Source organism: Pseudocolwellia agarivorans (genome assembly GCF_002000085.1).
GTDB classification, from domain to species: domain Bacteria; phylum Pseudomonadota; class Gammaproteobacteria; order Enterobacterales; family Alteromonadaceae; genus Pseudocolwellia; species Pseudocolwellia agarivorans.
Map to the genome: position 1 here is coordinate 57672 of NZ_MUZU01000007.1, position 57671 is coordinate 115342.

A 57671-nucleotide genomic window follows, 5' to 3' on the forward strand; every position below is an offset into this window, starting at 1 on the left:
TGGCATATGTTGAAATTCAACCATAATATTTTGAGCAGATAAAGCCTCCCTTATAATATCAATTTGTAAGCCTTCACCTTTATCATTAATAATAAATGGCGGTTTTGGTAACCCTGCTAAAAATAAAACTTGCTCATTGAGGTTTAATTTTGCAGCGCTGCACTTTGCAGCAAAAAAAATAAAAATACTTGCTGCTATTTTATAAATAGCACCCTGAAAAAGACTAATGACGTATCCTCTTTATAAATATAACTTTAAGCAGCTAAAAACATCGTATAAAGTTAGGGGGAATAATTATGGTTATGAATATAATTACAGACTGGACAAACACTTAGTTAATGCTAACACATCGATTATGAGATTTTAATTACAGTAACAGTTTTTTACAATAAAGGAATAATATGGAAAAGCCTTGGTTAGAAAGACGACAGTTAAGTATGACAAAACGTCAAAATGATCATAGAACCCCTTTTCAAAGAGACAGAGCAAGGATATTACATTCTGCTGCATTTCGACGTTTACAATCTAAAACACAAGTTATGGGGAGCGGACAAAGTGACTTTTACAGAACACGCCTTACTCATTCTTTAGAAGCAGCTCAAATAGGTTCAGGGATCACTTCACAGCTACGTTGTAAATTTCCAGAGGTTTGTCGTAACATACTTCCTGAGGACGATACCTTAATTGAATCTATTTGTTTAGCGCATGACATTGGTCACCCTCCTTTCGGTCATGGAGGTGAAGTAGCTTTGCATTACATGATGCGAAATCATGGTGGATTTGAAGGTAACGGGCAAACCTTGAGAATAGTTGCTCGGTTAGAACCCTTTAGTAAAGACTGCGGTATGAATTTAACGCGCAGATCACTACTGGGTTTATTAAAATACCCGCAAACTATTGACGTGTTAAATACCCAGAAAAAACAAGAAGAACCTAAATCATTTAGGCAATTAAAAGCTTGCCAGTGGCACCCTCCCAAAGGGATATATTCTGATGATTTAGACATACTATCGTGGGTTTTACAGCCATTATCAGAATTAGACCGACAACATTTTCAACAAATAACCAGTCATCCCAACAGACACCATAAAACACAATTCAAATCATTCGATTGTTCAATTATGGAATTAGCTGATGATATTGCTTACGGAATACATGACTTAGAAGATGCAATAGTCACTGGTGTTGTAAATAAAACTGATTTTGATACACACGTTATTGATAAATTAAAGGCCATAGATGATGAATGGCTATCAATTTATAGCGATGACTTGTCCAGTAAACTTTTTAGCGATATGTTCTACTTACAAAAAGAAGCAATTGGAGGGCTAGTTAATTACCTTATTACTGAAATTATATTAGTTGATTTAAATGCATCTGAATCATTAAGTTTTGCCGAACCTTTATTACAATATAACGCCAAGCTACCCAGCGTGGCCGCAAAAGTATTACAAATATTTAAAGACTTTGTTTTTGAGTTTGTGATCAAGCAAACAGATATTCAACGACTAGAATATAAAGGACAACAAATTGTTATGGAGTTATTTGAAGCATTTGAATCAGATCCTTTACGATTATTACCTAAGTCTACAGCTAAACGTTGGCAGCACGCCAAAGATAACAACTTAAATCATCATAGAGTGATCGCCGATTACGTTGCAGGAATGACAGACGATTACGCAACAAAACTCTATAAAACCTTATTCATACCTATGGCGCAAAACAGTATTAAAGAAAACAATTATTAATAAAATTATACCCATTAATAAAAATGCCAATCAGTACAACTGATTGGCATTTTCTTTTCAATAAACAATTATTAACAACAGCATTAAAACATTTGTTTAACGTCTGCTACCGTCGATAAAAATTCATCGCTTTGCATAAATTCAATATCAGGTATAAGACCTTTATCGACATAGCTTTTTATCAATACCTTACATGTTGATTCATTTTTAAAAATATCATTAGCAATAGCCCCCGCTCTGATAAAATCGATATAATGAACTTCTTCAGGGAGCATGGTTAAGTCACTCCAACTTTTTACTAATTCAATAAATTGATCTGAAAACCCCCAAGCTTTTGTTACTTCAGCACCAATATTACTTGATAGCTTAACAATAGCTTGCTGTAAGAAAGTAGGATTAGCAAAAACGTCTGGATGATTTTCAGCTTCCGTTAATATAGGTAAAACGCCAATAGAATGCACTAACGCAGCGAGAGTAAGTTCATCTAAAGACAAAGAACTATGTTTATTTTTTTGTTTATAAAAGGTCATCAAAGCAATAGCAACAGAAGCAACATCAATCGTTTTTTCCCACGACTTTTTCAAATACATTGCCACAATTTTGTTTTTAGAAACAAATACCTGCTCTATAGCCATTGCCGTTGCAATGCTTTTAATTTGTCTTAAACCGATACGAGTAACAGCTTGGTTTACGGTTTCAACTTTTACAGCGCGCCCAAGTAAAGGACTATTAGCCACTTTTATCATGCCTAATGAAAGCGCAGGGTCATGCGAAATAATCTCGCTCATTTGAGCTAAGTTAACATCTGGATCATCTGCTGACTCACGCACTTTTAGTGCTATTTTTGGCAGCGTGGGTAATACCAATGCATCTTGTTTAATTTTTTCAACTAAAATGGTATATAGTGCGTTTTCAGTTCCCATAGAATGACCTCTAGTTTTTATTAAGTACAACTTTAACATAGCACATTATTATTAAATCGATAGTTAATTTCTAAAAAATATATAAATTTTTCAACTAAATATACTACCTATTAAACGTCTACCTAACTTTCAATATTCTGTTACTAAAGCTTACTTTATTGTGTAATAACTTTTCGAACAATACGTTATAATAAGCCGTTATTTTTAGTCTATTTACTCATAAAGGAATTTTATGCTGAAGTTATACGTTTGCTTTTTTACTCTACTCTTTGTAGGTAAGATTTTTGCGAGCAATATAGCCTTATCACTACCTGAAAACTTGCCCGATGAAGTTAAAAACAATATAAAAGCTTATTTAGGTGAACTTCCTGATAATCCTCAATCTAGAGTATCTTTTATTTATTCAGCAAAAAATAACACAATAAAAGCATTACAAGCTTTAGGTTACTACCGAGCAGTGGTTAATACTAACCTAACGAAAAGTGAAGATGACACCCCCTGGAAGCTTGCTTTTGCCATACAATTAAAAGAAGTCACTTTAGTTAACTCTATCCAGGTAAATATAATGGGTGAAGCGCAAAACGATAAAATGTTCAATTCGCTCACATCAAACTTAGCCATTAAACCGCAAGATCGTTTACACCATGGAAACTACCAAAAAATAAAATCAGAAATTATTGCGTTAGCGCTACAACGAGGTTACTTCGATGGCTTTTTCGAAACCGCTCAAATTGCTATAACACCAGAAAACACAGCAGACATTTCTCTTACCTATAAAAGTGGTAAGCGATATAAATTTGGTAAAATTGAATTTATAAACAACACCGTAGACCAAAACTTTATTAATAAGTTAGTCCCTTTTACGTACGGAGACGATTATCAAGTATCCATACTTCAACAGTTTCAAAATAACTTAGAAAAAACTCAATATTTTAGCAATATTGTTATTGTTCCTAATCAGGATGATCCATCTGCAGCAAAAGATAAATTAGTTCCTATTCAAGTCACATTAAAAGAAGCTAAAAAACATTATTTTGATATAGGTTTAGGCTACGCTACTGATACCGAATTCAGGATTTCTGGCGGCTGGAGAACACCTTTAGTAAACAAATATGGCCATAGACAAGAAACACAGATTAAATATTCAAAAATAAACCCAACAGGTCGTTTTATTTATTCAATTCCAATTGATGGTTCACTTAATAATACAATTCAATTAAAACTGCTGTTAGAGAACAACGAGTATGGTGATATTGATAGTAATTATTGGTCATCTAGAATAAGTAAAATAAAAGTAAGCGATACTGTAAATTCTGAATACTATATTCGTTTTCTTCATGAAGAGTGGGATATAGACACTATAGACGACATGGCCGACTATTTTTTACTAGGTTACAGCTGGTCTAACACACGTAGAGATGGCAGTTTGATCGATCCCAGTGATGGCTTTAGCCAATATTATAATATTGAAGCTACCCATACCGACATATCTTCTGAAACGAGCTTTTTAAAATTTTATGCCCATTGGCGATATATAAAAACCATCAAACCCAAACACCGTATCGTTACACGAGCGGAAATAGGCTATACCTTATTAGACAGTTCAAATGCTGAAGAATTATCACCTTCTTTACGTTTTTTTGCAGGCGGAGATCAAAGTATTAGAGGCTTTGCCTACCAATCTATTGGACCTACACGCCAACAAATCAATTCAAAACCCGGTGAAGATCTTGTGGTGGGGGGAAATCGTTTAGCCGTGGCAAGTATTGAATATCAATACTATTTTACACCAACGATTAGAGGTGCAATATTTGCTGATGTGGGAAGTTCATTTGATACGGGTTTTCAAAAAAAATACTCGGTAGGGCCAGGCATTCATTATATATCGCCAATTGGTGCGATAAAACTCGATGTAGGATACAGCTTAAGTGAAGAAAATCCTTCGTGGCGCTTACATTTGAACTTAGGTGCCGAACTCTAATGACAACACCTAAAAAATCCCAAGAAGAAGTTACTCCAGCCAAAATAAAAAGCAAGAGCTTACGCCGTAAAGTAACCTCTTATACGGCTATTTTTATCACTAGCTTACTCTGCTTATTAGCCATACTTTACAGTAGCCCATGGGGGACTCAGGCGAGTATTTCATTCATCAATAAATTTTCTGATGTCACATTAATTTATAAAAGTGGCATGTTTTCAGAAAAAATAGAATTTTCAGATGTGCTTTATCAAAACGATGATGTAAAAATACACGCTAAAAATGCAATATTAAAATTTCATTTACGCTGTTTTTGGCAAAAAAAACTGTGTATTGATAGCTTAAATATAGGCGATTTATCATTAAAAATTAAATCATCAAATGCGCCAAAGCCAGAATTTACTCTGCTTGAAATGCCTATTTCGATAAAAATCAAAAAACTGTTAGTTGCAAAAACGGCGATAAACTTAACTGATCAAGTAATTAATATCAACGGCTTTACTTCGCCTATTAATATTAAAAAAAGTACGTTTACCTTTAATAGTCCAAGCATTAAAGAAATTACTGTAGCTGATATTGTACTTAACAAAGTTGCAGGTAAAACAGCAGTAACTAAAGCAGCTATAATCAATCAACAAAAAAATGATATTTCTACGTTAGCTTTACCTGAAATACAACTTCCATTTGAGTTAAAAGTTGTTAATTTCAAAATAGATAGGTTATCAAATAACCTATCTATATTAGATAACCTACCTAAAAAAATCACGGATATAAATATTGGTTTAACATGGTTTAAAAGTGATCTTTTTATTACGCTATTCAAAATAAATTATGGATCAGGATTAACCGATATTAATGGTAAATTATCATTAATCAAAAACTATCCGCTAGACATTCAACTTAAACATCAGCTAAACAATAATACTTACTGGCCTGAAGTTAACGACTCGGCACAAATAATTAATATTAAAGGAGATTTATCTCAACTTGATTTACAGTTTAAAAGTGAAGGCAGCTTAGCACTTACAGGTAATGCTAACATTAATATTATCGACAATAATTTTCCTTATAATCTTAATTTAGAAGCAACTAAACTTCCTGTATACAATCAAGTAAGCCAGCACCTTCATCCTTCTGTTTTGTCTTTAGCATCACAAGGCGATATTAATAAACAAACTTTATCATTAAATAGTGTACTTAATGGTTTAGGTTATAAAAATGCAAAAACATCATTAAAGCTTACACATAACAAGCTCATAGCAGATAAAGTCACAATTGAAGAATTTGCCCTAAATGATGCTAAAAACAATCTGAGCATCAAAGGTCATTTTGCTTTTAGTGATAAACCATCGTGGAATTTAAAAATTAAATCTACGGGCTTTAGCTTTCCTCAATTTAAACATTTAGATGATGAATACGACAACATTAAAGAATGGATGTCAGGACGGATCAAAGGTAATTTAGATACCACTGGCATATATAATAAAGAAAATTCGTCCATCACATTAACGAACACCCATCTAACAGGTGAAGTTAATAAAATGCCTTTTGAGTTATCAGGCGAAATTAATTTAAGTGAAAACTTACAACTTAAACCGAGCCACTTAAGTTTGTCGCTTTTCGATTCTCACATCAATTTTTCTGGCTATAGCGATAAGGAATGGCATGTAAAAGGAAATATAGACGTTCCAAATACGAATAAATTTTATTCTGAAATAAATGGCAATGTTTCTACTCGTTTTGATGTGACAGGTCCACTCGATAAACCCAAGGTTTTATTTAAACATGATATTACTGACTTTGCTTTCAAGAAATCAACCTCTCCTTTTATTACAGTTCAAGGCAGTTATTCTCCTTTTGAAGAGCACCTAATCAATGCACAAATAAAAAGCAAAAGTATAAATTGGTTAAGTACTGAGTTAACACAAGTTGTAGCAAAAATTAACGCAGATATAAATCAGCAAAGATTCGACGTAAAATGGGAAGGCGATTTTAAAAGTAAGTTTTTACTGAACGGTTTACGAAATGAAGACACTAAAAACTGGGTAGGAATTATTGCAGGTGCCGAATTTAATTACTTAAGCCAACATTGGCAACCTGATACTGACGTTATTATTGACTACAATAATCAAACACAAAAACTGTCATTAAATAAACACTGTTGGAATAACCAAGGACTTAATATTTGCTTACCCAAAGAAGTCTCATTTTCTGACTCTGGAAGTATTCCGCTTTCTTTATACTTTAATAGCTCATACTTTAACGAAACTTTCGCCCCAAATGACATACTTGTTAATACCATAATTGAGGGAGATGCAACGATCAATTGGACTCCTAATAAACATTATGTTGTTGAAGGAGACTTATCTGTTTTAGCAGGAAATATTTTACTTGATGAAAAAGAAATAGGTTTACCCGTAAAAGTATTAAGTGCTTGGGATGAAGGCCGATTAACCTTCAAACTTAACGATGACTTTGTACAAACACAACTAACATTAAGCCCAGATAATCAAACGAACGCCAATAATAATTACGACTTTTATTCCAATATAAATTTAGCAGGTAAAGTCACATTTAAAGGTAATTTTCCTATATCGGCAAATATCGATATAGATAATTTTAATTTACGACCGTTTCAATCAATCAGTCACGAAATCACCTTACTTGAAGGGGTATTACATACACAAGTTAATGTAACGGGTGATCTTAAAAACCCTAAAGTTAATGGTGAAATTAATTTAGACAAAGGCAGCGTAAAGTTATTAAAAAGTCCTAATGTGATTAACGACGTAAAAATTAATTTAGCGCTTTTAAATACCAACGCCACACTCAAGGGCACCTTTAATATTGATAAAGACACAGGTTTTATTAATGGTGACGCTGACTGGAAAAAAGAAAAACGATTAAACCTAAGCGTAAATGCAGAACACTTATCTATCCTTGTTCCCCCACATATAGAGGCGACTATCGCTCCGCAGATTAATGCAGTATTAACGCCTGATAACCTGAAAATATCAGGTAAAGTGAATGTGCTTAGCGGAATACTACGTGTCATTAACTTACCTGAGGGAAGTGTAGAACTAACCAATGATGTTATTTTTGTTGATACTAAAGGTAACGAAATAATTAAAGAGAAACGCTTTAATATAGAGTCTGATATTAGAGTATTTATTGATGAAGCTTTTCAACTCACAGGTCAAGGATTTAACGGTAATTTGGCGGGTGATATACGAGTACAACACAGTAATCAACAACCCATACAAATATTTGGTAATTTAAATATCCCTGATGGTCGCTACCATGCTTACGGACAACGCCTACAAATAGAGCGAGGTAAAGTCGCGTTTAATGGCCCTATGGAAAACCCCCATATAGATATTAAAGCCACACGAACTATTCCTAAAGAAAACATAAAAGTGGGTGTTGAAATTAAAGGATTAGCAAACGCCCTTACACTTAAGCTCATTTCTACGCCAGCACTGTCGCGTGCACAAACTTTGTCTTATTTATTAAGAGGTCAAGGACTCAAAAATGATGCACCAGACGATTCAGGTATAGGTGTAGCTTTAGGTGCAGCTTTAGCAAACTATTCTGGCATTTTAAAACAAATAGATAAACTACCGCTTATTAACAATGTTGAAATAGAAGGTGATAGCAGCCAAGTATCTATAGCCGGATATTTAGGTAAACGCATTTATGTAAAATATGGTGTTGGCGTAAACGAACCGGTTAATGAGTTAACCGTTAGATTATTTTTAATGAGTCGATTATGGGTAGAAACGATTTCAGGCTTAGAGAACTCGGCAGATATTTATTATTCTTTTGATTCAGATTTATAATAGGTTAATTTAAATAATGCAGTCTTTACGCTATAAAATAATCGAACTTTTTATCTTATTCATAATATTACCGAGTAGTTTTACTCTACATTATCCAACTTGGTTCAAAATAACTCTTGGTATTGTAGGGTTGTTATATATACTTTTTGTCCTTGTAAAAGTAGAAAAATATACATTCAGAAAACCGTCGCATCTAAATTGGAATGCTTTTTTAAAACGTACACTCTTGTTTTTTTTCGTTATCACAACTGTAACTATTTTTTATGTTTGGTCTACTGATAAATCACAACTTTTTTACGTGATGTTAAATAATCCTAAACTCTGGTTATTTATCTTATTTTTTTACAGCCTATTTTCAGTATACCCACAGGAATTACTCTACAGAACATTCTTTTTTAAACGATACCAAGCTTTGTTTAAGAGCGAATGGCTATTCATTATTGTTAACGCTGCCCTATTTTCTTTAGCGCATATTTTCTTTAAAAACGTATTAGTTATATTACTCACATTTATTGGTGGGATCTTATTCGCTTTAACCTTCAAAAAAACAAAGTCAACATTACTCGTTTCTATTGAACATTCAATTTATGGTTGTTGGTTATTTACGGTAGGCATGGGGAATATGCTTGGCTTTCCTTCTTAAAGTTAACACCAAAATAATAAAAGTAACTCGAGATAACCTGAGTTCGGTTTAAGATATTGTTAACTCCTTGAAAAGTAATCACTAAAAGCTCGGTTCGCTTCTAGCTTGATAGTTTTACTTAATTCAAGGCAAATTTACGCGTCAATAGCTGGCCTATTGCAAGTGAATTTAACGCAGAAGTTAGTAAAAGTAGCCGCTAGAAGAACATTTATTAAGCCGAACTCAGGTTAGATAGTTACACTGGTTATCTACTTTATCTTATCTAAAACAATTAATTCCAAGTTTTTTCCGACACTAAATGCCAATCATATTGCCATGCTGGTGGAATACTTTTTTCATCAAGTAAGCTATCAGGCGCAATATAGTTATAACGTTGCCCTAAATGCTCAATAATATTTTCTGAAACACGTGTCTGAATATGGTGTGGCTTAATATCACTTACATTTTCTAAACCGGCTGCCCCTACTAGCTCAACTAAGTTTTTGATCATAGCCGCATGAAACTTATAAACTCTCTCGCCCTTCTCTTCATAATCTAAGGCGTTATAACGTGCTGCATCTTGTGTCGCTATACCTGTTGGGCATTTATCGTTATTACAATGACGAGACTGAATACAACCTAAGGATAACATCATAGCTCTAGCACTATTAACTGTGTCTGCGCCTAACGCTAATAAACGTAACACATGAAAAGCTGATAATGCTTTACCTGAAGCGATTAATCGTAATTTGTCTCTAACACCACAACCAACTAATGCATTTTGCACAAATACTAAAGCATCTCTTAATGGCATACCCACCGAATTGGTAAACTCTATAGGTGAAGCTCCTGTGCCACCCTCACTTCCATCAATGGTGATAAAGTCAGGAGTAGATCCTGTAACAACCATAGCTTTACATAAAGCCAAAAACTCACGTTTATTACCTATACATAATTTAATACCAACAGGTTTCCCCCCTGATAACTCTTTTAAACGATCAATAAAAGCTAAAAGCTCTATTGGCGTATTAAAGCTACTGTGTGCAGGAGGAGAAATAACGTCTTGACCTAAAGGTACTTTACGAATAGCTGCAATTTCGGGGGTTAGTTTTACTGCAGGTAAAATGCCACCATGTCCTGGTTTAGCGCCTTGCGAAAGTTTAATTTCGATCATTTTCACATAATCTTGGTGAGCCGTTTCTGTGAATAAAGACTCACAAAAATTACCTTTGCTGTCTCTACAACCAAAGTATCCGGTACCTATTTGCCATACTAAATCAGCGCCATACTGAAGATGATAAGCACTTATCCCTCCTTCACCTGAGTTATGATAAAAACCACCTTTTTTAGCACCTTTATTTAACGCCAAAATGGCATTTTTGCTCAATGCGCCAAAGCTCATAGCTGAAATATTTAATAGCGAAGCTCTGTAGGCTTTTTCTCCATGCCCAAAGGTGACTCTAGGATCTTGATCTTTAATATGTATTGGCTGTATCGAATGGCTCATCCACTGATACCCTACTTTATAAACATCGAACTGAGTACCAAAAGGACGCGTGTCGTTTACTCCCTTTGAACGTTGATAAACAAGATCTCTGAACTCTCGATTGATAGGTCTGCCACTTAGATTAGTTTCAATAAAGTACTGTTGAATTTCAGGCCGAAAAGATTCTAATAAATAACGAATATGCCCAACAACAGGATAAATACGTAAAATAGTATGTTTGCTAAAAAACACATCATACAAACCAAGTACAATTAGCGGTATAGCAACCACCAATAGCCAAATAACATTAGGCCAATAAAGTTGACCAAAAAATATAACAGCAAGAGAAGCAACTGAAATAATATAAAACCACTGACGAGCAAGCATAACTACGATCCTAAATACCTAAGTAGAATAATCCTATATGGAGTTTTTTATTAAATAAAGAAATTAAGCCATTGTTTTATAGCAATGGCTTAATTTTAAAGAAATGATACTAAATATTTAAACTGAAATAGGCGCTTTAATATGTGGGTGAGCTTCGTAACCAACTAGTTCAAAATCATCAAAAGTAAAATCAAAAATACTCGTTACATTTGGATTGATTTTCATTGTAGGCAATGGCAAGGGCTTTCTTGAAAGCTGCTCTCGTACCTGCTCCATATGGTTTGAATATAAATGAGCATCACCAAAAGTATGAACAAAGTCGCCTAATTCTAAATCACACACTTGTGCAATCATCATAGTGAATAACGCGTAGCTCGCAATGTTAAATGGCACACCTAAGAAAATATCAGCACTGCGTTGGTATAACTGGCACGACAGCTTTCCATTTAATACATAAAATTGAAACAATGTATGACACGGCGGCAAAGCTTGCTTACCAATAGCTGCATTTTCTGATGGTGATATTGAAGTATCAGGTAATAACGCAGGATTCCACGCTGTAATAATGTGTCGGCGTGAATCAGGATTCGTTTTGAGATCATGGATAAGTTGCGCGAGTTGATCAATAGTTTCGCCATTTGATGCAGGCCAGTTACGCCATTGCACACCATATACAGGGCCTAACTCACCATCTTCTGTTGCCCAAGCATCCCAAATTTTTACGCCATTTTCTTTAAGATAAGCAATATTAGACTCACCTTTTATAAACCAAAGGAGTTCATGAATAATTGATTTTAAATGACATTTTTTTGTCGTAACTAAAGGAAAACCTTTAGATAAATCAAAACGCATTTGATATCCAAAAACACTACGTGTTCCTGTGCCTGTTCTATCTGACTTATCTACACCGTTATCGTGTACATGTTTCATTAAATCTAAGTACGCTTGCATGAAAATATCCTATGAAATAGCGTTTAAGGCAAAGCTTATTACCTAAAAATTAGTGGCGTTATGATAATAGATTAGTTAATTATTGGCTAACTAAAGATCATTTTCAGCGCGACAATTAACAAGAAAAAAGAAAATAAACGCTTCAATGTTTTTACTGGCAACTTATTCGCATACTGCACACCAAAAGGAGCAAAAAGAGTAGAGGTGATCACTATAGCGATTAATGCAGGTAAATAAACATAGCCCATACTCCATGGCGGAAGTTCACTAACGCCAATGCCAGATATAATGTAGCCTGCACTACCAAATGCTGCTACCAGTGCGCCACACATAGTAGCAAGCCCTATGGCATGGCGAACAGATACACCAAAAATAGTTAAAATGGGGATCAAAATAACCGCGCCTGAAATTCCCATTAAACTTGCCAATACACCACAAGCATAAGCAATAATAAAAATAACAGCGTCATTTGGCAAAGGTCTAGCTCTAACAACCCTAACAGAAAGCAACATATAAAGGGCTAAAGTACTTACCGCTACTGAAAATATCGTTTTCAAAACAATAACAGAAAGTAAATCGGCAACTAATGCCCCACTCAAAGAGCCCAAAGAAATAGCAACAATAAATTTTTTCGTTAATAGCCACGGAATATTACCATTTTTATAATGAGATAAAGTTGCTGCGGATGAAGTAACAACAATAGAACACAAAGATGTCCCTAATGCTAAAGGCAGTACAACATTCATAGGAAGGTCTAACAAAGGAAGTAAGTAGACAAGTGCCGGAACAATAATCAGCCCTCCACCAATGCCTAATAAGCCTGATAGAAAGCCAACAACAATACCAATTAAAACACATGATAAAAGAATAATACTTAGCATATAGCCTTTTAAACTCGCCCTTTGGGAGCTTTAAGTAAAAACGTTACTATTTAAAATAGCAATTACATACCGGCACGAACAAAGCCGCCAAGCCCTAAATGTTCTAATTGCTCCCTCATATAACTATGTACCTGTTTAGTTGAACTAAGCGATAAAACATGCGCTAAAATAACTTTCATTTTATGTAGCTCTACATGACGTATAACCCATTTTATTCTCGATATATTATGAGGATTCATACTCAGTTTATCGTACCCCATTGCAAGCAGTAATAAGGCTCCTGCAGGCTCACTGGCAAGCTCACCACATAAGCTTAATGGAACTAAATACTTACTTGATTCTTGCGCTATTGTATTTAACGCACGTAAGACCGCAGGGTGATATGCGTCATATAAGTCAGACACTTGTGCATTATTACGATCGACAGCTAACAAATATTGAGTTAAATCGTTTGAACCCACCGAAAAAAAATCGACTTTACTTGCAAATTCTCTTAATTGAAAGATAACCCCTGGCACTTCAATCATCATACCTATTTTAGGTTTTACAAATTTAGATTGATCGATAATGTTTAATTCTGACGAAAGTTCATAATAGGCTTGGTTGATTAATCGCGTGGCTTCATCAACTTCAGATATATTAGAAATCATAGGTAACATGATTTCTAAATTGTTATGACCATAATTTGCCTTAATCATGGCTCTAACTTGCTGTAAAAAAATTTCAGGATGATCTAAGGTAATTCGAATACCACGCCAGCCTAAAAAAGGATTGTCTTCAACAATAGGAAAATAAGGTAAGGCTTTATCACCACCAACGTCTAACGTACGCATAGTGACATTTTTTTTAGGAAAAGCCGCTAACACTTGTCTATATAAATCAGTTTGCTGTTGCTCAGAAGGAAAACAACTCTGGTTCATAAAAGGTATTTCAGTACGATACAAACCAATGCCCATAGCACCAGTTGATGAAGAGTGTTCGAATCCTGAAGACAAACCTGCATTTAATTGCAATTCAATGCATTTGCCATCAAGCGTAATAGCGGGTAGCTTCTCAACCTGTTTTACTTTATCAGCTAATGCGTACTCTTCTTCAATTAAGTGTTTGTATTCTTTTAATAATGAATCGTTAGGCGCAACATATAACTCACCGCTATAACCATCCAAAATAGCTGTTTGCTTATGTAATTGCCCAAGAGGTATCTTGTCTACCCCCATAATTGCAGGTAATCCAAGCGCTCTAGCTAATATTGCAGCATGAGAGTTATTTGAGCCAGTTAGAGAAACAATGCCTTGTAAGCCAAAGTGTTGGTATTCAGCTAACATTGAAGCCGTTACATCTTCAGCAACTAAAATAAAAGCATCAAGCGGTTCATTAACCTGACTATTTTTTTCAAGTAAGTTAGCTAAAATTCTATTACCTAGATCTTTTATATCACTTGCTCGTTCGCGTAAATAGTTATCATCGAGTGCTTCAAACTGAACCACATAACTATCTACAACCAGTTTTAACGCACTTTGTGTATTCCAACCGTCATTAATTTTATTTTCAACTTCATGACCAATATCTGCATTGCCTAAAAGTTGTTTATACATTTCAAAAATGTCTAAGCTGTTGTCAGATATAACTCGACTTAACTCTTCAGCCATTCTTTCAAACTCATGACGAGTATCAGAAATAGCTTGCTTAAAACGTACTAATTCTGTTTCTTTATCTGTATATTTTTCTAATGTAACCGACTGTAACTGTACCGTTGGCTGAATAACAAATAGTGGCCCAATAGCAACACCTGAAGAACCACTAACACCTTTTAATTGCCTTGTATTTTGATTGTTTTTTTCTGTTAAACCATATCGAACTTCAGCATTAGCCAACGCCATAGCTAATTGTGCTGAAAGCGTAACAACAAAAGCTTCTTCATTTTCAGTAAAGTGGCGTGATTCTTTTTGCTGAATAGACAAAATTCCTAAAACTTTACGCTGATGAATAATAGGCGTACCTAAAAAAGCATTTAGTTCATCTTCTTGTACAATAGGGGTTTTAATAAATTGAGGATGTTTATGTGCGTCGGAAATATTTAAAGGTTCTTCCCTTTGCCCAACAAGACCAACTAAACCTTCTGAAAATCCTATACGAGTGTTACCTAGCGCATCCTTGGCTAAACCATCAGAGGCCATTAATACAAAATGTTCAGTAGCGTAATCAGCTAAATATATTGAACAACAGTCTGTATTTAATGCCGTTTTTACCTGAGTAACCATGCGAAATAAAGCACTTTCTAAATCAGCATCTTGGCTAAATTCAAGTATAATACGTCGTAAAGTGGTTAACATGTATCTCCTTATTTTATAGCAACCTCATTCATAAACTAATTAGTTATTTGTAGAATAAAATAGAATTAATTAAAAATGTGATTGATATTATATCATCATATAGTCAATAAAAATGGGGGGTTAATCCTGTATTTGTGTTCAAAAAGTCTAGTAATTAAGATAAAAATAGCCTACATCAATGTAAGCTATTAAATAATAACATAATAATAATCAGGCTCGACGTTTGCGTCGATCTGAACGATATGTGGGTAATGCTTGTAATGAAAATTCTTTCATTACTTTTCTATAAACCTCACGCTTAAACGATACAACTTGCCTAACTGGATACCAATAACTTACCCATCTCCAATCATCAAATTCAGGGTGCTCTGAATGTAGTAAATCTACAGATGATTCTTTAGACGTTAGCTTAAGCAAAAACCATTTTTGTTTTTGCCCTATACATAACGGTTTACTGTCGTGTCTAATTAAACGTTTCGGTAATTTATATCTAAGCCAATGTTTAGTCGAAGCAACAATTTTTACGTGTTCAGGTTGTAATCCCACTTCTTCATGAAGCTCCCTGTACATCGCTTGTTCTGCTGATTCACCCTTATCTATACCACCTTGTGGATATTGCCAAGAATGTTGACCATAACGCCTTGCCCAGAATACTTGTCCCCTATCATTGATTATTACTATGCCGACATTGGCTCTATAGCCATCAGCATCGATCAAAGGAGCTCCCGACAAATTTCAATAGTTAACTGATTCTTCCATACAAACGGCTTTTGAGCAAATAAATATTTCACTTGCCACCATACATTTAGGCTAAGATAATAGGCATATTAGATAAAACGACTTAACGTATACTCCTATTAATATTATTATTCCTAAAGATGAAAATGCCTTATTAGAACGCGCATATACTTTATCAGGTTTAACCTTAGGTGAAGTTGCCCGAAATGAAGGTATAAAAGTCCCTAAAGATTTAAAAAAAGAAAAAGGCTGGGTAGGATTACTACTTGAAAAAGTATTGGGTGCTAGTGCTGGCTCTAAACCTGAACCAGACTTTCCACACTTAGGTATTGAGCTTAAAACCCTACCAATTAATAGAGAAGGCAAGCCTTTAGAAACTACCTTTGTTTGCGTAACTCCCCTTAAAGATCTTGTGGGTGCTACATGGCAAAACAGTCATATTAAAAATAAACTCGCTCGCGTTTTATGGGTACCTATTATTGCTGAACGCTCCATTCCTATTCCAGAACGTATTATTGGTACACCTTTCATTTGGTCACCATCGCCTGAAGAAGAGCATTTAATGGCGATGGATTGGCAAGAATTAACCGACATGATTGTGTTAGGTGAAGTGGAAAATATTACCGGTAAACACGGACAAGTCCTTCAAATAAGACCAAAAGCCGCAAACAGCCATGCAAAAACACAAGCAGTAGATAAAAACGGGCAACCTTTTATGACGTTACCCAGAGGATTTTATTTAAAAACAGCGTTTACACATAAACTCATTAAAAAACACTTACGTATATACCCGTAACCATTCAAGATGCAGGTTTCAGAGGGAACTAAAAACAATTTAGGCAAGGCATTAAGTTTACGTCATGGTTATTCCCTTACTAAAGTTAATAACGAAGCATAAATTGTTTTTAGACCCATCGAAGAAGCGCTTGAGCAAAATCACTTCTGCGTTAATGCTTTTTATAAGGGAACGACCATTATTACAAAGCATTGCCTTGAATTGATATCGCTCAAGCACTCTGAAATAGCCTCTTGATTGGTAACGGGTATAAATTAACTTATCTACAAAGAACGAATAACAACCTTTTGAGCAAAACTGACTTTTGAACCTGCAGGTATTGATATAGGCTTTGTATTTGCTGCTTCTAAGCAAACGTATTCGTTTTCACCACCAGCATGAATATCCACCATGTTTTGAGCGGTTTCATGACCAGGATTCCATAAAACCCATTGATGACAATCAGATGAACTAACCTCAATAATACGATTCCAATCTTTATCAATAATGTCTATGACACGATTTGATTCATAAACTCTATCAATGGGACCTTCGCAATTATTTAAGATTGAAATATTATTATAAGTACCGGTTAATTTATCAAAATACTCAACATCAGATAATTGATTAATATGTGTATTTTTAGGATTTCCTACAGCAAAATAACTGTGTAATGCTCCTGTATATTCAACATCTTTAGCGGATTTGTTTTCAATAAATAGTTTTTGTGAAAATGACTCACCAAACACAAGTTCTTGCTTTAACTCGTAGGCTATATCCCATGCAGGCGTTTGGTTTTCACCTTGTTTAATTAAAATAATGGTTACTGATTTTTCCGTAATTTCAATGTTTTCTACTTGCCACAACGATGTTCTAGCAAAACCATGGTTAGCAACTAAAGTTTTATTCACATCGGTAAAATCAACGCTTTTATTATGTTTAAATAAATCATTTTCAAAATCACCAAACCAAGGTAAACATACAGGTATACCACCTCTAATACCTTTTGCGTTACCAAACAGCGTGTCATTACTCAACCAAAAAACAGGTTGTTGATCTTTAGGCTGCCAAGTTAATACATGACCACCATATAAACTAAGTGATGCTTGGCAATATTGATGTTCAATCAATAAACCTTCAGTAGTAGTTAACGAATTTTGATCTGAAAATACGCTTGTTGTTACTTTCCCAAACGCATTGTTTTGAATAATGTCTGAAGACATGGAGACCCTAATAAAAAATAAAGCAGATAATAAATCTATTTTAAAGCATAGTTATAAGGTGTGAAAGGATAAAAGTTTTCTTGAATTTGTTAACCAATAAAAAACAAAACCACTTTTCAATCAAATTACTGATCAGAAAAGTGGTTTAAACTTTCATTAAATAAATTTTAGTTTATCTCTAAAGCAAGCTAAAATCTTATAAAGAACGACAAATGGCTTCTACTGAGTCTTTGGCATCGCCAAATAACATTTGTGTATTATCTTTAAAGAATAATGGATTTTGAACACCAGCGTAGCCTGCGCTCATTGAACGTTTAAAAACTACAACATTCTTAGCATTCCACACTTCAAGTACTGGCATACCTGCTATAGGGCTAGTAGGGTCTTCTGCCGCAGCAGGGTTGACCGTATCGTTAGCACCAATAACAAGCACTACATCAGTTTCAGGGAAGTCATCATTAATTTCCTCCATACCTAATACAATGTCGTAAGGTACTTTTGCTTCAGCTAATAACACGTTCATATGACCCGGTAAACGACCTGCAACAGGGTGAATAGCAAACCTGACATTAATCCCCTTATCTTTTAATATACGTGTCATTTCATACACAGGGTATTGTGCTTGAGCAACCGCCATGCCGTAACCTGGAGTAATTACTACCGATTTCGCATCACTTAATAAAGTAGCTACCGCTTCTGCTGTCGCTTCAACATGCTCACCATAGTCTTTATCTGTATCGATAACTACGTCAGTACCAAAACCACCGGCTATAACACTGATAAACGAGCGATTCATTGCCTTACACATAATATAGGATAATATCGCGCCTGAAGAGCCAACTAAAGCACCAGTAACAATAAGTAAATCGTTACTTAACATAAAGCCTGCTGCCGCAGCTGCCCAACCAGAATATGAATTAAGCATAGATACAACAACCGGCATATCTGCACCACCAATTGATGCAACTAAATGCCAGCCAAATAAAAGCGCAACAATAGTCATTATATAAAGTGCAGCTGTACTACCATCATTTTCAACAAAGCTAAGCATTAACATGAAAGAGAATAATAACGCAGCAAAGTTTAACTTATGACGATGCGGCAACATAAGCGCCGATGAATTAATCAAACCTCGTAATTTAGCAAAAGCCACCACAGATCCTGTAAAGGTAACCGCGCCAATAAACACGCCTAAAAAAATCTCAGTTAAATGAATATTGTTTTCCATTTGCTGAGCAGCAGTTAAATATCCAATAGGGTGCTCAGACATTTCATAGAAGCTATTAAAGCCCACCAAAACAGCAGCTAAACCAACAAAACTATGTAATATGGCAACTAGCTCAGGCATACCTGTCATTTCAACTTTTTTTGCTAAACGTAAGCCAATCACAGTACCAATAATCATAACAAAAATGATCACACCAACGTTTGATACTCTTTCATCAGCAATGGTCGCGATTAACGCGATGCTCATACCAACAATACCGAACCAGTTGCCTCGTTCAGCGGTTTCTTGCTTGCTTAAGCCTGATAAACTAAATATAAAAAGTAATGCCGACACTAGGTACGCAGCACTAATAAATCCACTTGAAAATTCCATAAGTACCTCCTATCGTCTGAACATTTTTAACATGCGTTTTGTTACCATAAAACCACCCACAATATTTATGGTGGCAATGAGTACAGCTATCGCAGCTAAAATTTGAATAATGGTATTGTCTTGCCCTATTTGTAGTAAAGCACCAACAATAATAATGCCTGAAATAGCATTGGTTACACTCATTAAAGGTGTATGAAGTGAATGACTAACATTCCAAACAACGTTGTAACCAATAACACAAGATAAAACGAAAACCGTAAAATGAGAGATAAAATCAGCAGGAGCAACACTCGCTACCCAACCAAATAATAAAGCAGCTGCCGCCATTAACCCGTATTTTTTAGCTGGATTAGTGGGCACTTCAGGCTCTGGTTCAACTTTAATAGCTGGTTTAGGTTTTGCTGTTGGATCCGCACTCACTTGAATAGGTGGTGGTGGGAAAGTGATTTCGTTGCCTTTGACCACAGTCATATTTCTAACAACAACATCGTCAAAATTCACCTCAATATTACCGTCTTTTTCTGGGCATACTAATTTAAGTAAGTTAACTAAGTTATTAGCATAAAGTTGCGATGCTTGGTTAGGTAAACGAGAAACCAGATCGGTATATCCAATAATATGCACACCATCAACATCAGTGACTTTGCCTGCAACAGTTAGTTCACAGTTACCGCCACTTGCGGCTGCCAAATCAACAATAACAGAACCGGTTTTCATTGATTTAACCATTTCTTCGGTGATCAATTTAGGAGCCGGTCTACCCGGTATCATTGCGGTAGTAATAATAATATCCACATCTTTTGCTTGAGCAGCAAAAAGTGCCATTTCAGCGTCAATAAAAGCTGCACTCATTTCTTTAGCGTAACCGTCACCAGAACCTGTGTCTTCTGGCTCTTCGTAATCAAGCTCTAGAAACTCAGCCCCCATACTTTCAATTTGTTCTTTAACTTCTGGACGAGTATCAAAGGCTCTAACAATAGCACCTAAACTACTCGCAGTACCTATTGCAGCAAGACCAGCAACACCAGCACCAATGATCATAACTTTGGCTGGAGGCATTTTACCCGCAGCGGTTATTTGTCCTGTAAGAAAACGTCCAAAATTATGAGTGGCTTCGATAACGGCTCTGTAACCAGCAATATTTGCCATTGAACTTAAGGCATCCATTGACTGTGAACGCGTCATTCTTGGTACCATTTCCATAGCGAAAGTGGTAATTGATTTTTCTTTTAAAGCTTCGAGTAATTCAGGCGATTGGGCTGGCGCAATAAAACTAATTAAAAAGCCTCCATCTTTCATTTGAGCGACTTCATCTGATGTGGGTGCATTTACTTTTAATAAAGTGTCTGACTTCCAACAATCTACTTTCGTTACAACGTCAGCACCAGCATCAATAAACTCTTGATCGGTAAAACTTGATTTTTTTCCTGCCCCTTTCTGAACCTTGACTTCAAATCCAAGTTTTATAAGCGCTGCAACAGAAGTTGGAGAAGCCGAGACCCTATTCTCTCCAGATAGCACCTCTTTAGGTATACCAATATTCATAAATCACCTTTTTCTTATTATTAATAACTTGCTCAATATTAATTAACCAAAGTATGAATGATGTTCATACTTTAAGCCTTTAATACCGTATCAAACACACCTCAACAATGAAAGAAAAAAGTTACAAAGAGAAAGTTAAACCTTTCGTTTTGTTCGAGCTATATATTGGATATAAAATAAATATAATCAATTACATATAAAATACGAGAACAATAAAGACGTAAATAAACAAGATTTTAGTGATTGTATTTAAAAATCAATAATTTGAGATATATCAAATGAGTTTAGGAAGTAGTAAGTGAGAGAAATACACACAAAAGAAGTTAGCCCCGCGTATTAATCACGTTAGGGCTATAAATAAAACAATAGCTAAGAATAAGTATTATGAAGGGAGGAGATAAAAACTTTATTAATCAATATCTTCTAGAGGCCACGAAACAATATAGTCTTCAAAATTAACAATACTTACATCATCATCTTTTACTATTTTACCTCGAACAGACATGCCTGCATTATGCATAGCGGTTTTTTTACCTTTATGAAGCAATGGATGCCAAGAAGGAATTCCGCGCCCTTCTTGTAACCTTCTGTAAGTACAACTCGGCGGCATAAAAAACACACCATCTAAGTTGTCTTGCGTTAAACGTACACAATCAGGTACCAACTTAGTACGTTCTTCATATTTAGTACATTGACATGATTTTTCATTTAAAAGAAAACAAGCAATATTTGAATAATGAATTTGCTCGCCTTCTTGAATATGTGTAGTAGGTAAAAGCTCTGTTGACTCATCCGTTGTTTCATCGTCAATAAACTTATTTAAGCAGCACTTAGCACAACCATCACATAAAGACTCCCATTCTGGACGAGTCATTTCTTGTAAGGTTTTAGTTTCCCAAAAAGGCTCAATAACTTTTACTGAAGCCTTTACTGCTTTTTTAGACATATACTTTTTCTCTACTTCTAGGTGTTAGAAATAATTAGCTGAATTACTTAACTGGCGGAAATTTAATACGATCTGACAAGTGCCCTACTGAACTAACAAAGTAATAACTTAAATTCCAATGCATCAAACTTTTATAATTATCGTAAGCTAAATAAGCACGCCCACTTTCATCATCAGGAAAAACCAAAGCAGCAGTTAAATCAGCATTAGGTAAATTAGTACCATCTGTACGTCTTACTCCTAGTGCTTGCCACTGGGCTAATGTTTTTTCTGTTTTACTCCAAGCTTTTAACCAATTAGCTCGACTACCTGTATTTTTAGGAATAGCGAGTTTAGTATCAAAACCTTCAGGTAACTTAACTTGGCGCCCCCAAGTCAGATCATCATTCCAGCCTTCATTTTTTAAATAATTAGCCATTGAAGAAAACACGTCGGCATAGTTTCCCCAAATATCTTTCTTACCATCACCATCGCCATCAACGGCATAACTTAAAAAAGAGGTGGGCATAAATTGATTTTGCCCCATAGCACCGGCCCAAGAGCCTTTCATATTTTCAATAGAAATATGACCTTCCTCTAATATAGTCAATGCCGCCCAGAGTTGTTTCTTAAAGAATGCTTCTCTGCGCCCTTCGTAAGCCATAGTTGATAAAGCTGAGATAACGTTATAGTTACCCATAATTTTACCAAAGTTGGTTTCAAGCCCCCACAAAGCAACAATAAATCGAGGTTGAACACCGTATTTTTCACTAACTTTAGTGAGTAAAGCTTGATGTTTTTTATATTCGTTCCGTGCTCGTTCAATTTTCCAATTAGGTACACGTTTAGGTAAATAGGTATCTAACGTTTCAACTTTTTCAGGTTGACGTTTATCAGAACTAACAGCTCGTTGATGAAAGGTTACATTTTCAAAGCTGCTTTTAATAATGTCTGGAGAATAACCTTTATCAAGCGCCTCTTTTTTTATGGCTTCAATATAGGTTTCAAAACTTGGTTTTTCGTTAACCGCTTCGTTCGCTGCTAAGAAACCACTAAAAAGTAAAGCGCTACTTAGTACAACCTTACTAAACAAAGAACCTAAAACAGAACGAGCTAATAAATGAGATGGATTTTTTTTCAAAAATGAGATGTTTTGCACAGAAGTAATTCCTTTTATTGGTGAGCTTGTTGAGCTTTTTTAATATCAGCTTTATGTTGATCAAGTAAATTTTCTTCAGGAGGTGGTAGCTGTAAATAATAGCCTTTCTCTTTCAGGTTTTCTTTTACGGTATCGATATCAGAAAGTGCTAATTTTGATTTACCCGCAAGGTTCATCACAGTCACTAATACTGGTGTTCCAAATACCGACATTAAGCCCTCAGGCACATCAGAGAAATCATTCCTCTTATTTATAAATAAATATGTTTGCTTTTTTTTAGGGCTTTTATAAACGGAGCACAACATGATTAAACCTACGACTTATGGATATCTATTAAAAATATTTATGAGAAGAATATTACACGCCATTTAGTGTGTTTTCACTTAATTTAACATAATAACTATGTGAGTATTTGTAACGAATACTTTATCTGGGTTCGCTATTTAAACCCATTATTAGCATAAGCTTGTAGTTTTTCACCAAACAAGTCTAAGCGCCAGCCATATAAAATATCAATAACACCTTTATCTTTGTCTGCATTATTAATTTTGAAATGGTAACTTAAAAACTGATTGATCTGTTTTTTAGAGGCTAGATTTTCAGGTAATAAATCAGCATTTTTTGCAGCAGTTGCAACAAAAGTTTTTACTTGCTTAAAAATTTGTTTGTATGCGGGGTATTCATCTAATCGAATAATAGGCTGCGGGTATTCGCTTTCAGGCACTTTATTGGCTTGGTTAAGTACTTGTAACATGGCTTTGCCTTTGTGCTTTATATCTAACAGCTCTACACCTTCAATACTAAGCATGGCACCTACACTTATTGGGTTACGTTGTGCAACGCCTATTAAAGTATGGTCTTTAGCAATAAAGCCTAATGGCATATCTCTTTTTTGAGCCTGCTGGTAACGCCAAGCAGCTAAATATTTTAAAGCATTCAACTGCTTTGCATTTAACTTCCAATTCATTTTAATGTTTAGATACATTAAGTTTTCATCTATTGGAGAAAACTTACGGTCTATCATCAGTTGAGTTTCTTGTTGAGCTGCTTCTAACCAACCAGCATCGACAACCAGTTGATGAATTTTTGGATAAATTTGGTGTAGGTATTCAACGTCAGCTTCAGCATAAGTTTTTTGGCGTTCAGTTAAAGGTCGTTTGATCCAATCGGTTCTCGATTCTGACTTGTCTAATTCAACACCTGTAAAGTGTTGCACCATAGCCGCATAACCTAACGATAAACCATGACCTAAAAATGCCATCATAATTTGGCTATCAATTAAGTTTACGGGTTTACAGTTAGCTGCCGTTAAAAAAACTTCTAAGTCTTCTGAACAAGCATGTAGTACTTTACAAATATCTGCATTTGTCATTAACGCCCAAAATGGAGATAAATCGTCTATGGTTACCGGATCAATGAGCGCGATAACTTCACCATCACTAACTTGTAATAATCCAAGTTTAGGGTAAAGCGTACGGGTACGTACAAACTCGGTATCAATTGCTAACATATTTGATTTTTCTAGTGCTTTACACAATTCAACCAGAGTAGAATAATCTTGAACGTATTGTCTTTGTATTATTTTTTCCACGGAAAACCTTGAGAGTTATGAGATAACAACACTGATTGATGACGTTTATTAATAATGACAGAACTTTATGACAATTTAATAAACGCCCACAGAGCTTTACTTACGACGACGAAGTGCTTGTTGTCTGGTTTGATGTTTTTTAACTGAGCGGCGAATACGGCGGCTTTTCGCGTTGTCCATTGCCTTTTCGTCTACTTTTACTTTACTTTGCGTTTCTAACGGTAAGTTTACTAATTTACGGTAATAGTTAACATCTTTTAACGGAAGTTCTGTCCAACCACCTAAAGGTAATTGACGCTTCATTTCCATATCGCCGTATCTTACACGGATCAGTCGGCTTACTTGTACTTCTTGGCTTTCCCATAAGCGTCTTACTTCACGGTTTCTCCCCTCAGAAAGTACAACATGAAACCAATGATTTCGCCCTTCACCACCTTTATAAGTGATTTTTTGGAATTTAGCTGGGCCATCTTCTAACTTAACGCCAGCACGAAGCGTTTGTAACATAGCTTCGTTTACTTCACCAAATACACGTACCGCATATTCACGCTCTACTTTTTGAGAAGGGTGCATTAATCGGCTAGCTAACTCGCCATCGGTAGTAAATAACAACATACCTGAGGTGTTAATATCTAACCGACCTACAGCAACCCATCTACCATCTTGTAGTGGTGGTAATCGGTCAAATACCGTAGGACGACCTTCGGGATCTTTACGTGTACACATTTCGCCTTCAGGCTTGTTGTACATAAGAATACGGCATAAATCGTCTTCTTTCGCTTTTATACTAACTAAATGACCATCTATTTTAATTTGTTCGTTGCCTTCAACGCGATCACCTAGGTAGGCTACTTTACCATTAACGGTAATTCGGCCCGCGCTAATGAAGGTTTCAAGTTCTCGGCGTGAACCTTTGCCTGCACGAGCTAGGACTTTTTGTAATTTTTCAGACATGTTTTTTCATTCTCGTTCGTCAGTAACTTCACCAATGTTAATAAAAACATTGCTACGTTTCTGTCTCAAATAGTTGAATATAGACTCTCTAAAACGCCCTTAACATCAATATTAAACATTAAGGTTCGTCAGACAAACTAAATTCAGTTAACGGTACTTTTTCTATAGAAAGAGGTTTGGGTAAATCACTCAATGTTTCGAGTGAAAAATAATCAAGAAATACTTGAGTAGTTGCATAAAGTGCTGGCCTACCCGGAACTTCTTTATATCCGACTATATCTATCCAATCTCTTTCTAATAAGGTTTTCATAATAGCGCTGCTCACGGCAACGCCTCTTATATCTTCTATTGCGCCACGCGTTATAGGCTGTTTATATGCAATAAGTGACAATGTTTCTAGTAATGCTCGAGAGTACCTTGGAGCTCGCTCTTTAAATAAATTAGCGAGTTCATTACTAAACTTAGCAACCGCTTGAAAACGATAGCCTGTAGCCACTTTTACTAGTTCAACACCACGGTTTTGATAATGCGCGCGTAGTTCATTAATTTGGGTAATTATACGCTTATTAGAGACATTGTATTGCTCTAATACTGTTTTTTTAAATAATTGAACAGACATCGGCTTTTCAGAAACAAAAAGTGCGGCTTCAATTAAACATTTTAGTTGTTCGTCATTTAGCTGTTTATTATCAAGAAAAGCCATTATTTAAAACCTAGTATAAAAATTTAAACTGTTTCTGGGTGTTTTAATTTAAGTTGAATAGGACCAAATACCTGCGCCTGAATACATTCTATCAAAGACTCTTTTAATAATTCTAAAATAGCTAAAAAAGTTACAACAACCCCTTGCCTACCTTCTTTAATATCAAAAAATTGGCTAAATTCGATATAAGGATTGTTCTGGTTCGCTTCAGTCAGTTTATTCACAATAAAGGCCATGCGCTCTCGAGTAGATAAGGCTTCTTTTTGAATATGATGATGTTCTAACGCTTTGGTTCTGTTCATTACATCTTGCAACGCGCTAATTAAATCAGACAATTCAACATCAGCATCTATTGTGCGTAATTGAAAATTATCAGGTACGTTGGCGTGGCCAATAAAAACATCTCTGTCTAATCGCGGTAGTTGATCAAGCTCTTGGGCTGCATGTTTAACTATTTCATATTCTTGAAGACGCCTTACCAATTCCGCCCGCGGATCTTCTTCGGTGTCTTCTACAGTTTGTTTTGGTAGTAATAAACGCGATTTAATTTCAGCCAGTATAGCTGCCATCACTAAATATTCGGCTGCAAGTTCAAGTTTTACATCTTTCATTAATTCAACGTAAATCATGTATTGCTTAGTAATCGGTGCAATAGGTAAATCTAAAATATCAAATTTTTGTTTACGAATTAAATACAAGAGTAAATCTAACGGGCCTTCAAAAGATTCTAAAATCACTTCCAGGGCATCAGGTGGAATAAACAAATCTAAAGGCTTATCAATAAAAGCCTTGCCGTGGATCATAGCCAAAGGTAAAACCTGTTGGATCATTTCTCCATCGTTTATTGTTGAAGTATCTTTCTGCAAAAATTTATCCACTTAAACTAACACTGTCGACTAACTAAAATGCAGTTAACCCACTTATTCGAACGGTGTTGGATCACCTTCACCCACTCTAATGATAGAGATATCTCCATCAGAAAAATCAACAACGGTTGTTGGATGTTCACCTAAATGACCACCATTAATAATAAGATCAACTTGGTGCTCTAAAATGTCACGAATATGTTCTGGATCGTATTCTGCTCGACTTTCACCAGGCATAATTAACGTTGTCGACATAATAGGTTCTTTAACTTCAGCGAGTAACGCTTGAGCAATATTATTGTCAGGAATACGAATGCCTATAGTTTTACGTTTTGGATTTAACAAACGTTTAGGCACTTCTTTAGAACCTTTAAACACAAAAGTATAAGGCCCTGGCGTATTACTTTTTAATAATCGGTAAGCGGTATTGTCTACACGGGTATATTCAGAAAGCTGAGACAAGTCGCTGCAAATAAGCGTGAAGTTATGGCTTTTCTCTAAATTTCTAATATTACAAATACGTTCTAAGGCTTTTTTATCGCCCATGTGGCAACCGATAGCGTAGCCAGAATCAGTAGGATAAACCACTACCGCGCCATCATGAATCATAGCAGCAGCTTGTTTCATTAAACGCCCTTGCGGATTATCAGGATGTACGTAAAAAAATTGGCTCATAATATTACTCCATTTTATTGAGGGTCTAACGCGTTAGCATTTCAGATCGCAGTTTTTCAGGCCACAGCGACCAAATGGGTAATGCTTTTTCTGGCATACGTAAATTACGCCCTAAATCGCTCCATTTATTTGGATGATGAAAGTCAGATCCCATTGAGGCATGTAAGTCATACTCTAAACAAAAGTTTAGCATTAATTGCCTTTGGTCGTTACTCATTTGTGGAAGAACAATTTCTAAACCATCGCCTCCCTCTTCTTTAAACTGAATAACTAAACGCCTAAGCCACTTGGTTGAAAGGTCATATCTAACAGGATGTGCCATAACCGCAGTACCGCCTGCTTGATGAATGGCATCTATCGCTTCTTTAATACTGCACCAGTTAGGTTTTACATAAGCACGCTTACCTTTACCTATGTATTTGTCAAAAGCTGCCTGCATTTTAGATATACTGCCTTGCTGTAATAATACCTTAGCAAAATGCGCACGAGTTAAAGATCCCCCATTAGCAAGCTCTTTCGCTTTTTCGTAAATACCATCGAAACCACATTTGGCAAGTTTTTCACCCATAGTAATTGCTCTGCTTTCTCGAGCAACTTGTTGGCTTTCAATTAAGCTTAATAAAGCAGGATGAGTTCGATCAATATTTAAGCCTACAATATGTATTTCAAAACCTTGCCACGCCGTTGATATTTCAATGCCATTAATTAAATTTAGTGCGTATTTTTTTTCGCTTATATAATTATTTGCAATATCTAAGGCCGATACCGTATCGTGATCGGTAATCGCTAACACATCAATTTGAAAGTTAGTCGCCCTTTCTATAAGCTCTTGCGGAGTTAAACTACCATCAGAAAATTTAGTATGGCTGTGTAAATCAATGCGTAAATTTGAAAAATCTTGAGATTCTATGGTTGACATAACATCCATAATGAGTTCTTCTATAGGGGATTTTATTTGCCTAGTGGCAAGTTTACTGAGATGACAAAGATAATGATACAAACAAAACAAACTATTTTATTAATTTGGTGGTGGCATAATTCTACATAAGTAGGTTATGGCGATTGTTTGTATGTAAATTATACTGAAAAATAAATTCCAAAAAACCTGCTTTGCTAGCGGGTTTTTTACGTTTTACGCATTTAGAAAATAGAGATTAAAATGATAATAGTTAAAGTTAAGAGTTGGTTTATGTGGTGGCTTTTGCCCATTTACGCAGGATGACAAAACACATAGTTAATACCAAGAATTAGGAAGCACAATGAATACTCAAAATACAATGAATACAAAAAGCATTGGTCAAGTACATACATTAACTGACAATGCGAATTATCAAGCAGATCCCCTAGCGATTTACCATAAAATATGTGGCGCTAATCATAATAACATTCTACTTGAATCGGCTGAAATAGATAAAAAACATCAATTAAAAAGCTTACTCCTAACAGATGCCGCATTAAAAATCGTATGCCAAGGCAACGAAGTTACGTTTACCCCGTTAACAGATAATGGTTTAGCTGCTTTAGCTTTTGCCAAACAAGCTTTAAATCAACATGCTGAACTTGAATTTTCTCAAAATAAACTCATTGCCATTTTCCCTGAAGTTACTCAGCAACTTGACGAAAAATCTCGTTTATTAGCCGTTAATCCTTTTCAATGTTTACGTTTATTTAATGACTTAGCGCCAGCAATATCTGATGAGCTTCATGATTTTTCTGTATTTTTAGGTGGTGTATTTGCTTTCGACATGATGTCGATGAGTGAAAAACTGCCAAATGTTTCTGAAGGTGAAAACACCTGTCCTGATTTCGTATACTACTTGGCTGAAACACTGATTATTATTGATCATGAACAACAAACATCTGAAGTTATTGGTAATATATTTTCTGGTCCTGATGTAGAAAAAAGCAATCAAACCATTCGATCACGACTTGCTGAGTTAAAAGAATTACTCTCTCAAAACTACATCGCAGTTCAAACTGGTAAAACATCAAACCGTGTTGAATTAGAGGTAGTTACTGATATTTCAGACGAGCAGTTTTGCGCCAATGTAAACCAGTTAAAAGAAAACATTAGAGCTGGCGATATTTTCCAAGTGGTTCCTTCTCGTACATTCAGCTTACCTTGTTCAGATACACTTAATGCTTATAAATCGTTAAAACAAAGTAACCCAAGCCCTTACATGTTTTATTTAAAAGACAGTGACTTTTGCATGTTTGGCGCGTCTCCAGAGTCAGCTTTAAAATACCAACATAAAAATCGCCAAGTAGAAATTTATCCAATAGCAGGCACAAGACCTCGCGGCTTTAATCCTGACGGTACGCTTTCTCCTGATTTAGATAGCCGTATTGAACTTGATTTACGTTTAGATGAAAAAGAACTCGCAGAACACATTATGCTTGTAGATTTAGCGCGTAACGATATTGCACGCGTTAGCCAAGCAGGCACGCGACACGTAGCCGATTTATTAAAAGTAGACCGCTACTCTCATGTAATGCATTTAGTTTCACGCGTTTGTGGCACGCTAGATTTAGATTTAGACGCCCTACATGCTTATCAGTCGTGTATGAACATGGGAACACTCTCTGGCGCACCTAAAGTTAAAGCAACAGAGTTAATTAGAAACATAGAAGGTAAACGCCGCGGTAGTTATGGCGGAGCTGTTGGCTATTTAACAGGAAAAGGCGAAATGGATACCTGTATTGTAATTCGTTCTGCATTTGTTGATAACAACGGCATGGCGCAAGTTCAAGCAGGTGCTGGTGTGGTATACGACTCAGATCCTCAATCAGAAGCTAATGAAACCAAACAAAAAGCACAAGCCGTTATTAGTGCAATTAAATTAGCTGAAAACACTGAACTAGTGGTAAAAAACCATTCGTCTCAAAGCGCCTCCTCAGCAAATACGGCAGCAACAAAGGAGAATAGATAATGACTCCTCTTAAAACAACGTCACCTAAAGCTCTACCTAAAATTATCATGTTAGATAATCTAGACTCATTTACTTATAACTTAGTTGATGAGTTTCAATGTTTAGGCTACGAACCCCTTATTTACAGAAATACTTTACCTGTAGATTACATTATTGAACAACTTAATAAAGAAGCTAAAAATAACCCACAAGGTGTTATTTTGGTGTTATCACCTGGGCCCGGAGATCCGAGTCATGCTGGTTGTTTAATGGAGTTAATTGCAAAAACAGTAGGAAAATTCCCTATTTTAGGTATTTGTTTAGGTCATCAAGCACTTATACAGCATTACGGTGGTGTAATTGGCCGCGCACCTGAAATTGTTCATGGTAAATCATCAAACGTAGAACACACAGGTACAGGCGCTTTTTTAAATATTGCTAATCCATTACCTGTAGCGCGTTATCATTCATTGGTTGCCACAAAAATGCCAGATGCTATTGAAATGATTGCCCAATTTACCACTGATAATAACGATGTACTACCTATGGCGGTTCAGCATTCAAAAGATGCTGTTTTAGGATTTCAGTTTCATCCTGAGTCAATACTCACCACCTACGGTAGTCACTTATTAGCACAAAGTTTAGAACATTTAATCGCTTTGAATCAGCAGAAAGCAAGTTAAGGAATTTATGATGTCGAACTCTCACTTATTACAACAACTCGTTGATGGTCAATCGTTAAGTCAGCAAGAAGCGGAACAGTTTTTTACCAATACCTTTAATGGCAATGTAGATCCATCTCTATTAGCTTCCGCCCTTACCGCCTTAAAAATAAAAGGTGAAACAGCCGAAGAAATTGCTGGTGCAGCTATTGCGGTGCGCGCTTGCGCTACTGATTTTCCAAAGCAAACAAATGATGTAGCAGACTGTGTTGGCACAGGTGGCGACGGCGCTAATACCATCAATATTTCAACTACAGCGGCTATTCTTGCTGCGGCGTGTGGTTTAAAAATGGCTAAACATGGTAATCGCAGTGTATCGAGCATGTCTGGCTCTGCTGATTTATTAGAAGCCTTAGGTGTTAATTTATCTATGTCGCCTGAAACGGCAAGCGAGTGTTTAGCACAAGCCAATATTTGCTTTTTGTATGCGCCAGCTTATCACCCCGGTTTTAAATATGCCGGCCCCGTTCGCAAAGCCATGGGGATAAGAACCCTGTTTAATATTTTAGGGCCATTAGTTAATCCTGCATTTCCATCAACCATGCTACTTGGTGTTTATACACCAACGTTAATTCCTGTTATTGCACAAAGTTTATTATTAACAGGCGTAAAACGCGCTTGGGTTGTACATGGTAGCGGATTAGATGAAATAGCTTTGCATGGCGAAACGCAGCTTATTGAAATAGCTAATGGTACAATGCAAGAAAAAACCATTTCGCCTGAAGCTTTTGGTTTATCACGTTACACCCTTGAAGATATTAAAGGCGGAACACCTGAAGAGAATGCTCTTTATATTAAAGACATATTAAAAGGTAACGGGCTACCTGCTCATAACGCTGCGGTAATCATCAACTGTGCAGCATTGTTATATTTGCATGATAAAGCTGACAACTTAAAAGATGCAGCAATTATGGCAAAAGACGTTTTAGCATCAGGCATAGCATTCGATACACTTGGTAAACTGGTTGAAGTGTCGAACCAAACACCGAATGAAGCAGTAAAGGTAGAAAAATAACATGGCAAATATTTTAGAAAAAATCGTCGCAGATAGACGTATTTCAATTGAAGCATTAAAGAAAACTTTACCACTAGAATCATTTAAAGATTCACTTGTTCCTACAAACAAAAGTATGTACAAAGCGCTAACTCGCACTGAAGAAAAACCATATGCTGGCTTTATTTTAGAATGTAAAAAAGCATCGCCATCAAAAGGCCTTATTCGTGCTGACTTTGATGTAAAAGAAATTTGCACCATTTACGACAAATATGCGGCTGCAATATCCGTACTTACTGAAGAAAAGTACTTTCAAGGTTCATTTGAATATCTTGAAATAGTAGCGAACACTGTAAAATGCCCTGTGCTTAACAAAGACTTTTTTATTGATACTTACCAAGTTTATTTAGCTCGCTATTACGGCGCTGATGCCATTTTATTAATGCTAAGTGTTCTATCTGATGAAGAATACAAAGAGCTAGCAGCCGTTGCAGAGCAATACAATTTATCTATTTTAACTGAAATTTCTACTGATGAAGAACGCGACCGAGCAATTGCGTTGGGCGCAAAACTTATTGGTATAAATAATCGTAATCTACGTGATCTTTCTACCGACATATCTCGTACATTTGATTACGCGCCTACAATTCCTAACGACAGACTCGTTATTTCAGAATCAGGTATTTATACCAATGATCAAGTAAGAGAGCTAGCTCCTGCAGTAGATGGCTTTTTGGTAGGTAGTTCAGTCATGTCGCAAAACGACATAGACCTTGCTTGTAGAAAACTCATATTAGGTAACAACAAAGTATGTGGTTTAACAGCGCCAGAATACGCACAAGCAGCACGTGAGTCAGGAGCTGTATACGGTGGATTAATATTTGCTGAAAAATCGCCACGTTATGTTACCAGCGAACAAGCAAAAGAAATCGTAACGCAAGAAACATCACTGAACTATGTGGGGGTTTTTGTAAACCACCCGATTGAAGAAGTTGCGACACGCGTTAAAGCCTTAAACCTTTATGCTGTTCAGCTACACGGACAAGAAGATCAAAACTACATCAACAAGTTACAAGCACTATTAAATGAAAATGGCGCAAGTACTTGTGAAATATGGAAAGCGCAAAGTGTAGAAACCACAATACCTGAATTATCGCTAACCAATATACAGCATACTGTTTTAGACGGTAAAAACGCAGGCAGCGGTCAAACGTTTAACTGGCAAGGGTTAGCCGATAGCGAGCAAGATTTATCAAGCTGCTTTTTAGCAGGTGGCCTGAACGTTGAAAATATAAAACAAGCAGTCAACTTACTGACTGAACACGACTTATTCGGCTTAGACCTCAACTCTGGTGTTGAAGCAAGCCCTGGCATTAAATGCAGCGAGAAGCTTACTCAAGTTTTCGCAGAAATACGGAACTATTAGCAATGACAACTAATACAGAAACAACAGAAGTGAAAAAATCATTACCCGCTTACTTTGGTGAGTTTGGTGGCATGTTCGTAGGTGAATTATTAGTACCTGCACTTGAGCAGCTTGAACAAGAATTTATCGCGTCGCAAACTGACGAAGCTTTTTTAGCAGAATTTAATAAGCTACTTACAAGCTATGCAGGCCGACCAACGCCTTTAACCCTTTGTAGAAACTTAGTTAAAAATCCTTTAGCTAAAATATACTTAAAGCGTGAAGATTTATTACACGGTGGCGCTCACAAAACTAACCAAGTATTAGGCCAAGCTTTACTGGCTAAACGCATGGGGAAAACTGAAATAATTGCTGAAACAGGCGCAGGTCAACATGGTGTTGCTACCGCTATTGCTTGTTCATTATTAGGTTTAAAATGTCGAATTTACATGGGCGCAGTAGATTGTGCTCGCCAACAACCTAACGTATTTAGAATGGAATTAATGGGCGCAACGGTTATTCCTGTAACCGCAGGTAGCGGCACATTAAAAGATGCCGTAAACGAAGCACTTCGCGACTGGTCTGCTAATTACGAAGACGCTCATTACCTTTTAGGTACAGCAGCTGGCCCTCACCCATTCCCGACGATTGTTCGTGAATTTCAAAAAATGATTGGTGAAGAAGCTAAAGCACAACTACTTGAAGAAGAAGGTCGACTCCCTGATTACGTAGTTGCTTGTGTGGGTGGCGGTTCAAACGCTATTGGTATGTTTAACGATTTCATTGAAGATAAAGACGTTAAATTAATTGGTGTTGAAGCGGGTGGTAAAGGTGTAAATACACATCATCACGGTGCAACATTAGTCGCAGGTACTAAAGGTATGTTACACGGTAACTACACCTACATTATGCAAGACGATAACGGTCAGATAGAAGAAAGTTACTCTATTTCAGCAGGTTTAGACTACCCTGCTGTTGGTCCTCAGCACGCATTTTTAAAAGATACTGGTCGTGCGCAATACGTACCTATTAATGACGATGAAGCTTTAAACGCTTTTCAGGCATTAGCCATGAATGAAGGTATTATTCCTGCGTTAGAATCTTCTCATGCACTGGCTCATGCACTTAAAATGGCTGATGCCGTTACTGAAGAAACCATTATATTAGTGAACTTATCAGGCCGTGGCGATAAAGATTTAGCTCACGTTCATACTGTTTTAGAAGCTCAAAAAGGAGAAGCGTAATGACTCAATCAACTAACAATGCCGGTTATCGTTACGACCAATGCTTCGCTGACCTAAAAGCTAAAAACGAAGGCGCTTTTATCCCATTCGTTACCATTGGCGATCCAAACGCAGAACAGTCATTAGCAGTAATTAAAACCTTAATTGATGCCGGTGCCGACGCCCTTGAATTAGGTATTCCTTTTTCAGATCCAAGTGCCGATGGTGTAACTATTCAAATGGCTGCTTTACGAGCTATTAATGCAGGTACAACAACGGATAGATGTATTGATATACTCACTAAAATACGTGAATATGCACCTAACATTCCTATTGGCTTATTACTTTACGGCAACTTAATTTTTGCTCGTGGATTAGATAAGTTTTATGGCGATATGGCAAAAGCCGGTGTCGATTCAGTATTAATTGCAGATTTACCGATAAGAGAATGCGCACCATTTAAAGCAGCGGCTCTTAAACATGGAATTGCGCCTATTTTTATTGCTCCGCCTAATGCGAGTGAAGAAAGCCTACAGCATGTAGCAGAAAATGGCTCAGGCTACACTTATGTATTAAGTAGAGCAGGAGTTACAGGCGCAGAGACTAAAGCGGCAATGCCAGCCAATGCGTTAATTGAAACCCTAACTAAATACAAAGCAGCTCCACCGGTATTAGGTTTTGGTATATCAGCACCTGAACAAGTTAAAGAAGCACTTTTAGCAGGTGCAGCTGGAGCGATAAGTGGTTCAGCCGTAGTTAAAATAATTGAGAATAATTTAGAAGATTATTCAGCAATGAATAAAGAATTATCTACTTTTATTAGCAGTATGAAAGCTGCGACTAAAGCGTAGTTATAAAGCTATTAAACTGAATTAAAATTAATTGAAAAGACGTTTTATTTACTTATAAAGCGTCTTTTAAAATTTATTCATAGTTAAGCGTTAAATAACACGCGATGTTGATGGCGTCCAAGTACCTGTTCCCATATGAGCTAAGTGATTCATTCCTTGTTTTAATACTTTATTACCTACGTTTTTTGAACTTTCAGGGCGACTAATTAAATAGCCTTGAATGTATACAACACCTAAAGATTTTAATAACTCTAGCTGAATAACCTCTTCAATACCCTCCGCAACAATTTTTAAATCTAAACGTTGAGAAAGCTCAACTATCGATTTTAAAATTTTACGGTATTTTTCGTTATGGCTTGCTTCAGAAACAAACATACGATCAATTTTTAGTACATCCACAGGAAGTGTAGCTAAAACAGAAAGTGAACTGAAACCAGTACCAAAATCATCAATAGCAATAAATACACCTTCTTTTCTAAGCTTTTCTAATTCTGAAATAATGTTATCTGAAATATCAATAAAACATGATTCGGTTATTTCCAACATTAAAGACTTTGGTGGTAACCCTGTTTTATTCAACGTATCCATAACCCAGTCATAAATGGGTCGATGTTTTAATTGTACTCCAGATACGTTGACGGATATTTTAGTTTTAGTCATGCCTGCATTATGCCAAGCAGCCATTTGACGACACGCTTCGTTAAGGATCCAGTCACCTAACACTAATATCTGATTTGAATCTTCGGCAATAGGAATAAACTCAGCAGGTGTAACAATACCCTCAATAGGATGTTGCCATCTAACCAATGCTTCAAAGTAACTGATAGCACAACCATCAACATGTATAATAGGTTGAAAAGCTAAAAAGAAACTATTTGAGGCTATACCTAACCTCATTTCTTCTAATAAATAATGATAACGTCTTAATTTACTTCCCATTTCTGGAGAGTAAATACGATAAATACCACGCCCTTCTTTTTTAGCGCGGTACATTGCAACATCGGCCATTTGCACCAGAGCATCAGGACTATTGGCGCTATCAGGATATGCCGCAATACCTATACTTGCACTAATTTTAATGAGCTTATTACCTAAAACAAAATCGCGTTCTAACTCTTTTAATACGTGTTTTGCTATATTTACAGCGATTTCTGGATCATCAATATTCTGAATAAATAAAGTAAATTCATCACCACCTAATCGCGATAAGTTATATTCTTTATCTTCTTCATTATCGCTAAAATTTAAATTTTGACTTCTTACAACACTTCTTAAACGCTCAGCGACTTGAATTAATACTTCATCCCCAAAAGAATGTCCAAACGAGTCATTCACCTGTTTAAATCCATCTAAATCGATAAACAATAAACCACATTTTGTTTTTGTTTCATCTGCAATAGCGATTTGTTCGTTAATATGTTCTAAAAACTTATGTCGATTAATTAACGATGTTAGCTTGTCGCAATATGCACTTTGTTCAGAGTTAATTTGATAAATTTTTGCGTATTTGGTGAGGTCTTCAATATAAATATTAAGTTGAGATAACGCTGAATAAGATTTTTTTTTGGTACTATTTCTACCAAAAGTAACAATTAAGTCTTCAGCTTGAGCACACATCGGCATTAATATTTTATCCAGCTTACTACGTTGGTAATTCACCGCTAAGGTAAAAACAACACACGAAATAATGATAAAAGCGGAAAGAGGAAATAATAATCCTAATAAAACAATATAAGTGACGTTTCGAAGAGGTATAACGGAGTTGGGACTGTTCTGATCATGTAATGCAATAAGTAATTGATTATTTTGTTTCTTTAAAGGAAGTAATAATGCGGTACTAATAAAACTATCACCAATACTTAAAGGCTCTGATTCGACTAATGTAAAGGTTTCGTCGGGGTAATTAAAAAAGGGAGATTTAACTTCTTTTGCTAACTCAGTTACAAATATAACGTATATAAATATGATAAAAATCATTGCTAGTAAACCTAGCATTTTCCAGAACTTTGTTCTTATACTTGTCAAATTTACATCCCTTCAATTTTTGCTACGTGCTACTTCAAGATATTTGAACATAATACATTACTAAGCAAGAACAAAATAATAAAGCTATATCTATAGAATAGTAAAAATATCTCATCATTCAAAAAAGAACTCTCTATATTTACACATTTAAAATTTTAAACGTGTAAAAAGCTGATAAAAAGAATAATACGATGAAAAATACAATAAAAAAGTAAAAGTATATATGTTTTATCTTATTCATTATTTTATTCCAAAAGTAAATTTTATCCGCTTTGTTTAGATTTACTTTACCAAAAAGGTTAATGAATAAATAAAATAGTAAAGTCCACAAGAAAAGCAATAAGTAGTTAATCGACAAATTATTTTGCAAGTCATTTAAAATAATCATGCGATAAAAAACAACAAAAATAAAAACTAATGCCACATAAAATACTGCAGACTTAAGCGGATAGAGTTTTCGAGCTAGTGTTTGTAACCAATACAATATAATATAAAAGACAGAAACCAAGTTAATCAATTATTTTCAAGCATCATCCCTCTTTCATTTATTTTCTTCAAGTTAATTTAAGTTCGCCTAGCTTTCGGTATAATAATCTTCATAATATGCATTAACTTAATACACCTACTGTCGAGACATTTTCATGACTGAAAACACAAACGAAAAAACCTTTATTAAAGGTAAAGATCGCGACCTTGAATCATCTATTTCTACCATGCAAGAAAAGCTTGTTTCTTTCGGTTTTGATATTGTAGAAGCTTCATGGTTAAACCCGCTTGCTAATTGCTATTCTGTTCACATTAAAGATGCATCATGTGGATTAATGTTCACTAACGGTAAAGGCTCTTCTGCAAAGTCATGTTTAGCGAGCGCTTTAGGTGAATATTTTGAGCGTTTAAGTTGTAACTACTTTTTTGCTGATTATTACCTAGGTGAAGAAATCTCGAATAGTGAATTTGTTCATTACCCGAATGAAAAATGGTTTTTCAGCGAAGACGATACAATTCCTGAAGGTATTCTTGACGAAGGCTTATGGGATTACTTTGATCCTAATAAAGAAATAACCGTTGATAAACTTTACGACATGAACTCAGGTAACGGTGAGCGTGGCATTTGTGCTCTACCTTATATACGAGAGCGTGATCAAAAAGCTATTTATGTACCTGTCAACATTATTGGTAACGTATTTGTTAGTAATGGAATGTCGGCAGGCAATACACAAAACGAAGCACGCGTGCAAAGTTTATCTGAAGTATTTGAACGCTACGTAAAAAACAAAATTATTGCGGAAGGTATTTGTTTACCAGAAGTACCTCTAGAAGTATTAGAACGATTCCCAACTATTTTAGCCGATTGTAAAGAGCTAGAAAGCCATGGCTTCCACTTACGTATTGCTGATGCATCGTTAGGTGGCTTATACCCTGTAATGAGCGTAACCTTAATTAACCCTAAAGACGGAAGTGTATTTGCATCGTTTGGTGCTCATCCAAGTTTTGAAGTGGCATTAGAACGTACGGTAACCGAATTATTACAAGGTAGAAGTTTAGATCAATTAGACGTATTTCAACCACCAAGTTTTGATGAAGACGAAATAGCCTCTCCTCACAATATTGAATTACACTTTATTGATTCAAGTGGCTTTATTTCTTACGACTTTTTTAAAGAAACGCCTGATTACGAATTTGTTGACTGGGATTTTGACGCTGATACACAAAGCGAATACGACAACCTTGTAAAGATTATTCACGACATGGGTCACGACATATTGATATCTGACTATAACCATTTAGATGTATACGCTTGTCGTATATTAGTAGCAGGCATGTCAGACATTTACCCTGTAGATGAAATTGTTTGGAACAACAATAATGACGGCGCCTTATTCAGAGAAGCCTTTTTAACCTTAAAAGATGGTGATCCAGAGGAATGGCTAGAAATTTTAGACGCATTAGAGCAAGGCGGATACAACGACGCACTTGCTGCCGCAGAATTTATTGGTTTAGCGCCAGACGCTGGGACAACCTGGGCAGACTTCCGCTTGGGAGAAATGAAAGCTGTACTTGCGCTAGCAGCACAAGATGAACAAGCGCTTGATTGGGTTAACTGGGCATTACATTTAGACCAAAACAATGAAGAAAACACACGTAAATATCGTTGTTTACAAGCATTACTTGAAATAAAGTGGGATGAGTCGCGTGACTATAGCCAATACATGACATCGTTAGGGTTAATGTACGGTAAAGAGCTTTCAGAGCGTTGTTTAGATATAGTTGAAGGTAAGATAATATTTGACGGATTACATTGCCCAGGCTTAAGCTTAGAAGGTTTTGATACACATCAAAAACTACTTGAAGGTTATAAAAAGCTGCAAGCTGCAAAAGTTAAAAACTGGAAGTAATAATAGGGTTTAAAACATAAAAAACAGCTGTTTTTGATCACAAATCAATCTCAAGATAATTAGCTAATTAATCGTTCACAAGGGGGGACTGCTTCCCCCTTGTATAACACTCTAATCAAAAAAACCTTTATCCCTCTCCAAATCAATCCAAACTCGGAATAATTAATTTTTTAATCTACTGATTTATAAAGATTTAACAAATATAAATACTAGCCGAATAACACCCCCATTATTTCCTAATGTTAAAGTTTATTCATATAAAATCTGGCTAATAACTGATTATTAGCAATACAAACAACGACATTAGATGATTAAATTGAAATATTAAACATATACCTTATCCCTGTTCGGATTATTTATTGTTATTAAATCAAAAAGTTATCAATGGTTTTAAACAGAAGGAATAATAAATTAATCAATAAGAAGAAAGATAAAATTAGTTAAAAAAAATCCCCACTAATTTCTTAGTAAGGATCTTATAACTTTTATTAATCAATAGAAGTTAATTAAAAGCTATTCCGCACCTTCATTGTACATATCAATAATAGATTCGGCATTGCGATCAGAATTTTCTTTTGACTCATTGTTTCGTAATGCATCTAACTTATCTAAATAAGATTGGTTAATATCTTTAGTAATATACTGACCATTAAATACTGATGTATCAAACATTTTAATTTCAGGATTCGCAGCATTTACTGCCGAAACTAAGTCTTCAATTGATTGGAATATAAGTTTATCTGCACCAATTAAATCACAAATATCATCTAATTCACGACCATGTGCAATAAGCTCATTAGCACTCGGCATATCAATACCATAAACATTAGGAAAACGTACTTCTGGAGCAGCTGAAGCAAAATAAACTTTTTTAGCTCCTGACGCTCTAGCCATTTCAATTATTTGACCTGATGTTGTGCCTCGAACAATAGAGTCATCAACTAATAGAACATTTTTATTTTTAAACTCTGCACCAATAGCATTCAGTTTTTGACGAACAGATTTTTTACGTTGCTCTTGTCCAGGCATAATAAAAGTACGACCAATATATCTATTTTTTACAAAACCTTGGCGATATGGAACATTTAACTGATGAGCTATTTCTAACGCGGTATCACATGAAGTTTCAGGGATCGGAATTACCACATCTATGTCTAAATCTTCCCATTCTTTAGCTATTTTTTCGCCTAATTTTTTACCCATTTCAATTCGTGATGCATAAACTGAAATTTTATCAATTGTAGAATCTGGACGAGCAAAATAAACGTATTCAAATATACATGGACAATATTGCGGAGCTTCAGCACATTGCTGGCTATATAATTCACCTGACTCTGTAAAATAAATCGCTTCACCTGGAGCAACATCTCTTACAAATTCATAGCCACAAGCATCTAATGCAACAGATTCAGATGCAACCATATATTCTAAGCCGGTTTCAGTTTCTTTTTTACCAAAAACAAGCGGTCGAATACCATTTGGATCGCGAAAAGCTATCATGCCATGCCCTATAATTAGAGCAACCGTTGCATATGCACCTCTTACACGCTTATGAACATGACTTATTGCATTAAATAAGTCATCAGGTGTAAGTTCTAAATTACTTGTGCATTGCAGCTCATGAGCCAAAATATTTAGTAATAATTCAGAATCAGATGTTGTATTAACATGGCGTCTAGCATTAAGGTTTAACCACTGTTTTAACTCTTCAGCATTCGTTAAATTACCATTATGCGCTAATGAAATACCAAAAGGTGAATTAGCATAAAAAGGTTGTGCTTCAGAAGAGCTAGATGATCCCGCTGTTGGATATCTAATATGACCAATACCAATAGTCCCTTGAAGTCTCAACATATGGCGGGTATGAAAAACATCTTTCACTAAGCCATTAGCTTTACGCATTCTAAAGGTATTGTCGCTAATAGTGACAATACCTGCTGCATCTTGACCTCGGTGTTGAAGCACTGTTAATCCGTCATAGATTAATTGACTTACGTTACTTTTACCAACTATGCCAACAATACCACACATGAAATTATTCTCCGCTGACTTACGATTGTATTAAAAAACTTGATGACTGTTTAAGGTATTCAAAAAACCAAACAACAATCAATTTAAATTCGGGGATAAGCAATGAGTTCTGCCACCATACGGTTGATGGAGCAGGAGTAAAGGCATCTAATAAAAATAATATGGCGCTAACAATTAAGACACCTCTTAAAGCGCCAAAAGCTAAACCTAATACACGATCAGTACCTGAAAGACCTGTTTTATTAACAAGCTGACCAATTATATAATTAACTAATGCCCCGATAATAAGGGTAGAAACGAAAAGTACAGTAATTGCCGCTGCATTTCGAAGGAATTGATCTGAGATATTTGTAAGAAAAACGGCTAGGTCGCTATAGAAAGTACTCGCGATAAAAAAGGCACCGATCCAAATGACAACCGAAATCGCTTCTTTAACAAAACCACGTACTAAACTTACTAGTGTTGAAATACCTATTATTGCTAATATGGCATAATCTACCCAAATCATCATTTGAATGTTCTCATTGATTAGAGGCGCGCATTCTATCAGATGCTAACCAATTAAAGCTATTAATTTTATTATTTAGTAGGATAAAAACGAGTAACTTTACCTTCAACATGAGTTAACGCTTTGAGTGGCTTAATTTTATTTTCTAAAGACGTTTTATTAATATCAGGCCCTACAAAAACCTTTGTTAACGTACCATTTTTAGTGTTTATAGGTCGTGTGAATGTGGTATACCCATGATATTTTAGTTTTTCAATTAACTCTACAACATTCTTTTTATGTCTGAAGCTCCCTAATTGAATAACCCAAGTTTCTTTTACGTTTATTTTTTTGGGTAGACTAGATGTTTCTGCTTTTTTGATCGCAACATCTTCTTTCTTGACCACTTTTTTATCGAGTGTGTCAGGTTTTGTTAACTTATTAACTTTAACGATATCATTGGACAAAACAGGAGAATTTTGAGCTGTTTCATTTTTGCTTCCATCACTCTCTACGCTTTCATTAGCAGGAAATTGAAGTAAATTATCTTGTTCTACTTCAACAACTTGCTCTTCTTTAGGCGCTATGACTTTTAATTTTTCTGTAGGAAAGGACTTGGCCGGAACATTGAGATCAATTTTAGGAGCTTGGGGGATATTTTCAAATTCAGCATTATATTTCTTTTTATTCCCATCAAGAAGATCGGGTAAAAAAATAATCGCTACAGCCGCAACAATTACAGTTCCAACTATTCGGTTTTGAAAAGGTGTAGACAAACTAAACTCCTAAAATTAACTTACACTTAAGCTTTACTACTAATTATTCAACACTAAACCAGTAGTCGCCTTATTTCTGCCACGGTATAAAATGATCCATATACTAAGATGAGATCTTTTGGACTCGCCACCGAACTAGCCATTTTAAATGCTTGAGTGACATTGTCAAAGCAATTAACTGACTCAGTTGAAAGGTTTAATTTTTCCGAAAGTTGCTGAGCAGTAGCTCCACGACTTACTTGTAAATCACCTAAATACCATACACTTACATTGTTTTTTAAAGGTAACAAAGCATTTGTAATATCTTTATCTGCTAACATACCGACTACAGCAAAAACTTTACTATAGTTCATATCTTTTAATTGTTGAGCTAAATACCTTGCAGCTTGCGGGTTATGCCCTACATCAAGAATTACATCACAATCTTTAACAAAAAGTTCTGTACGCCCAGCCACTTTAGTTAACTCAATTACAGCATTAATTTTGTCACTATTAATGGTAACGTCTAATAAAGAAAGTACCGTAAGCGCGGTTGCTACGTTATCGATGGGAATATAAGGTTTATTAAGCTTCTCATAAACATTGTGATTTAATGAAAAAGACCAGTTGATCTTATTTTTTGTTAAAGAAAATTGTTTATCCCTACACAATAACTTCGCGTTAATAGTATTAGCATGTTTTAACACTGATATTGGCGGCTCTGCATCACCTACAACAGCATACGTGCTTTCACGCATAATGCCCGCTTTTTCAAAACCAATTTTTTCTCTTGTATCACCTAAAAAGGCCTGATGATCGAGATCAATTGTAGTCAGCACAGCAACATCACAATCAACCATGTTAGTTGCATCTAAACGCCCACCTAATCCAACTTCCAAAATGAGATAATCAGGCTTAAGTTCACTCACTATAATGAGAGCTGCTAGGGTTGTATATTCATAATAGCTTAATGATATTTCTGCTCGAATTTTTTCTATAATTTCAAAAGCTTTAATTAAAGACTGATCGCTTACATTTACATGGTTTATACGTAGTCGTTCATTAAACGTTTCAATATGAGGTGAAGAGTATACCGCTACAGAATATTTTTCATTTGATAGGTAGTTTTCTATAAAAGCACATGTTGTACCTTTGCCGTTAGTACCAGCAACAGTTATAACTTTTGTACCGCTTAAATCAATAGGTAAAGATTCAGCCACTTGTTTGATACGAGTTAACCCCATATCTATTTCAGTAAAATGAATGCTTTCAATATAAGAAAGCCACTCATCAAGTGTTGATCTTGATGTGTGGCTTGATAAGTTTTTAGTCATGTAATAATACTTAACCTTGCTATAACTTAATAAAAAATTTATTAAGAAGCTTTAGGGCTTTCATATCCCATAAATTTAGCTAGCATACGCGATAAAGTAGAACGCATTTCTCTACGGTCTACAATTAAATCAATCGCACCTTTCTCTTTCAAAAACTCGCTACGCTGGAAACCTTCAGGCAATTTTTCACGTACAGTTTGCTCGATAACACGCGGACCAGCAAAACCAATTAACGCTTTTGGCTCTGCAACATTAATATCACCTAACATAGCTAAACTTGCTGATACTCCACCCATTGTAGGATCAGTAAGCACAGATACATAAGGTAAACCTTTTTCGCTCATTTTGGCTAATGCAGCACTTGTTTTTGCCATTTGCATTAACGAGAACAAGGCTTCTTGCATACGTGCTCCGCCACTTGCTGAAAAGCAAACAAACGGTAAATTATGCTCTAAACAATATTCAACACCTTTAACAAAACGAGCACCAACAACAGAAGCCATTGAACCACCTAAGAATGAAAACTCAAATGCAGCAACTACAATAGGTGCACCCATTAATTCGCCCTTCATAACCACTAAAGCATCTTTTTCGCCTGTAGCTTTTTGTGCTGCACTGATACGATCTTTGTATTTTTTAGAGTCTTTAAACTTTAAAATATCTTGTGCTTCAAATTCTTCGCCTAGCTCAATTCTGCCATCAGGATCTAAAAATCCATCAATACGTTTTCTCGCACTGATACGCATATGGTGGTCACATTTTGGACAAACCGACATTTGGCGATCTAGTTCAACTTTGTATAATACCGCATTACATTCAGTACATTTGCTCCAAACACCTTCTGGAACACCGCGTTTTTGCGTAGCCTTAGATTTGGCTTTTGGGAGAATTTTTTCTATCCAGCTCATAATATAAATTTTGCCTATTGCATAAGAGAAGAAGATTGAAACGATTAAAAAACCATCAAAACAATCAAACACATAGTAATAATCTAATATAACCCGTAATTAAACCATAGTTTACTCTATTTTTGATACAAAAAACTGGTCTATTGAGTTAGTTATTTATTAAAACTGAAGTTAAGTTAAAAATAAAGGACCTAAATGACGCTTTGGAATATTAAATTCTTCAGGATAATCGACATCAACAAAATAAAGTCCTGCAGCCGCTGCTGTCATTCCTGCTACACACCTATTCTGAGCATCTAGTACTTCTTTTATCCATAATACAGGACGATCCCCTTGCCCTACTTCCATTAATGAACCTGCAATATTTCTCACCATATGATGTAAAAAAGCATTGCCTTTTACATCTATAACGAGATAATTATTAAAACGACTTACATTACAGTGATACAAGGTTCTAATAGCCGAATGAGACTGACAGTGAACCGTTCTATAGGAAGTGAAATCATGACGTCCTAATAGTAGTTGAGCGGCCTGGTGCATTAAATTTTCATCTAATGGTTGATGACAAAAACTAATACCGTGACTGAGAATAGCTGAACGTAATCTTGAATTATAAATAACATAACGATAGCGTCTGGCTGTTGCACTAAACCTAGCATGAAATTCATCGCTTACAGGTTTAACCCAAGTAACAGCTATGTCTGAAGGAAGGTGTGTATTAACGCCAAGAGTCCAAGCAACGTCTTTACGAATTTGGTCGGTATCAAAATGAACAACTTGATTCGTTGCATTAACACCTGTATCGGTTCGCCCAGCGCAAATAACTTCGATGGGTTCATTAGCTATCTTAGATAAAGCCTCTTCAACCCTTTGCTGAACACCAATACCATTATTTTGGCGTTGCCAACCACAGTATTTACTGCCGTCGTATTCAATACCTAGTGCATACCGCATAATAATCTCCACATTTAAGGAGGCGCATTATCCACTACTTTTACCACAAAAAACAATTTTCTTGATATTTCTTAATAATAGACGAAAAGTTAATTCTTTATTATTGGTAAATATACCTGCGTAATTTTATAAATAAACAAAGAGCAATTAGAATTAGTGCTAATTACTCTTTTCTTCTAAAAGAATAGTTTCTTGTATAAATTGTGACTGACGTCGACCCATAGTTTTACTTTTTTGACGATTTAATTGTCTTCTTCTTTGGCAACTAACTAAACGTTTTCTTGTATTAAATGACATTATATATCTCCTGTTTAAATGCCATTATGCTGATAGAATATGAATAAAATATGACAATAAATAATTTATTTGTATCAAGAGATAAATTTAAGAGCTAGCAGGTTCTACCAAAGAGGAATCTTCATTATTTTCGAGAGATGTTGCTTCTTTAGGTTCTACTGATAAAGCTTCAATCGGTGTATCTTCAACAATCACATCTTCTTCATCAATACTTTGTTGATCCATCCATTCCAGCGTATCGTAATAGCGGCGAATGTTCTCAACATAATTTACAGGCTCATCTCCTCGAGCATAGCCGTACTTAGTTTTTTTATAATATTTTTTTTGCTTTAACAAAGGTAAGCGTGATTTAACTTCGACCCAACGATCAGGATCTCCACCTTGTCGTTGAGTAATAATACGGGCATCGTTTAAATGCCCAAAACCAACATTGTATGAAGCCAAAGCAAACCATAAACGATCTGGATATGGTATACGTTCAGGCATTTTATCAATCATACGTTTAATATACTTTGCACCACCTCTAATACTCTGCTCAACATCAAGTCGACTTTTTATACCCATTTGTTTAGCTGTAGGCAAAGTAAGCATCATCATACCTCTAACGCCAGTATGAGAACGAGCGTTAGGATTCCAATGTGATTCTTGATAACTAATTGCCGCTAATAGTTTCCAATCAACCTCTTGACCATGTTTTTCAAAAATAGGCTGATATTTAGGTAACTTCTCTTCAATCGCCTTAATAAACATACGAGTATCAACATAATTGAATTGTTCAATATGTCCATAATATTTATCATCTAATGCGAGTAAAGTGCCATCGTGATGAACTTCACCAAAAAATTCAACTAAGCTAGCTAAAATTGAAGTGTCGTTTTCTTTACTAACTAACCAAGCTAATTTCTCTTCTTGTTTAATTGTAAATCCAATACTAATTTCGGGGTAATATCGACGACTGATTGCGAGTGCATTACTATCTATAACGGTGTAATCAATTTCTTCTTCTAATACTTTTAATAAGAGTTCTTCAGCATCAAGCTCTGAGCTTTCTTCCCAAATTAAATTATCGTTCGTACGTTTTAATTTAGCTAAGTTTTCGGCATGGCTAGTTCGAGCTGTAACCACTAACTTTCCATTGAGAGCCTCTAGTGTTCTTGGCCTAACTTTTCCCTGTTTATAAACAAGTTTTTGACTGACATTGTCATAACTAGGCGCTACGCTATATTCTTGCAGTCGCTTATTAGTTGCCGCTAAACCTGCCGCTAAAAAATCAACATCGCCAGAGTCTAATTTAGGAAATAAGTCGTCAATATGATAAGCAGGAACAACAACAAGTTTTACGCCTAAATAATCAGCATATTTTTTTGCTAATTCATATTCAAAACCTGTAGGGCCCTCGGCTTCTATGTAATAGCTAGTAGGTCCATACAATGTACCTACCGTCACGTAACCTCGTTCTATAATTCTTTGCAAACCAGAAACTTGATTAGCAGGCTGACAACCAGATATAAGCGCACATACTAATAAAACAAATGGCATTGTATGCAATATATTATCTGAAAGTTTTCGTAGTAAGTAATTCATAACTCTTATTGTGTCGTTATTTAGACTAATTCGCAAAGAACTTTTTAACAAAAAATAAGGGATGTTGCTCTTTCAAGGTAAATTTTATTCAATTTAAAACGTATTTAATAGCGTAGAAATCTTTATGTATATACCCGTTATCATTCAAGATACAGGTTGCAGTGAGGACTAAATTCGTTTGAATGACCTCAAAGGCCCCCCTTTAATAATTAATAAACCCTACTCTTTGATTAGATTAAGAAAGTATACCTTATCTCTCTTTAAATTTTAAAAGAAATTGAACGATAAGTAGCACAACATTTTCAACGTTAAAGTAATACAGATTGCTGTATATTAAAATGAATTAGGTATATACTACGCGCGCTTTTTTCCTTATTAATCTAACCCGGTGAAATAGACTATGTCGATGTTGATGAAAACCCTTCGCGGCGCTCCTGCACTCTCTGAATTTAAAGTAAAAAAATTACTTAACCAATGTGCTGAGCTATCACTTCCTGTTACGGATATTTATTCAGAATACACCCACTTTGCTCATATCTCTGAAGAACTTACTAGCGAAGAGTCGCACGTTTTACAACAGCTGCTTAAATACGGGCCAACTATTGAAACACATGAACCCGCTGGCAATTTTGTATTAATTACACCTCGCCCGGGTACTATTTCACCATGGTCATCTAAATCAACAGATATCGCACATAATTGTGGCCTTAATAAAGTTATTCGCTTAGAGCGTGGTATTGCTTATTACATTCAAGCTGATGCACTTTCTAATGAACAACAAGCTCAGTTAAATAACTTAATTCATGATCGTATGATGGAAGCTGTATTTTCAGAAATGGGTCAAGCAACTTCACTTTTCGCAACAGCTGAGCCGGGTGAGTTAACATCAATCGATATAATGAACGGTGGTAAAGGTGCATTAGTTGCTGCAAACATTAACTTAGGTTTAGCGCTTGCTGAAGATGAGGTTAATTACTTATTTGAAAACTTTACAAAATTAGGCCGCAACCCTAACGACATCGAACTTTATATGTTTGCTCAAGCAAACTCTGAACATTGTCGTCATAAAATATTCAATGCAGATTGGACAATCGATGGCGTAAAACAGCCAAAATCATTGTTCAAAATGATCCGTAATACTCATGAACTTAATGCTGATTACGTACTCAGCGCTTATAAAGATAATGCTGCAGTTATGGTGGGTAATAAAGGCGGACGTTTCTTCCCTAACCCAGTAACGAATGAATATAGTTATAACCATGAAGACATTCAAATTTTAATGAAGGTTGAAACACACAATCACCCTACCGCTATTTCCCCTTACCCAGGTGCAGCTACTGGTAGTGGTGGTGAAATTCGTGATGAAGGCGCTACCGGTGTTGGTTCAAAACCCAAAGCAGGTTTAGTGGGTTTTTCAGTTTCAAACTTACGTATTCCTAACTTTGAGCAGCCTTGGGAAACAGATTTTGGTAAGCCATCACGTATTGTTTCTGCATTAGACATTATGCTTGAAGGTCCATTAGGTGGCGCTGCATTTAACAACGAATTTGGTCGCCCTGCGATTTTAGGTTACTTCCGTACTTACGAAGAAGAAGTTAATTCTTTTAACGGTAAAGAAGTTCGTGGTTATCACAAACCTATTATGCTTGCGGGTGGTTTAGGTAACATTCGTGACGAACACGTACAAAAAGGTGACATTGTTGTTGGTGCGAACTTAATCGCATTAGGTGGCCCAGCAATGAACATTGGTTTAGGTGGTGGTGCAGCTTCTTCAATGGCCTCAGGTCAGTCAGCTGAAAACTTAGACTTTGCATCAGTTCAACGTGAAAACCCAGAAATGGAACGTCGTTGCCAAGAAGTTATCGATAAATGTTGGCAGTTAGGTGATGCAAATCCAATTTTATTTATTCATGATGTTGGCGCTGGTGGTTTATCTAACGCATTTCCTGAATTAGTTTCTGATGGTGGTCGTGGTGGTGTATTTGAATTACGTAATGTACCAAACGACGAACGTAGCATGGCACCTCACGAAATTTGGTGTAATGAATCTCAAGAACGTTATGTACTAGCAGTTTCTGATGAACAATTAGAACAATTTACCAAGATTTGTGAACGTGAGCGTGCTCCTTTTGCTGTTGTTGGTAGAGCAACAGAAGAAGAACATTTAACGGTTACTGATTCACACTTTGCTGATGTTGATAACTTAAAAACTCCTATCGATTTACCACTAGACGTACTTTTAGGTAAAACCCCTAAAATTATTAGAGATGTTAAAACGGCAACAGCTGCTGGTGACGAACTAGCATTAGATAATATTACTCTTGAAGATGCAGCACAGCGTATTTTAACGTTACCAACTGTTGCTGAAAAAACTTTTCTTATTACCATTGGTGATAGATCAGTAACGGGTATGGTTAACAGAGATCAAATGGTGGGTCCTTGGCAAGTACCAGTAGCTGATTGTGGAGTAACTGCATCAGCACTTGATTCTTACCACGGTGAAGCTATGTCGTTAGGTGAACGTACACCCGTTGCTTTATTAAACTTTGGTGCCTCTGCTCGTTTAGCCGTAGCGGAATCTTTAACAAACATTGCTTGTGCTGACATCGGCGATTTAAACCGTATTAAACTTTCAGCAAACTGGATGTCGCCAGCGGGTCACCCTGGTGAAGATGCTGGTTTATATGAAGCAGTTAAAGCTATTGGCGAAGAGTTATGTCCGGCATTAGGATTAACAATTCCAGTGGGTAAAGACTCTATGTCGATGAAAACTCAGTGGGAAGAAAACGGCGAGAACAAGTCAGTAACCTCTCCTCTTTCATTAGTTATCACTGCATTTGGTGTTGTTGAAGATATTCGTAAAACAGTAACCCCACAATTACGTACTGATTTAGGTGAAACAGCCCTTATCGCAATTGATTTATCGCAAGGTAAAAATCGTTTAGGTGGTTCATGTTTAGCACAAGTTTATAAACAACTTGGTACTGAAACACCAGATGTAGATAGCCCAGAAGCATTAAAAGGCTTCTTTAACGCGATTCAAGCATTAGTTGCGCAAGAAAAATTAATCGCTTATCACGATAGATCTGATGGCGGCTTATTTACTACTGTTGCTGAAATGGCATTTGCGGGTCACACTGGTGCAGACATCGATTTATCAGCACTTAAAGGTAATGATTTAGAAATACTATTTAACGAAGAGTTAGGTGCTGTAATTCAAGTACGTGAAAGTGATTTAGACGCTGTTAATGCTGTATTTGCAGAGCATAATATTGCCGATTGCTGTAACACTATTGGTAGCCTGAACAATGAAGATACCATTCGCTTTACTCGTGATGGTGAAGAAGTATTAGCTAACTCTCGTACTTATTACCGTACACTTTGGGCACAAACCACATTCAAAATGCAGTCACTACGTGATAACCCTGAATGTGCTCAACAAGAACACGACGTTAAATTTGATACTGAAGACCCAGGCTTAAACGCTGAGTTAACGTTCGATATTAACGACGATATTGTTGCTAACCTAATTGCTAAAGATGCAACGAATAACACCAACCCTAAGATTGCTATTTTACGTGAGCAAGGTGTTAACTCTCATGTTGAAATGGCAGCTGCATTTGACCGTGCTGGTTTTGTAGCAATTGATGTTCATATGTCTGACATTTTAGCAGGCAGAACAGACTTAGCTGACTTTAACGGCTTAGTGGCTTGTGGTGGTTTCTCTTACGGTGATGTTTTAGGTGCTGGTGAAGGTTGGGCAAAATCAATTTTATTCAACGCCAACGCTCGTGAAATGTTTAAAACATTCTTCCACCGTGAAGACACATTCAGTTTAGGTGTGTGTAATGGTTGTCAGATGCTATCAAACCTTAAGGAAATCATCCCTGGTTCTGAAGCATGGCCACGTTTTGTACAAAACAAATCAGAGCGTTTTGAAGCACGTTTCAGTTTAGTTGAAATTCAAGAAAGTCCTTCAATCTTCTTCAAAGGAATGGAAGGTTCAAGAATGCCTATCGCTGTTTCACATGGCGAAGGTAGAACAGAATTTAGCTCAGATGAAGCGATTGATGCTGCTAACGCGTCAGGTACTGTATCTATTCGTTATGTAGACAACTACGGTCAAGTAACTGAAACATACCCTGCGAACCCTAACGGCTCACCTGATGGTATTACATCACTTACAACAACTGATGGTCGTGTAACGATTATGATGCCGCATCCTGAACGTGTATTTAGAACAGTAGCCAACTCATGGCACCCAGACGAATGGCAAGAAGATTCACCATGGGTAAGAATGTTCCGTAACGCTCGTAAATTTATTGGTTAAATACCGGTACGTTGTAATGCAAATTCATATATCAAGTAAAGGGCGCATTTAGCGCCCTTTTTTATAGCTCACTCCATTTTCAACAAGGTTAATACAAAAATATCTTCAAGATAGATAGACAAATCCCGCTTAAACAACCATCAAAATTTTCATCAATCTATTTATGCCTCAACGCCCAGTAAAAACCAAGCCACCATAATGATAACGTTAACACAAAATCAAAACACCTTCACACAACCAAGATAAGGTAAAAATGACTACAAACCTTTACCGCACAAAGAGATAAACAATAAAACACCAAAAATACTGATCTACATTAAATAAAAATCATATTGACATAAACAAAACACACATGTAATAGTGCTCAAGAACGAATGATAACGCTAACTTTTTAACACCAATTCACTTGGTTTTATAAAAGTATTTCTAGGCTTAACACAATATAAATAAAAGTAAGCCTTAGAATAAAGTCTCGATGGCTTTTAGTACGCAGACTCATTTTTTCTTCTTTTAAACATAGGAAAATATAAAAATGAATAAAACCTTAGTTAAAGTGGCAGGAATAGTGACCATTATGTCTCTATTAACTGCATGTATGGGGAGTGATACAGATCCTAAAGTGCCAGAAACACCTGAGGTACCAGAAACACCTGAAGTACCAGAAACACCAAATGTTCCAGAAGAACCAGAAATGGCTGACATAACTAATGGTGGATTTGAAGAAGATTCTGCCGGCCAAATGTCACCATTAGGCAACTGGGTGTTAAGGCCTTCTCAAGAAGACGGTGCTATTTCTACCATTGAAGTAATCGAGTCAACAGAAGGTGATAATAGTTATAAAGGAACAAAGGCAATTGAAGTTGTTGTCGAGGCTTTAGGGGCAAACCCATGGGCAATTGAAGCAGCTTATGAAGATATTCCTGTTGTTGGAGGTAAAGTATACGAATTTAGTGTTTGGGTTAAAGGTGAAGAAGGAACAAGTGCTGACTTTTGGGTTCAAACACCAGCTCCTGCCTATGGTCAACTCGCTCTAATAAAAGAAACGTTAACGGGTGAGTGGCAAGAAATCAAATTAACAGCGACTACTGCCGAAGCAGACTCTTTGATTAGATTAGCTATTCATTTTTCAAAAGAAGAGAATATTGGCAAGTCTATATACCTAGATGAATTTTCAGGTATTGTACTGCCTGATGCACCGGTTGAAGAAATTCCGGATGTAGAATACAGCGCAGTTACAGCACAAAGCTTAAAAGCAATATCGCCTGATTTTAACATTGGTGTAGCTGTTCCGGCGGGTGGTTTTGCGAACAGCATAATCGACAGACCTGAAGTGCAAACGGTTATTGAACAACACTTTAATCAGTTATCTGCTGAAAACATTATGAAGCCTACCTATTTACAACCAACTCAAGGCGAGTTTTTCTATGATGATGCAGATGAACTTGTTAACTATGCTAAAGACAATTCACTCACTGTACACGGTCATGTTTTTGTATGGCATTCACAAATAGCGGGCTGGATGCAAAGTTTCGAAGGTGAGAAAGCTGACTGGATAACCATGATGGAAAATCATGTAACACAAATAGCCACTCATTTTGAAGAAGAAGGTGATAACGATACAGTGACTAGCTGGGATGTTGTTAATGAAGCCTTTATGGAAAATGGTGAATACCGTGGTGCCAAAACGACTACTGATGGCGCCGATGCATCTGTTTGGTACGAAAACATTGGTACTGAATTTATACCAAGAGCATTTACAGCAGCCAGAGCAGCAGATCCAGATGCTGACTTATACTACAACGATTACAACCTGATCTGGAATGCTACTAAATTAGATGCTGTTATTAATATGGTTACTGATTTTCAAGCTGATGGCGTACCGATTGATGGCATAGGTTTCCAGTCTCATATTTCAGTTAACAGTCCTAATATTACAACAATAAGAGCACAGCTACAGAAAGTCGTAGATCTAGGTCTAAAAGTAAAAATAACTGAGCTGGATGTTCGTATGAACAATGAAGGTGGCGTACCTTTAACTTACCTAACAAGTGAAAGAGCTGATGAACAAAAGCAATATTATCATGATATTGTTGAAGCATACCTAGATGTAGTTCCTGAAGATCAACGTGGTGGCATCACTATTTGGGGAGTAATTGATGGAGATAGCTGGTTACAAACCTGGCCTGAACCTACTACCGAATGGCCATTATTATTCTTCAATGACTATACACCAAAACCAGCACTACAAGGTTTCGCTGATGCATTAGTAGAGTACTTTGGAGAAGTTGAAACTCCGGATGCTTCAAACGAATTGTTAACAAATGGTAACTTTGAAGCTGGACTTGGTTCATGGGTAGCCCGTGGTGATGCAACAGTAACGTTAGAAACTACCGAAGTACACGGTGGTAATAATAGTGCTTTAGTTGTAGGACGAACGGCTACTTGGCAAGGTATACAAAAAGATGTTAAGGGCTTATTCACGGCTAATGAAACTTATAGCGTTTCTGCATGGGTCAAGTTATCTGATGATAGTAGTACAGTTACACCTGGTATGAAGCTAACCCTAGAAATAAAACACGATGTAGATACCGATGGAACTATAACTGAAAAGACTGACTATCTTGAACTTACTACTGTTACAACAGTAAGTGCTAGTAATTGGATAAAACTATCAGGTACTTACACGCATACAATAGCAACTGCAGAAAATTCAGCTGCAATTTATGTTGAAGCAAATGATATAGCCGTTGATTTTTATGTTGATGATATAATGGTTACATTGGTAGAAGAATAAAATATTTATTATGATTTAGTTAGCATTTCAAAATAGAGTTTTAAGATGCTCGACTGATATTATAAAAAGGGCTCGCTAATATTAATTAGCGAGCCCTTTTTTATATTAGGGTCTGTTAATCTTTGCTGATTATTTTTACAGCAATTTATTAGCCTTTTATACAAGGCCGAGCATATGTTTCGTCGTTATTCTACTTTACTAGGCGATAACGTAATAGAAATAGTGAATAACGGCTGTCCTAAGGATCCCTTTAAATGCTTCTTGCTCGTTGTTGCAAGGAGTTTACATAGAATAACTATGCTCACTCCTTGCGCCGCGATCAACAGCCTCTAGTAAATCCAATAAAAAATTAATGACAGCCTATTGTTAACTTATCATCATTGACTGGTTCAATTCTTATATTAGCTAACCCTAACGACACTTTACCTTGAGGCATAAGCTTAAACGGTACAACTAAATCGCCCATTTTCATACCAGCTTTGCTAAAGCAAGTTAAATCAATTGAGACGGTTTCCCATGTGTCGGGCGTTAGTTCATTTAATGTATCTTTAATATCCAAAGATGCGCCGCAGCTGTCTTCGCCTTCACATTCCATAGACAAAGTTAATGCTTGCGTAATTTTTCCTGTGGTTTTTACCATAAATTTAAGTGCCGAGCCTTGGGCTAAATCAGGTCGAAAGTCTTCCCTAAAACTACTTTTACTTGCAATCATAATACCTGACTGTTGCTTTCCGTCTAATTCAATTTGCATAGCATCTTCTTGAACAATACGATCGATTGTTCGGTATTTTAATCCCTGCAACGTATGTGAATTGGCATTCACTTCAATTTGCTTATTACCAGACAATAACCACAACAACCAAGGCTTGTGCATCGCTCCAGTGTATATTTCACGAACAATAGTTTCTGAAGTATTCCACTTAAACGTTTCATTCAAATCGTCAGCTAACACATTTTTCTCGCCATAGCTCAAACCAAAGCCATAAGGTAGTAACGGATCATAAATAGCATCATGTCTGTTTATAGCTGTTTGATTAGGTAGTTTAGGCCAAGAAAATGAAAGCTTTCCGGTAAAGTCATACTGAATATTATCATCAGCTGACTTTAATATAACATCAGCAACGCCTTGCCCTTCAGAACCCGGCAACCAAACAGCTACAAACGCGTCTGAGGCGTTTATTTCTGAATTTACCCACATTGGTCTACCACTAATAAATAATGCAACAACGGGTATTCCCTTTGATTGAAATGACTTCAGTAATGCTAAGTCTTTTTTCTCTCCTAACTGAAACTCTACGTTTGCTCTATCACCATGGCCTTCTGCATAAGGATCTTCTCCAAAAACAACAATCGCAACATCGGGTTTTTGTGAATATTGCCCATCAATACTTAATGTAGTTGCGCCACCCGCTGCTTTTACTTGCTCTGATATTCCTTGGTAAATAGAAGTTCCGCCCGGAAACTCAGCATTGGTATTTTGTGTACCTTGCCAAGTTACCGTCCAGCCACCTGATTGTTTTGTTATATTATTAGCACCATCTCCCGCCACTAAAATATGTTGCTTAGGAGAAAGGGGTAAAATATTATTTTTGTTTTTCAATAAAACCAGTGACTGACGCACAGCATCTCTTGCTACCGCACGATGCTCTTTCGCACCTATTAACTCTGTTTTTCCAGACAATGCTCTATTAGCTGGGCTAGGTTTATCGAATAATCCTGCTCTTAGCTTAACGCGTAAAATACGACTAACTGCATCATCAATACGAGAAG

General features: G+C 36.1%; 42 protein-coding genes (2 of these 42 cut by a window edge). 14 read left to right on the forward strand and 28 right to left on the reverse strand.

Annotation, left to right across the window (positions count from 1 at the left end; all coding sequences use genetic code 11):
* Positions 1–228: the beginning of a transporter substrate-binding domain-containing protein gene (locus B0X80_RS12120; protein ID WP_077340619.1), read on the reverse strand. The gene continues 528 nt to the left of window position 1, outside the view; 228 of the gene's 756 nt are visible here — the first part of the coding sequence; its start codon is at positions 226–228; its stop codon lies beyond the left edge, outside the window.
* Between the two features lie 173 nt (positions 229–401).
* Here B0X80_RS12120 and B0X80_RS12125 point away from each other — a divergent pair, with 173 nt between their 5' ends.
* Positions 402–1748 (forward strand): anti-phage deoxyguanosine triphosphatase, encoded by a 1347-nt coding sequence (locus B0X80_RS12125; RefSeq protein ID WP_077340621.1) that lies wholly within the window; start codon positions 402–404, stop codon positions 1746–1748.
* 83 nt (positions 1749–1831) lie between these two features.
* On the opposite strand, the gene B0X80_RS12130 is transcribed toward B0X80_RS12125, so the two are convergent.
* Positions 1832–2671, reverse strand: a complete 840-nt coding sequence (locus tag B0X80_RS12130) for an HDOD domain-containing protein (protein WP_077340623.1) — start codon at positions 2669–2671, stop codon at positions 1832–1834.
* A 232-nt stretch (positions 2672–2903) separates the two neighbouring features.
* Here B0X80_RS12130 and B0X80_RS12135 point away from each other — a divergent pair, with 232 nt between their 5' ends.
* The 3 genes from B0X80_RS12135 to B0X80_RS20515 all read left to right on the forward strand — a co-directional run bounded on the left by B0X80_RS12135 (position 2904) and on the right by B0X80_RS20515 (position 9131).
* Positions 2904–4652 (forward strand): autotransporter assembly complex protein TamA, encoded by a 1749-nt coding sequence (locus B0X80_RS12135; protein WP_077340625.1) that lies wholly within the window; start codon positions 2904–2906, stop codon positions 4650–4652.
* Positions 4652–8488 (forward strand): translocation/assembly module TamB domain-containing protein, encoded by a 3837-nt coding sequence (locus tag B0X80_RS12140; protein WP_077340627.1) that lies wholly within the window; start codon positions 4652–4654, stop codon positions 8486–8488. Before B0X80_RS12135 ends, B0X80_RS12140 begins: the two co-directional genes overlap by 1 nt.
* 301 nt (positions 8489–8789) lie before the next feature.
* On the forward strand, positions 8790–9131 hold the full coding sequence (locus B0X80_RS20515; RefSeq protein WP_245825457.1) for a CPBP family intramembrane glutamic endopeptidase: 342 nt from the start codon (positions 8790–8792) through the stop codon (positions 9129–9131).
* 271 nt (positions 9132–9402) lie between these two features.
* On the opposite strand, the gene B0X80_RS12150 is transcribed toward B0X80_RS20515, so the two are convergent.
* The 5 genes from B0X80_RS12150 to rppH all read right to left on the reverse strand — a co-directional run bounded on the left by B0X80_RS12150 (position 9403) and on the right by rppH (position 15865).
* Entirely contained in the window at positions 9403–10983 is a 1581-nt protein-coding gene (locus B0X80_RS12150; protein ID WP_077340631.1) for an FMN-binding glutamate synthase family protein, read from the reverse strand.
* Positions 10984–11100: 117 nt separating this feature from the next.
* Positions 11101–11934, reverse strand: coding sequence for a thymidylate synthase (locus B0X80_RS12155; RefSeq protein ID WP_077340633.1), 834 nt, complete (start codon positions 11932–11934; stop codon positions 11101–11103).
* 86 nt (positions 11935–12020) lie between these two features.
* On the reverse strand, positions 12021–12815 hold the full coding sequence (locus B0X80_RS12160; protein ID WP_077340635.1) for a sulfite exporter TauE/SafE family protein: 795 nt from the start codon (positions 12813–12815) through the stop codon (positions 12021–12023).
* Positions 12816–12877: 62 nt separating this feature from the next.
* Positions 12878–15148, reverse strand: a complete 2271-nt coding sequence (gene ptsP / locus B0X80_RS12165) for a phosphoenolpyruvate--protein phosphotransferase (RefSeq protein ID WP_077340637.1) — start codon at positions 15146–15148, stop codon at positions 12878–12880.
* A gap of 210 nt (positions 15149–15358) precedes the next feature.
* Positions 15359–15865 carry an RNA pyrophosphohydrolase gene (rppH, locus tag B0X80_RS12170; protein WP_076419022.1) on the reverse strand — a complete coding sequence of 169 codons (507 nt, stop codon included), beginning with the start codon at positions 15863–15865 and terminating at the stop codon, positions 15359–15361.
* 139 nt (positions 15866–16004) lie between these two features.
* Here rppH and mutH point away from each other — a divergent pair, with 139 nt between their 5' ends.
* Positions 16005–16682: a DNA mismatch repair endonuclease MutH gene (mutH, locus tag B0X80_RS12175; RefSeq protein ID WP_217697149.1), complete on the forward strand. Its 678-nt coding sequence runs from the start codon at positions 16005–16007 to the stop codon at positions 16680–16682.
* Between the two features lie 263 nt (positions 16683–16945).
* Here mutH and B0X80_RS12180 read toward each other — a convergent pair whose 3' ends face one another.
* The 12 genes from B0X80_RS12180 to rnm all read right to left on the reverse strand — a co-directional run bounded on the left by B0X80_RS12180 (position 16946) and on the right by rnm (position 28830).
* Positions 16946–17884 carry a D-hexose-6-phosphate mutarotase gene (locus B0X80_RS12180; protein WP_077340641.1) on the reverse strand — a complete coding sequence of 313 codons (939 nt, stop codon included), beginning with the start codon at positions 17882–17884 and terminating at the stop codon, positions 16946–16948.
* A gap of 196 nt (positions 17885–18080) precedes the next feature.
* Positions 18081–19484, reverse strand: a complete 1404-nt coding sequence (gene pntB / locus B0X80_RS12185; RefSeq protein ID WP_077340643.1) for a Re/Si-specific NAD(P)(+) transhydrogenase subunit beta — start codon at positions 19482–19484, stop codon at positions 18081–18083.
* 9 nt (positions 19485–19493) lie between these two features.
* Positions 19494–21029: a Re/Si-specific NAD(P)(+) transhydrogenase subunit alpha gene (locus B0X80_RS12190; protein WP_077340645.1), complete on the reverse strand. Its 1536-nt coding sequence runs from the start codon at positions 21027–21029 to the stop codon at positions 19494–19496.
* A gap of 409 nt (positions 21030–21438) precedes the next feature.
* On the reverse strand, positions 21439–21975 hold the full coding sequence (locus B0X80_RS12195; RefSeq protein ID WP_077340647.1) for a YcgN family cysteine cluster protein: 537 nt from the start codon (positions 21973–21975) through the stop codon (positions 21439–21441).
* 43 nt (positions 21976–22018) lie between these two features.
* Positions 22019–23047: a lytic murein transglycosylase gene (locus B0X80_RS12200; RefSeq protein ID WP_077340850.1), complete on the reverse strand. Its 1029-nt coding sequence runs from the start codon at positions 23045–23047 to the stop codon at positions 22019–22021.
* An 80-nt stretch (positions 23048–23127) separates the two neighbouring features.
* Positions 23128–23418, reverse strand: coding sequence for a YcgL domain-containing protein (locus tag B0X80_RS12205; protein ID WP_077340649.1), 291 nt, complete (start codon positions 23416–23418; stop codon positions 23128–23130).
* 134 nt (positions 23419–23552) lie between these two features.
* A complete protein-coding gene (rnd, locus tag B0X80_RS12210) occupies positions 23553–24704 on the reverse strand; it encodes a ribonuclease D (protein WP_245825452.1) in 1152 nt (383 codons plus the stop codon).
* Positions 24705–24800: 96 nt separating this feature from the next.
* Positions 24801–25658 (reverse strand): 23S rRNA pseudouridine(2605) synthase RluB, encoded by an 858-nt coding sequence (gene rluB, locus B0X80_RS12215; protein ID WP_076418846.1) that lies wholly within the window; start codon positions 25656–25658, stop codon positions 24801–24803.
* A gap of 118 nt (positions 25659–25776) precedes the next feature.
* Positions 25777–26361, reverse strand: coding sequence for an SMC-Scp complex subunit ScpB (scpB, locus tag B0X80_RS12220; protein ID WP_077340651.1), 585 nt, complete (start codon positions 26359–26361; stop codon positions 25777–25779).
* A 23-nt stretch (positions 26362–26384) separates the two neighbouring features.
* Complete coding sequence (locus tag B0X80_RS12225) at positions 26385–27191, reverse strand: segregation and condensation protein A (RefSeq protein WP_077340653.1); 807 nt, start codon at positions 27189–27191, stop codon at positions 26385–26387.
* 90 nt (positions 27192–27281) lie between these two features.
* The gene (locus tag B0X80_RS12230) at positions 27282–27902 is read right to left on the reverse strand and encodes an L-threonylcarbamoyladenylate synthase (protein WP_077340654.1); all 621 of its coding nucleotides are present in this window, start codon (positions 27900–27902) and stop codon (positions 27282–27284) included.
* 25 nt (positions 27903–27927) lie between these two features.
* On the reverse strand, positions 27928–28830 hold the full coding sequence (gene rnm, locus B0X80_RS12235; protein WP_077340656.1) for an RNase RNM: 903 nt from the start codon (positions 28828–28830) through the stop codon (positions 27928–27930).
* Positions 28831–29161: 331 nt separating this feature from the next.
* Between rnm and B0X80_RS12240 the strand changes: the two genes are divergently transcribed.
* From B0X80_RS12240 to trpA, 6 genes are read left to right on the forward strand one after another with little or no spacing between them, the layout of a single operon-like run.
* Positions 29162–30832 carry an anthranilate synthase component 1 gene (locus tag B0X80_RS12240; protein ID WP_245825453.1) on the forward strand — a complete coding sequence of 557 codons (1671 nt, stop codon included), beginning with the start codon at positions 29162–29164 and terminating at the stop codon, positions 30830–30832.
* On the forward strand, positions 30832–31494 hold the full coding sequence (locus B0X80_RS12245; RefSeq protein WP_077340658.1) for an aminodeoxychorismate/anthranilate synthase component II: 663 nt from the start codon (positions 30832–30834) through the stop codon (positions 31492–31494). Before B0X80_RS12240 ends, B0X80_RS12245 begins: the two co-directional genes overlap by 1 nt.
* 10 nt (positions 31495–31504) lie before the next feature.
* Entirely contained in the window at positions 31505–32548 is a 1044-nt protein-coding gene (gene trpD / locus B0X80_RS12250) for an anthranilate phosphoribosyltransferase (RefSeq protein ID WP_077340660.1), read from the forward strand.
* 1 nt (position 32549) lies between these two features.
* The gene (gene trpCF, locus B0X80_RS12255) at positions 32550–33953 is read left to right on the forward strand and encodes a bifunctional indole-3-glycerol-phosphate synthase TrpC/phosphoribosylanthranilate isomerase TrpF (RefSeq protein WP_077340662.1); all 1404 of its coding nucleotides are present in this window, start codon (positions 32550–32552) and stop codon (positions 33951–33953) included.
* 2 nt (positions 33954–33955) lie between these two features.
* A complete protein-coding gene (gene trpB, locus B0X80_RS12260; protein ID WP_077340664.1) occupies positions 33956–35176 on the forward strand; it encodes a tryptophan synthase subunit beta in 1221 nt (406 codons plus the stop codon).
* Entirely contained in the window at positions 35176–36006 is an 831-nt protein-coding gene (gene trpA / locus B0X80_RS12265) for a tryptophan synthase subunit alpha (RefSeq protein WP_077340666.1), read from the forward strand. Before trpB ends, trpA begins: the two co-directional genes overlap by 1 nt.
* A gap of 90 nt (positions 36007–36096) precedes the next feature.
* Here the strand turns inward: trpA and B0X80_RS12270 are convergent, their stop codons facing one another.
* Positions 36097–37983: a putative bifunctional diguanylate cyclase/phosphodiesterase gene (locus B0X80_RS12270; protein WP_245825454.1), complete on the reverse strand. Its 1887-nt coding sequence runs from the start codon at positions 37981–37983 to the stop codon at positions 36097–36099.
* Between the two features lie 689 nt (positions 37984–38672).
* Here B0X80_RS12270 and ycaO point away from each other — a divergent pair.
* Positions 38673–40427, forward strand: a complete 1755-nt coding sequence (ycaO, locus tag B0X80_RS12275) for a 30S ribosomal protein S12 methylthiotransferase accessory factor YcaO (protein WP_077340670.1) — start codon at positions 38673–38675, stop codon at positions 40425–40427.
* Positions 40428–40940: 513 nt separating this feature from the next.
* Here the strand turns inward: ycaO and purF are convergent.
* The 7 genes from purF to mltF form a co-directional block, all read right to left on the reverse strand.
* Positions 40941–42458, reverse strand: coding sequence for an amidophosphoribosyltransferase (purF, locus tag B0X80_RS12280; RefSeq protein WP_077340672.1), 1518 nt, complete (start codon positions 42456–42458; stop codon positions 40941–40943).
* A 19-nt stretch (positions 42459–42477) separates the two neighbouring features.
* Entirely contained in the window at positions 42478–42966 is a 489-nt protein-coding gene (locus tag B0X80_RS12285) for a CvpA family protein (RefSeq protein ID WP_077340853.1), read from the reverse strand.
* A gap of 71 nt (positions 42967–43037) precedes the next feature.
* Positions 43038–43721, reverse strand: a complete 684-nt coding sequence (locus B0X80_RS12290) for an SPOR domain-containing protein (RefSeq protein ID WP_077340674.1) — start codon at positions 43719–43721, stop codon at positions 43038–43040.
* Positions 43722–43774: 53 nt separating this feature from the next.
* A complete protein-coding gene (folC, locus tag B0X80_RS12295; protein WP_077340676.1) occupies positions 43775–45034 on the reverse strand; it encodes a bifunctional tetrahydrofolate synthase/dihydrofolate synthase in 1260 nt (419 codons plus the stop codon).
* Positions 45035–45075: 41 nt separating this feature from the next.
* Positions 45076–45942: an acetyl-CoA carboxylase, carboxyltransferase subunit beta gene (gene accD, locus B0X80_RS12300; RefSeq protein WP_076418205.1), complete on the reverse strand. Its 867-nt coding sequence runs from the start codon at positions 45940–45942 to the stop codon at positions 45076–45078.
* Positions 45943–46113: 171 nt separating this feature from the next.
* Positions 46114–46896 (reverse strand): tRNA pseudouridine(38-40) synthase TruA, encoded by a 783-nt coding sequence (gene truA, locus B0X80_RS12305; protein ID WP_077340678.1) that lies wholly within the window; start codon positions 46894–46896, stop codon positions 46114–46116.
* A gap of 384 nt (positions 46897–47280) precedes the next feature.
* Positions 47281–48777 (reverse strand): membrane-bound lytic murein transglycosylase MltF, encoded by a 1497-nt coding sequence (gene mltF, locus B0X80_RS12310; RefSeq protein WP_245825455.1) that lies wholly within the window; start codon positions 48775–48777, stop codon positions 47281–47283.
* A gap of 412 nt (positions 48778–49189) precedes the next feature.
* On the opposite strand from mltF, the gene purL reads away from it, so the two are divergent.
* Entirely contained in the window at positions 49190–53107 is a 3918-nt protein-coding gene (gene purL, locus B0X80_RS12315; RefSeq protein ID WP_077340855.1) for a phosphoribosylformylglycinamidine synthase, read from the forward strand.
* A 532-nt stretch (positions 53108–53639) separates the two neighbouring features.
* Positions 53640–55901, forward strand: a complete 2262-nt coding sequence (locus B0X80_RS12320) for an endo-1,4-beta-xylanase (protein WP_077340680.1) — start codon at positions 53640–53642, stop codon at positions 55899–55901.
* 349 nt (positions 55902–56250) lie between these two features.
* Here the strand turns inward: B0X80_RS12320 and B0X80_RS12325 are convergent, their stop codons facing one another.
* Positions 56251–57671 carry the 3' portion of a glycoside hydrolase family 3 protein gene (locus tag B0X80_RS12325; protein WP_077340682.1) on the reverse strand. Its footprint extends 1153 nt past the window's final position, so 1421 of the gene's 2574 nt are visible here — the last part of the coding sequence; the start codon falls outside the window, past its right edge; its stop codon occupies positions 56251–56253.

Bases quoted from the DNA above. Each gene is read 5' to 3' on its own strand.
- B0X80_RS12205 (WP_077340649.1), bottom strand. From the start codon at position 23,418: ATGTTGTGCTCCGTTTATAAAAGCCCTAAAAAAAAGCAAACATATTTA.
- scpB (WP_077340651.1), bottom strand. From the start codon at position 26,361: ATGGCTTTTCTTGATAATAAACAGCTAAATGACGAACAACTAAAATGT.
- rluB (WP_076418846.1), bottom strand. From the start codon at position 25,658: ATGTCTGAAAAATTACAAAAAGTCCTAGCTCGTGCAGGCAAAGGTTCA.
- B0X80_RS12245 (WP_077340658.1), top strand. From the start codon at position 30,832: ATGACTCCTCTTAAAACAACGTCACCTAAAGCTCTACCTAAAATTATC.
- B0X80_RS12195 (WP_077340647.1), bottom strand. From the start codon at position 21,975: ATGTCTAAAAAAGCAGTAAAGGCTTCAGTAAAAGTTATTGAGCCTTTT.
- accD (WP_076418205.1), bottom strand. From the start codon at position 45,942: ATGAGCTGGATAGAAAAAATTCTCCCAAAAGCCAAATCTAAGGCTACG.
- trpCF (WP_077340662.1), top strand. From the start codon at position 32,550: ATGGCAAATATTTTAGAAAAAATCGTCGCAGATAGACGTATTTCAATT.
- B0X80_RS12270 (WP_245825454.1), bottom strand. From the start codon at position 37,983: ATGATTTTTATCATATTTATATACGTTATATTTGTAACTGAGTTAGCA.
- B0X80_RS12180 (WP_077340641.1), bottom strand. From the start codon at position 17,884: ATGTCTTCAGACATTATTCAAAACAATGCGTTTGGGAAAGTAACAACA.
- ptsP (WP_077340637.1), bottom strand. From the start codon at position 15,148: ATGTTAACCACTTTACGACGTATTATACTTGAATTTAGCCAAGATGCT.
- trpA (WP_077340666.1), top strand. From the start codon at position 35,176: ATGACTCAATCAACTAACAATGCCGGTTATCGTTACGACCAATGCTTC.
- B0X80_RS12320 (WP_077340680.1), top strand. From the start codon at position 53,640: ATGAATAAAACCTTAGTTAAAGTGGCAGGAATAGTGACCATTATGTCT.
- B0X80_RS12240 (WP_245825453.1), top strand. From the start codon at position 29,162: ATGAATACTCAAAATACAATGAATACAAAAAGCATTGGTCAAGTACAT.
- ycaO (WP_077340670.1), top strand. From the start codon at position 38,673: ATGACTGAAAACACAAACGAAAAAACCTTTATTAAAGGTAAAGATCGC.
- B0X80_RS12225 (WP_077340653.1), bottom strand. From the start codon at position 27,191: ATGATCCAACAGGTTTTACCTTTGGCTATGATCCACGGCAAGGCTTTT.
- pntB (WP_077340643.1), bottom strand. From the start codon at position 19,484: ATGGAATTTTCAAGTGGATTTATTAGTGCTGCGTACCTAGTGTCGGCA.
- mltF (WP_245825455.1), bottom strand. From the start codon at position 48,777: ATGAATTACTTACTACGAAAACTTTCAGATAATATATTGCATACAATG.
- purF (WP_077340672.1), bottom strand. From the start codon at position 42,458: ATGTGTGGTATTGTTGGCATAGTTGGTAAAAGTAACGTAAGTCAATTA.
- B0X80_RS12160 (WP_077340635.1), bottom strand. From the start codon at position 12,815: ATGCTAAGTATTATTCTTTTATCATGTGTTTTAATTGGTATTGTTGTT.
- B0X80_RS12125 (WP_077340621.1), top strand. From the start codon at position 402: ATGGAAAAGCCTTGGTTAGAAAGACGACAGTTAAGTATGACAAAACGT.
- B0X80_RS12285 (WP_077340853.1), bottom strand. From the start codon at position 42,966: ATGATTTGGGTAGATTATGCCATATTAGCAATAATAGGTATTTCAACA.
- B0X80_RS12130 (WP_077340623.1), bottom strand. From the start codon at position 2,671: ATGGGAACTGAAAACGCACTATATACCATTTTAGTTGAAAAAATTAAA.
- rnm (WP_077340656.1), bottom strand. From the start codon at position 28,830: ATGGATGTTATGTCAACCATAGAATCTCAAGATTTTTCAAATTTACGC.
- B0X80_RS12150 (WP_077340631.1), bottom strand. From the start codon at position 10,983: ATGCTTGCTCGTCAGTGGTTTTATATTATTTCAGTTGCTTCTCTTGCT.
- B0X80_RS20515 (WP_245825457.1), top strand. From the start codon at position 8,790: ATGTTAAATAATCCTAAACTCTGGTTATTTATCTTATTTTTTTACAGC.
- trpD (WP_077340660.1), top strand. From the start codon at position 31,505: ATGTCGAACTCTCACTTATTACAACAACTCGTTGATGGTCAATCGTTA.
- truA (WP_077340678.1), bottom strand. From the start codon at position 46,896: ATGCGGTATGCACTAGGTATTGAATACGACGGCAGTAAATACTGTGGT.
- purL (WP_077340855.1), top strand. From the start codon at position 49,190: ATGAAAACCCTTCGCGGCGCTCCTGCACTCTCTGAATTTAAAGTAAAA.
- trpB (WP_077340664.1), top strand. From the start codon at position 33,956: ATGACAACTAATACAGAAACAACAGAAGTGAAAAAATCATTACCCGCT.
- B0X80_RS12190 (WP_077340645.1), bottom strand. From the start codon at position 21,029: ATGAATATTGGTATACCTAAAGAGGTGCTATCTGGAGAGAATAGGGTC.
- folC (WP_077340676.1), bottom strand. From the start codon at position 45,034: ATGACTAAAAACTTATCAAGCCACACATCAAGATCAACACTTGATGAG.
- B0X80_RS12140 (WP_077340627.1), top strand. From the start codon at position 4,652: ATGACAACACCTAAAAAATCCCAAGAAGAAGTTACTCCAGCCAAAATA.
- B0X80_RS12135 (WP_077340625.1), top strand. From the start codon at position 2,904: ATGCTGAAGTTATACGTTTGCTTTTTTACTCTACTCTTTGTAGGTAAG.
- B0X80_RS12230 (WP_077340654.1), bottom strand. From the start codon at position 27,902: ATGAGCCAATTTTTTTACGTACATCCTGATAATCCGCAAGGGCGTTTA.
- B0X80_RS12155 (WP_077340633.1), bottom strand. From the start codon at position 11,934: ATGCAAGCGTACTTAGATTTAATGAAACATGTACACGATAACGGTGTA.